The sequence below is a fragment of the Brevundimonas sp. GW821-FHT09G01 genome (assembly GCF_059416065.1).
In genome coordinates this window covers 57,672-115,342 of record NZ_JBWKOL010000009.1, presented here as the reverse complement: position 1 = coordinate 115,342, position 57,671 = coordinate 57,672, and the positions used below count along the sequence as shown (strand labels likewise).

The window sequence follows — 57,671 nt, the reverse complement described above, 5'->3', positions numbered from 1 at the left end:
GTTGGCCGCGTCGTAACCGATGCCTTCGGGCGCGTTGTAGAACGGGGGATCGCGGTCGAACGCGTTCTGGACCGTCAGGGCGATGGTCGATCCGTGGAGCGGCCCGGACTGGGGCGCATAGCGCACCTGGACATCCGCTGTGACCCACGCGCCGATGCGCGCGCCCGTGAGATCGCGGTACCCATCGACATAGTTGATCGACGAGGAGAGGCCCCAGTCGCCGCGCGTCCATCCCATGTTGCTGCGGCCGCGCAGGCCGACCGGGTAGTTGGGGCGGTCGCGCAGGGAGACCGTTGGGGCGTTGGGCGTGGCCTGGCTGTCGAAGCGGCCGAGATAGGAGAAGGTTAGGTTGAGGTCGAAGGCGTTCGGCCCTACGTCGAAGGCGTAGCCGGCGCTGACATCGACGCCTTCGACTTGGACGCGGGCGGTGTTGACGTAGCGCGCATCCACGATCGCCTCATAGGACGTCGCGGGATAGGCGCTCGCGAGATTGGTGGTGGGCAGGTCGAGGATGGCCTGCACCGCGGCCCGGTCGTCGGCGTTGGTCAGGGGCGCGACGATGCGGATGAACGGCGACAAGGCCGGATCGGTCAGCGCCGTCAGGATGTTCTCGAACGTCGGCTGGCCGATGCGGTTGTCGAAGTCGGTCCGAAACCAGTTGACCCCGAGACGCAGGCCCTCGATCGATGAAGGCCGATACTCCGCGCCCAGGGTCCAGGTGTCGGCCTGTTCGGACTCCAGATCCGGATTGCCGCCGTACTGGATGATCGACAGGATCTGCTGCGCCCCGCGCGGCAGGAAGGTCGGGCTGGCCCGCGGCGCGTCGTTGAGCTCGCGCAGGGCGGGCGCGCGATAGGAGGCGCCGTAGTTCGCCCGCAGGGTCAGGTCCGAAGTCGGATCCCAGACCACGCCGATCTTGGGGCTGGTGGTCTGGCCGATGTCCTCATAGTCCTCGAACCGGGCGGCGACCGACAGCTCCAGGCGTTCGAACCCCGGCCGCCGGTTGCTGGCGCCGAACAGCGGGATGCGCAGTTCGCCGAACGCGGCCGAGACCTGACGGTGCGATTGGGTGGGAACGCCCGTCGTCGGCGTCAGGCTCGAAGTGAAGTTGTCGTTGCGGCGCCAAAAGGTCTCCTCGCGAAAGGACAGACCCGCGGCGAGCTTGATCTGTCCGCCGGGCAGCGAGAGCAGGGTCCCATCGACCTGAAGATTGGCCGAGGTCACCGTCGTCTCGCTGAGGGTCGCGTTATGACCCGAGTTGATGAAGGCCAGCACCGCATCCGGGCTGCCGCCGCCGCCGCCGAACGGATTGAAATAGCCGTCTCGAGCGGCGCTGAAAGGGGTGGTCGGGTTGTCGGCGACGGCGCCCAGGGCCTCCCGCAGGAAGGTCGAGTTGAGGGTCCCGGTGGTGCGGTTGTCGCCGGTCTCCGAGGCGTAGGCGACATAGGTGTCGAGCCGCCAGTCGGCGAGGAGGTCGATCTTGGCGCCGATCGAGGTCGCCCAGCTCTCCGCCTCGCCGCTGATCACCGGATTGGGCAGGTCGTTCTCGAAGGAATAGGCGATGGTGTGCGAGGCCGCGCCCGTCGGAGAGACGAAATACGGGTTGCCCCGGTTGACCGTCAGCAGGATGGCGAACGGCGCCGATGTCGTCTCATAGTCGCGACGGCCGTAGCGGGCGTCGGCGCTGAGAGTGATCCGGTCGCCCAGATCCTGCCGGAGCGCGGCGAAGACGCTGTGCCGGGTCTGGTGCGGCAGGACGTTCAGGCCCAGGCGCTGATTGCTCAGATTGGTCCGGCCGGCGAGGAAGTCGCCGGGCTCGAGGTCGGTCCCGTCCTGCCCGGGGGGAATGGCGTAGGCGGAGACATAGCCGCCGCTGACGGGATCGAAGACGACGATGTTGCCCGGGCTGCTGTAGTTGAGCCGTCGATCAGACCCACCGCGCCATCGAAGGTCGGGATCCCCGGCGAGGCGGCGGTCCGACACCGGCAAGGCGCCGCGATCGTAGAACTCGTAGACGCCCAGCACGCTGCCCGACGACCACCGCCGCCCAAAAGTCTGGCCGATCTGGAACTCGTCGCTGGCGCCGTCGGCGGTCCCGCCCAGGCGCACACGGGTCTCGGCGCCCTCGTAGTCGTCGCGCAGGATGATGTTGACCACGCCGCCGACGGCGTCGGCGCCGTAGAGGGCCGATGCGCCGTCGAGCAGAACGTCGATGCGCTCGATCGCACTGGTCGGGAGGGTCGAGACGTCGGCGAAATCGCCCATCGCCCCGGCGCCGCCCATCCGCCGTCCATTGACGAGGACGAGGGTGGCGTCGCTGCCCAGACCGCGCAGATTGACCCCGGAGGCGAAGTTGCCGTTGGTGGCGCTGCGATCCGCGCCGTTCTGCAGGGCGCCTTCGTTGGCGGTCCCTCCGAAATTCTGCGGCAGCGCGGCCAGGGCCTGGGCGACCGTGGCATGGCCGTCGCGGTCGATCTGGTCGCGGCTCACCGTGACCACCGGGGACGGGCCGTCGGCGACGCCCCGGATGAGACTTCCGGTCACGACCACCTCATCAAGCGTGATGGTCTCCAAGGTCAGGTCGGCGCCGGCCCGTGTGGTCGGATCGTAGAGAACAAAGACGTTGGGACGGGTCCGGCGATAGGAGAGGCCCGAGCCTCTCAGCGTGGCGGACAGGGCGGCCTCGGCGGTGTAGGCGCCGCTCAGTCCCGGCGACGACCGCCCGACCACCAACGCATCCGGATAGAGGATCTGTTGGCCGCTCTGTTGGGCGAAGGCGGTCAGGGCCCGGTCGAGCGGGCCGGCCGCCACGTCGTAGCGCCTCACCGCCTCCGCGGTTTGCGCGATCACCGGCGTCGCCGACGCCAGCAGCAGCGCCGACAACGCTGTTGAACCGAGACCCATACGCATAGTCTTTCCCCTTCTGGTTACCCGCGCGTTGGCGGGGCGGGGAAGAGACGACGGGCAGGGCGGACCACCCTAAGTCCGCCTGTGAATTATTTTCAGGCCGGCGGGCCCGATAGAACCACCGTGCCGTCCGGACGGCGTTGGGCGCTGATGGAATACAAATCCTGCAGCGCGGCGATGAAGCCCTCGGTGTCGCCGGTGTCGAAAACGCCGCTCACGGGAATGTCCGCGATATGGGAGGCTTGCAGATCGATCCGGGTGTCGCTGTACCGGTTGATCTCGGCGACAGCGGCGTGGATCGGCGTGCGCTCGAAGATCAGCCGGCCGGTGGTCCAACTCGTTTCCTTGACCACATCGACGACCGCGACCGTCGGCTGACGGGCTGCGGTGACCACCTGTTGCCCCGGGCCGAGCGACCATCCGGGTCCGACCTGGGTCGCCTCTCGAACGGCGACCCGGCCTTCGACAAGGGTGACGCGAGCCCCGTCGCCTTCGCGACGTACGTCGAAACGGGTTCCGATCGCGGTGACGTTCGTGTCTCCGGCGGTGACCACGAATGGGCGAGTCGTGTCTCCCACCACGTCAAAGAAGGCCTGCCCCGAGAGCAGCGTCACGGAGCGCCGCTCATCGCGCAGTTTGACCTGAATGCGGGTCCCGGTATCGAGCGTGACCCGCGATCCGTCGGCAAGCCGAACGGTGTGCTGCTCGCCCACGGCGGTGGCGTATTCCAGGGGGCGGCTGATGACCCAGACTGCCGCCACGGCGATCACAAGGCCACCGAGTGCGGCGCCGCCGAGCGGCTTCCAGAGCTGGGACACCATGGCGCGCGCCCGGATGGGCGGCGGCGCCTTTCCGAGAGCCTCGGCCGTCAGGGCGCTGATGTCAGGATCGCCCGCCAGGGTGTTGGCGGCGTTCCAGACGGATTCGACTCGCGCGTAGGCGAGGGCGTTCTCCGGGTCCCGGCGCCAGGCGCTGAACGCCTTGACGTCGTCCGTCGAGACACGCCGCTGGTTCAGGCGGGCGAACCAGGTAGCGGCTTCCTGCCGTCGGATGTCGAGGTCGCCGTCGACCGTCATCATGTCCGCCTAATCGTCCAGCCGTGCGACGCAGTGCTCGAGCGCCTTCGACATCCGCCATTCGACGGTCTTGACGCTGAGCCCGCGTGCAGCGGCTATTTCGGCATAGGTCATACCGCCAAAGCGGCTCAAGACGAAGATGTCGCGATAGAGCGGAGGCATGGTCAGGATGATCTGCTTCAGCGTCAGTTGTTCCGCCTGAGATGCGGACTCGCTCTGATCTTGCGTCAAGTCGCCGGATGTTTGGCGCTGGCGCTTCAGGCGTCGGCTTTCGTCCCGGACCAGATTGAGGGCGATCCGGAGCAAGAAGGCCTTGGGGTGCCGGATGTCGGTACTCCGATAGGGCGCCGCGCGAAGGTAGGTCTCCTGAACCACGTCCGCCGCCTGATCGGCGCCGATGTGCGCCCTGAGCCGCCCGTCGAGCCAACCGGCATAGCGGCGGTAGAGGCCGTTCAGCCCCTCCGCCGCTTCCGGTTTCAGCTCCTTGGCATCGGTCAACGCGGTTCTCCGGCCTCCGGGGAAGGGCAGGGAATCCGCAGACGAGATCGCGCAGGCTCCGGCCCCCGCACGAGCGCGCGGGTTCGGGCCGCTGACAAGCGACAGGCGCGCAAGACGCGCGTCGTTGAGTTTGACTTCGCACAGGGGATTCCAAGCCCCTATCGGCGCGGGCGCCGACGCCCAAGCATGAATCAAACGGAATCGTGACGCAAGGCGGAGGGGTCGGGCGTTGGAATCCTCTGCGATGAGGCCCGCGACTTCGGTGCGCAGCGCCGCCTCCGCCATGGGCGAACCCCGGCTCCAACTGCACGCCTATCTGACGGCGCCCGACGTGGTGGCTGTAGTCGTCCTGAAGCCGGCGTTCAACCCGCCGGGCGCGCCCATCGTCCCGCAAAAAGCCTGCGGTTCACCCGCAAATCTTTGTCGTTGCCCGCGCCAAAAAGCGCCGTGTACGCATGGCTCAAGACAACCAGTGGTGTACAATGCAAACCCTTGCCGAAGATCCTGATCGACCACCGCCCGCCGCCTCCTTGAGTCCTCGCGAACAGGAATGCCTTCAGTGGGTCTGTCTCGGGAAGAGTTCCGCGGACATCGGCGTCATCCTGGCGCTCTCGCCCCGAACGGTGGACAGCTACCTGGAAAAGGTTTGTTCGAAGCTGAAGGTCAGGACCCGGATTGAGGCTGTCGCCGCAGGCGTGCGCCTGGGACTGATCGAGCCCGGGTGAGGGAGGGGGCGGGCCAGGAACTTCTGTGAGGAAGCCCGGCGTTTCGCCACCGATCGCCGCCGACGCTCGCACGTCCCCTGGCTCTTGATCGGCGCCTATCGTTCCCGGAACCCGCCGACGATCATTCTAGGGCGGTCCCTCGCGTTTGGGCGAGGGGGAATGCGAAGACGTAATTTCGACCGCATGCTTGCTCGAGAAGACTGGATGATTGCCAGGGGCGCGCCGGTGGCGACCTGTGTTCGGCGTCGGGGGCGACGCATCCCGGCCGAGGCGGGGTCAGGGGGTTCGAGGGCGCCGTCCTTCGTCCCCGACGCCGACGCTGTCGAGATAGGCGATCAGATCTGCGACCTCAGCAGCTTCAGAACCGGGCGTGATCTTCGCTTTTTGGTTTGGCGGCGTGGACCTGACTCTTGGGCTCTCCGGTCGAGGTCTGCAGGCCGAGATCGGCCCACGCTTCCAGATCGTGCACGGCGTAAATTACCCGCCCTCCAATCTTTCTGTAGGTTGGTCCTGTTCCGTACGTTCGGTGCTTTTCCAAGGTCCGCCCCGAGAGACCTAGAAAATGGCCGGCTTCCGGCGTTCGCAGAAAACGGGACTGCACGGGGAAGTCAGTTGAGTTTGCCATACGCGCAGCCGCCTGATGCCTGTGATTCGGTAGCGAGGGGCAGAAAGTTGAGCGCTGCCGCGGCTAGTGGCCATCCGCCAGCTCACGGTCGCAAATCTACGGCCAACGCAGCGAGGAGCAATCAACCACGAGGACCGAATATACCGTCCTAATCGCCGTCCTAATCACCGTCCTAGTCGGATAAGCAGAATCCGTACGCGGGGATGACTTTGGTTAAGTTTTTGATTTTACTGGGAAACGATGGTGGGTGATGTAGGGTTCGAACCTACGACCCGCTGATTAAGAGTCAGCTGCTCTACCAACTGAGCTAATCACCCGAACTCATCGTCTGCGCACTGACGGGCGGCCGGGACCGGCGTCAGCGAGGGGCGGGACATAGCGGCGGCGTCCCCGGATGGCAAGCGGCTTTTGGGTGTCCGTTTCGGTTTGTCGCAGGCGGGGCCGGACCATTCTGCTTCCAGCCGGAACAGTCTGAATGCGGAAAATGGCCCCGGATCACGCCGGAGCCATGCCGGGGCCGGGTTGGATGGTGTCCAAGGCGACCGATTTTGCTCTAGGGTCGTCGCGGAATCAGCCGCCGGGGAGCGGTGAGGGGAGACGCGACCATGGCCTTCTGGAATCGCCGCCGTTCGATCGACACGATGCTGGCGCCGCACGACGGCCCGGCGCTGAAGAAGACGCTGGGCTGGCCGCACCTGATGGCGCTGGGCGTCGGGGCCATCGTCGGCACCGGCATCCTGACCCTGATCGGCGTGGGCGCCGGCCTGGCCGGTCCGGCGGTGATGGTCAGCTTCGCCCTGGCGGGGCTGGTCTGCGCCTGCGCGGCGCTGGCCTATGCCGAGCTGTCGACCATGATGCCCGCGGCGGGCAGCGCCTACACCTATTCCTACGCCGTCCTGGGCGAGGCCGTCGCCTGGATCGTGGGCTGGAGCCTGATCCTGGAATATTCGCTGGTGGTGTCGGCCGTGGCGGTCGGCTGGGCCGGCTACGCCACGCCCTTCCTGCACGGCCTGGGCATCGACCTGCCGACGGCGCTGACGGCCGGGCCGCACGCGGGCGGGATCATCAACCTGCCGGCGGTGTTCATCATCGCCGTGGTCACCGGCCTGCTGCTGCTGGGCACGCGCGAGAGCGCCACGGTCAACGTCATCCTGGTGCTGGTGAAGATCGCCGCCCTGGCGGTGTTCGTGGCCATCGCCCTGCCGAAGTTCGACGCGGCCCACTTCACTCCCTTCATGCCCAACGGCTTCGGCGCGCCGCAGATTCCGTTCTGGGAGCAGATCACCGGCCAGCCCGCGGTCGCCCAGACCGGGGTGATGGCGGCGGCGGCGATCATCTTCTTCGCCTTCTACGGCTTCGACGCCATCTCGACGGCGGCCGAGGAGACCAAACGGCCCGAGCGCGACCTGTCGATCGGCATCGTCGGCTCGATGCTGGTGTGCACGGCCCTGTACCTGCTGGTCGCGGCGGCCGCGATCGGGGCGCGACCGGTGTCGGAGTTCGCCTCCAGCACCGAGCCGCTGTCGCTGATCCTGCGTGAACTGGGTTCGAACTGGGCGGCGCAGCTGGTGGCCGGGGCCGCGGTGATCGCCCTGCCGACGGTGCTGCTGGCCTTCCTGTTCGGCCAGAGCCGGATCTTCCTGGGCATGGCCCGCGACGGCCTGCTGCCGCGCAGCCTGGCCAAGGTGTCGAGCCGGGGCGTGCCGGCGGTGGTCACCGTCTTCACCGCCATCGTGGTGGCCATCCTGGCCGGTCTGCTGCCGCTGGACGAGCTGGCCTCGCTGGCCAACGCCGGGACCCTGTGCGCCTTCGCCGCCGTGGGCGTGAGCCTGATCGTGCTGCGCCTGCGCGAGCCGGGCCGCAAGCGGGTGTTCAAGGCCCCGCTCTGGTGGCTGGTCGGCGCGATCACGGTGATCGGCTGCCTGCTGTTCTTCTTCAGCCTGAAGCCCTTCACCCAGACGGCCTTCTTCATCTGGAACGGCGTGGGCCTGGTCATCTACCTGGTGTGGTCGTCGCGGAACTCGCGGCTGGCCAAGGGCGAGGAGACGGCGGCCTGATGGCGCGCCGGGACCTGTCCGGGGCGGTCGACTTCGACGTGCTGGAGCGGATGACCGGCGGCGAGGATTCCATCACCGACGAGGTGCTGGGCCTGTTCGGCCAGCAGGCGACGATGTGGTCGCCGATGCTGGATGTACGGGAAGAGGGCTGGCGCGACGCCGTGCACACGATCCGCGGCGCGGCGGCGGGCATAGGCGCGGACACCCTGGCGCAGGCCTGTCAGGCGGCGGAGGCGGCGGACAGGGCGTCCGCGCCGCCGCTGCTGGACCGGGTGCGGGATCAGCTGGAGATCGCCCTGGGCGACGTGGCGGCCTATCGGCACGAGCTGATGCTGAGAAGTTTGAGGGGCTGAAAGACCCCCTCCACCGCTTCGCTGTTCCCCTCCCACAAGAGGGGGAAGGAACACTAGCCCCGCGTCTTGTCCCAGACGCTGAATTCGTGGGCGATGCAGCGGTCGACGAGGGTGCGCCAGACGGGCTCGGCGATGTCCGGCGACAGTCCGGCGGCGCCCGCCGCGGCGAGGACCTTTGCGACCACGTCCTCGATACGGGCGTCGTCATGGACGACGTCGCGGCTCGGCTTGATGCGGGCGGCGGCGTTCATGTAGCGCTGGCGCTCGGCCAGGAGGGTGACGAGGGCGCGGTCCAGGGCGTCGACGCCGTGGCGGACCTCGGCCATCGACAGGCAGGCCTCGGGGGCGACGCGGGCGTCGATGCCCAGAACCTCGGGCGCGACCACGGTCCGGGTGTCTTTCAGGTCAACCGACAAAGGCGCGCTCCAGAACATAGTCGCCGGGCTCGGCGTTCGAGCCCTCCTTGAGGCCGTAGGTTTCCAGCAGTTCGCCGGTCTCCTTGATCATGGCCATCGAGCCGCACAGCATGACGCGGTCCGTATTGGGAGAGAAGCCGATGGGCAGGCCCAGGTCGGCGAAGACGTCGCCGGACTTGATCCGGTCGGTGATCCGTCCCGGGGTCTCGAACCGCTCGCGGGTGACGGTGGGGTAGTAGGTCAGCTGGGCCTTGGCCTCGTCGCCGACCAGCGGATCCTCGTGGATGCCGTGGGTGAAGAAGTCGCGGTAGGCGAGGTCGGCGACGTTGCGCACCGTGTGGCAGACGATGACCTGGCCGAAGCGGCTGTAGGTGTCCGGATCGCGGGCGACCGAGAGCCAGGGGGCCAGGCCCGTGCCGGTGCCGATCAGCCAGAGGCGCTCGCCGCCGGTCAGGGCGTCCAGCACCAGGGTGCCGGTCGGCTTCTTGCCCATTAGGACGGTGTCGCCGACCTGGATCTTCTGCAGACGCGAGGTCAGGGGGCCGTCGGGGACCTTGATGGAGAAGAACTCCAGCTCCTCGTCCCAGTGCGGGCTGGCGATGGAATAGGCGCGCAGCACCGGCTTGCCGCCGTCTTCGCCGGGCAGGCCGATCATCACGAACTCGCCCGAGCGGAAACGGAAGTCCTCGGGACGGGCGATGCGGAAGCTGAACAGCTGGTCGGTCCAATGATGGACGGACAGGACCTCGAGTTCGTGGAAGGGCGAGGCCTTGGCGGGGGGAGGGGCGACGGCGTCGGTCATTGCGGCGCTTCTTAGGGGGTGCGGGCGGCAGGGGGAAGGGATCGGGTGTCGCGGCGACGGCATTTGGCAGGACGGCCGTTGGAAGGCGTGGGGGGTGACGGCGGAGGATTCCGCCTCTAGCGTCCCGGCAACTCAAAAAACCTTCGTGCGGCGTTCATGCGAAACATCCTGCTGGCCTCCACCCTGTTCGTGGCGACGTTGTCGCCGTTTACCGCCGCGATGGCGCAACAAACTGCGGCCCCGCGACCGCCGACAGCGCGATCCTGACGCCGGAGCGGGTGTTCGCGAACCCGTCGCTGTCCGGCCCCGTGGCCAAGGGCGTCAGCCTGTCGCCGGACGGGGAACTGGTGGCCTTCCTGCGCTCGCGCCCCGACGACGTGGAGGTGCAGGACCTGTGGGCCGCGCCGACGGGCCCGGGCGAGCCGTTCAAGCTGATCGACGCGCGGGCGCTGGTTCCCGACGCGGGCGAACTGTCCGAGGCCGAGAAGGCGCGCCGCGAGCGGATGCGGATCAGCGCGCGCGGCGTGGTCGAGTATTCCTGGGACGAGCAGGGCCGCTACATCCTGGCGCCGCTGGAGGGCGACATCTTCTTGGCCGCGCGGGAAGGGGGGCAGGTACGCCGCCTGACCGAGACCGAGGCCGACGAGATCGACGCCAAGGTCTCGCCCAAGGGCAATTTCGTCTCGTTCGTGCGGGACCAGGACCTGGTGGTCTACGACCTGGCCACGAACACCGAGACGGCGGTCACCAGCGACGGCGACGGGCTGAAGACCTGGGCCACGGCGGAGTTCATCGCCCAGGAGGAGCTGGACCGCGACACCGGCTACTGGTGGAGCCCGGACGAGCGGTTCATCGCCCTGCAGCACACCGACGAGTCGACCGTCGACATCATCCCGCGCCTGGACATCACCGGCGGCGGCGCTTCGACGGTGGAGCAGCGCTATCCGCGCGCGGGCCGTCCGAACGCGGTGGTCGAGCTGTACGTCCACGACCGCCAGAGCGGTCAGCGGATCAAGGTCGATCTGGGCGCGGACAATGACATCTACCTGGCGCGGGTGAACTGGTCGGCGGACGGCCGGACCCTTTATGTGCAGCGACTGTCGCGGAACCAGAAGACCCTGGACCTGCTGAGCGTCGATCCGGCCACGGGCGCCTCGCGTGTGATCGTCAGCCAGCGGTCGGACGCCTGGGTCCCGCTGAACCACGACTTTAAGGCGCTGGATAACGGCGACTTCCTGTGGTCGTCGGAAGAGACCGGTTGGAAGCACCTGTATCTGTACAACCGCGACGGCCGCCGCCTGCGCGCGATCACCCAGGGCCAGTATCCGATCAAGAGCCTGGCAGGGGTCGACCAGCGCACCGGCGATGTCTTCTTCACCGCCTCGATGCGCGACGGGCGTGAGCAGCCGATCGAGCAGCAACTGTTCCGGGCTTCGCTGCGCCGGACCATGACGCCGGTGGCGGTGACCTCCGCCGGCGGCTGGTGGAGCGCGTCGATGAACAAGACGGGCACCGCCTTCGTCGGCAACTACACCGACCTGAACACGCCGATGCAGTCGGCCCTGTACCGGGCCGACGGCACGCGCATCCGCTGGATCGAGGAGAACCGTCTGCAGCCGGGTCACCCGGCCTATCCGTTCGCCTCGCGCCGGGGTGAAGTGACCTTCGGCACGCTGGAAAGCCATGGCGAGACCCTGGTCTGGCAGATGACCACGCCGCCCGGCTTCGACCGGACGAAGACCTATCCGGTGGTCATGCAGGTGTACGGCGGACCGTCGGGCGGCGGGGTCAAGCGCGGCTGGCAGTCGGCCACCAATCAACTGTTGACTGAGGCTGGATACATCGTCTTCCGCCTCGACAACCGCGGAGAGGGCGACCGCTCGGCGGCGTTCAAACAGGCGCTGTATCTGCGCATGGGTCAGCCTGAGATCGAGGATCAGGTTCTGGCGGCTGACTATCTGAGATCGTTGCCTTTTGTGGATGACGACCGCATCGCCATGATGGGCTGGTCCTACGGCGGCTTCATGACCCTGATGGCGGCGACCGAGCCGAAGATGGGACTGGCCGGCGCGCTGGCCGGGGCTCCGCCGACCGAGTGGGGCCTCTACGACACCGCCTATACCGAGCGCTACATGTCGACGCCGCAGGCCAACGTCGAAGGCTACGCCGCTTCGGACGTCATTCCGCGCCTGCCGAACCTGACTGGTCGGCTGCTGCTGATGCACGGCATGGCCGACGACAACGTCATCCTGGAAAACTCGACGCGGGTGATCAACGCCCTGCAGCAGAACAGCCAGCCGTTCGAGCTGATGCTGTATCCGGGGCAGCGTCACGGGGTGCGCGGCAACGAGCGTCAGCTGCAGCAGTGGCGGACCTATCTGGACTTCCTGGACCGGACGATCGGGTCGCGGTCGCATACGCAATAGCCAGAACTCCGCTCATCCCGGCGAAAGCCGGAACCCAGTTCTTTTGTTGAGACGCCGTTGGGGGAATGGATCGATGACGACGCGAAGCGACGGGCGGCCATCGCCCAAAGCACTGGGTTCCGGCTTTCGCCGGGATGAGCGGATGTTGACGGGGGCGGGGGCCGCCGCGGCGCTGCTGATGCTGACGGCGGGCGGGGCGGAGGCGCAGACAGCCCCCGAAGTCCATGTGACGCGCGAGCCGGTGATCAGCATCCCCCTGCGGCCGCCGCTGACGGCGGAGAACGTCATGGCCCAGTACCAGGCCTACGACCGGCGCGCGGGAAGCATGATCCGCTGGAGCGCGCCCGAGGTTCTGGCGCCGATGCTGCCAGGCGCCGTCATGGTGGCCACGCCCGACGCGCCGCTGACCGAAATCAGCGGTCGCAGACTGGTCCTGAAGGACAATATCGAGACGGCGGACATGCCGACGACGGCGGGCTCGCTGGCTCTGGCGGACAATGCGCCGGGGCGGGACGCGCCGATCGTCACCCGGCTGCGGGCCGCGCGGGTTATTCTGCTGGGCAAGGCCAACCTGTCCGAGTGGGCCAACATCCGCTCGAACAATTCGATCAGCGGCTGGAGCGCGATCGGCGGTCAGACCCGCAATCCCTATGACCTGGAGCGGACCCCGTGCGGGTCGTCTTCCGGAAGCGCGGTGGCCGTCGCCACCGGTCTGGCCGAATTGGCGATCGGGACCGAGACGGACGGGTCGATCACCTGTCCGGCCTCGGTGAACGGGGTGGTGGGATTCAAGCCGACGGTGGGGCTGGTGAGCCGGACCCACATCGTGCCGATCAGCCATTCGCAGGACACCGCCGGGCCGATCACGACGACGGTCGAGGACGCGGCGCGGGTGCTGACGGTGATCGCGGGCAGCGACCCGCTGGACGCCGCGACGGCCGAGGCGGATGCGCGCAAGACCGACTACGCCCGGGCGCTGGATGCGCGGTCGCTGAGCGGCGCGCGGATCGGGGTGATGCGCTTCCTGCTGCCCTCCTATTCGGAGCAGACGCGGGCCGAATTCGAGCGGTCCCTGCAGGTGATGCGCGACGCTGGGGCGGTGATCGTCGACATCACCGAGCCGCCCGCCGACTGGCGCAATATCGGGACCTGGGAGCTGCAGGTGCTGATGAGCGAGCTGAAGGTCGACCTGAACGCCTATCTGGCCTCGACCGACCCGGCGCAGGTGAAGACGCGGACCCTGGCGGACCTGATCGCCTTCAACACGGCGGAGCCGCGCGAGACGGTGCTGTTCGGGCAGGAGCTGTTCCTGCGCGCCGAGGCGACGACCGGGCTGGAGGATCCGGTCTATGTCAACGCGCGGGCCAGCTCGCTGCGGGCGGCGGGACCCGAGGGGATCGACAAGATGATGGCGGACAACGCCGTGGTCGCCCTGATCGCGCCGACGACCTCCCGCGCCTGGACCAACGACCGCGAGGACGAGGACAACATGCAGGGCTCGGCCAGCCGGCTGGCGGCGGTGGCGGGCTATCCGCACCTGACCGTGCCGATGGGCTTCGACCGGGGCATGCCGGTCGGGATCAGCTTCATGGCCGGGAAGTGGGAGGACGCGAAGGTCCTGTCGCTGGGCTATGCGTTCGAGCAACTGACCCACGCGCGGCGGGCGCCACAGGCGCCGAGGGACTGAGGTCCGGCGGCGGCGCGTGGGAAGTGATTAGTGGTTAGTGATTAGTGGGTGGCCGCCGCGCCACCCGTGCGAGGAAGGCCGCCAGACGTGAAGCTGCGATCCACTAATCACTAACCACTAGTCACTTCCCTGCACCCTGTCGGATCGGCTCGCCACCCACGCAACCTTCACCATTTCCCGGGGTTGAGCAGCCATGGAAAAGCTGTTCGTCAAATTCGCCACCCTGACGGCGAAGGTCGCCGGCAAGCCGTGGACCTTCATCGCCTGCTGCGGGATCGTGCTGGTGTGGGCGGCGACGGGGCCGATCTTCAAGTTCAACGAGACCTGGCAGCTGGTGATCAACACCGGCACGACCATCATCACCTTCCTGATGGTGTTCCTGATCCAGAACACCCAGAACCGTGACGGGGCGGCCATGCAGGCCAAGCTGGACGAGCTGGTGTTCGCGGTGAAGCAGGCGGACTCGCGCTTCATCGGCATCGAGCATCTGACCGAGCGGGAGCTGGACGCCATCCTGATGGAGGTCGAGGCGCGGGGCATCGCGGTGCATCAGGGCAAGCCCGCCGCGCCGATCAAGGGGCGGCGCGGGCGGCGGATCGACGATGTCGAAGCCGCCCAGCCGGACAAGGCTACGCCGCCGAAAGAGCGCAAGACGCCGACGCGGCGCAAGGCGTCGTGAGCGACCTGATCGCCAATGCTGTCGGCACGGCGGCGGCGCTGTGCTCGATCACCAGTTTCGCGCCCCAGATGCTCAAGATCTGGAAGGAGCGTGACGCCTCGGCGGTGTCGCTGAAGACCTATTCCCTGACAGTGACGTGTTTCGTGCTTTGGACCATCTACGGCGTCATGACCTCGGCCTGGCCGGTGGCGGTGGCGAACGCCTGCGCGCTGGTGATGGCGGCGGGCGTGCTGGCGATGAAGTGGCGCTTCAGCCGGGGCGCTGGGTCCTGAGGACCAGCTCCATGACCAGATCAGCGGCCTGATCGGGCGAGCAGGCGGTGGTGTCGATCCGCAGGTCCGGGGCCGGGGGCGGCTCATACGGACTGTCGACGCCGGTGAAATTGGCCAGCTGGCCCGCCCGCGCCCGGGCGTAGAGGCCCTTCACGTCGCGCGCCTCGGCGACCGTCAGCGGGAGGTCGATGTGGATCTCCAGGAACTCGCCGGGTTCCATGAGGGCGCGGGCCATTTCGCGCTCGGCCCGGAAGGGCGAGATGAAGGCGACCAGGACAATCAGGCCGGCGTCGGTCATCAGCCGGGCCACCTCGGCCACGCGGCGGATGTTCTCGACCCGGTCGGCGTCGGTGAAACCGAGGTCGCGGTTCAGGCCGCCGCGCACATTGTCGCCGTCCAGAAGGGCGGAGTGGAAGCCCCGTTCCAGCAGGCGCTGCTCGACCCGGTCGGCGATGGTCGACTTGCCCGCGCCGGACAGGCCGGTGAACCAGAGGACGAGCGGCGTCTGGCCCTTGAGCGCGGCGCGGTCGGCGCGGCTGATGGACAGGGGTTGGGGCCGGATGTTGGTCGCCCGGCGCAGGGCGAAGCGGATCATGCCCGCCCCCGCCGTGGCCGCAGTCATGCGATCGATCAGGATGAAGCCGCCCAGCTCCCGGCTGGCGGCGTAAGGCTCGAAAGGCACGGCCGCATCGAGCGACAGGGTGACGAGGCCGATCTCGTTAAGGCCCAGGGTGCGGGCGGCCAGGGCCTCGCCGCTGTCGGGATCGACACGATGCCGGATCTCCATGACCCGGGCCGGAACGGTCGCGGTTCCGATCTTCAGGTCATGGGTGCGGCCGGGCAGCAGCGGCTGATCCGACATCCAGACCAGATGGGCCTCGAACTGGTCGGCGACGGCGGGCGGGGCGTCGGGCGAGATCAGCCAGTCGCCGCGCGACACCTCGATGGGACGATCCAGCGTCAGGCTGACCGACTGTCCCGCGCGGGCGGTCGCGGCGTCGGGGCCGTTGATGGAGGCCACGGCGGCCTCCGCGCCGGACGGCAGGACGCGCAGGGGATCGCCGGGCCGGATCGCGCCGCCCGCGACCCGGCCCGCGAAGGCGCGGGCCTCGCCGTCGCGCAGGACGATCTGGACCGGCAGGCGGAAGGGGCCGTCGGTCGGGCTCGGCGCGGGGGTCTGGGCCAGCCATTGCGATAGGGTCGGGCCGTCATGCCACGCCATGGCGGGGATCCGGCGGGTGACGCCCGCGCCGGTCAGGGCGCTGATGGGGATGGGGGTCACGTCGTCGAGGCCCAAGTCCGCGGCGAAGGCGCGGTAGTCGGCGGCGACCTCCTCGAAGACCTCCTGCGACCAGCCGGCGAGGTCCATCTTGTTGACCGTCAGCAGCAGGCGGCGGACGCCCATGAGGGCGAGGATGCGGGTGTGGCGCCGTGTCTGGGTCAGGACGCCCTTGCGCGCATCGATCAGCACCACGGCCGCGTCGGCGGTGGAGGCGGCGGTGGCCATGTTGCGGGTGTACTGATCATGCCCCGGCGCATCGGCGAGAATGAAGCGGCGCTCTCCCAGATCGAAGGCGCGCCAGGCCACGTCGATGGTGACGCCCTGCTCGCGCTCGGCGGCGAGGCCGTCGACCAGAAGCGACAGGTCCGGATCGGGGCCCAGGGCGGCCAGATGGTCGACGGAGACCGCCCCCGCGTCGTGCAGCAGGCGGCCGATCAGGGTCGACTTGCCGTCATCCACCGAACCGCAGGCGATCACGCGCACGGGGGACATCGGGACGGGGGACATCGGAACGGGGACCATCAGAAATAGCCCTCGCGCTTCTTGCGCTCCATGGAGGCGGCGGGGTCGTGGTCGATCGCGCGGCCATGGCGTTCGGAGGCGGTGGCGGCGGCGATCTCGGCGACCACGTCCTGAAGGGTGTCGGCCCGGCTCTCGACGGCGCTGGTCAGGGGCCAGCAGCCGAGGGTGCGGAAGCGGACGCGGCGCACGACCGGCGTCTCGCCGGGCAGGAGGCGGAGGCGCGCATCCTCGGCCAGAAGCAGGACGCCGTCGCGGTCGATCACCGGGCGGTCGGCGGCGAGGTAGAGGTCGGGCACGGCGACGCCTTCGCGCAGGACGTAGCGCCACACGTCGAGCTCGGTCCAATTGGAGAGGGGGAAGACGCGCAGCGTCTGCCCCTGGCTCAGGCGCGTGTTGTAGAGGCTCCAGAGCTCGGGCCGCTGGTCGCGCGGGTCCCAGCCGTGGGCGGCGGTGCGGACGGAGACGATGCGCTCCTTGGCGCGGCTCTTCTCCTCGTCGCGGCGGGCGCCGCCGAAGGCCGCGTCGAACCGGCCCGCGTCGAGCGCCTGTTTCAACCCCTGGGTCTTCCAGAGGTCGGTGTGGACCGCGGCTCCGTGGCTGAAGGGATTGATCCCGGCGGCCTGCGCCTCCGGATTGCGGTGAACGATCAGGGGCAGGCCGGCGGCCGCCGCGGCGGCGTCGCGGAAGGCGTACAGGGCCTCGAACTTCCACATCGTATCGACGTGGAGCAGGGGAAAGGGCGGCGGCGCGGGATGAAAGGCCTTGCGGGCCAGATGCAGCATGACCGCGGAGTCCTTGCCGCCCGAGAACAGCATGACCGGACGCTCGGTCCCCGCGACGGTCTCGCGCAGGATGTGGATGGCCTCGGCCTCCAGCCAGTCCAGAATGTCGTCCCGCCCCATGGCCTACCAGTGACGGTTGAATCACGCGGCGCCAAGCCCGCACCGGCCTGTCGGGGCATGGCGGAATGAGGCGCGACGCGGCAGGGTGCCGCCATGGACACGGGATTCGGATCGCCGCTGATCGCGGGCATCGAACTGGGCGGCACCAAATGCGTCTGCGTGCTGGCGTCGGGACCAGACGACATCCGCGACGAAGTCCGCCTGCCGACGACCACGCCGGAGGAGACGCTGGGCGCCATTCGCGCGGTGCTGGAGCGCTGGGCGGCCGGGCCGGGCTTCGCCGCCATCGGCATCGCCAGCTTCGGGCCAGTGGAGCTGGACCCGCGCGCGCCGAAATACGGGCACATCACCGAGACGACCAAGCTGGCCTGGCGCTGGGCCGACCTGAACATGCTGCACCGGGACTTCAGCGTGCCGGTCGGACTGGATACGGACGTGAACGGCGCGGCGCTGGCCGAGGGGCGGTGGGGCGCGGCGCGGGGGCTGGACAGCCACGCCTATGCGACCGTGGGCACCGGGATCGGCGTGGGGCTGGTGATCAACGGGCGGACCGTGCGCGGGCTGGGCCATCCGGAGGTCGGGCATCTGAAGGTCGGGCGGCTGCCGGGGGACGCCTGGCCGGGGGTCTGCGCCTACCACGGCGACTGCGTCGAGGGGCTGGCGTCCGGACCGGCGGTGGAGGCGCGCGCGGGGCGGCCGGGCGGAGAGCTGACGCCGGACGATCCGGCCTGGGACATGGTCGTGCACGCGCTGGGCGGGATGCTGCACAACGTGGTGCTGACGGCCTGTCCGCAGCGCATCCTGATCGGCGGCGGGGTGGCCGACGGTCAGCCGTGGCTGTTTGAACGCCTGCGCGCCTCGCTGGTCGAGAGCCTGGCGGGCTATGGCGTGGCGGGCGCCATCGCCGCCGACATCGACGCCTTCGTTCAGCCGCCGGGCCTGGGCGCGATGGCCGGGCCGATGGGGGCGGTCGCGGTGGGGCTGGATACGCTCCGCTAGCGCCGCCGGTGCTCTGACGGCTGGATGCCGTGACGGGCCATCTTGTCGTACAGGGTCTTGCGCGGGATCTTCAGGCTGTCAGTGACCCGGCGCATATCGCCGCTGTGGGCGGTCAGGGCCTCGCGGATCAGTTCGGCCTCGTAGTCCTGCACCTGTCTGGACAGGCTACGGTCGGTCTCCAGCCGTTCGGTCGGGGCGGCGATGCCGACGGCGACCTCGCTGGCGTAGTTGGACAGTTCGCGCAGATTGCCCGGCCAGTCGTGCTCCAGCAGGCGACGGCGGATGGCGTGGTCGATGGGCGGGATGTCCCGGCCCAAACGTCGCGCCGCGCGGTCCAGGAAACGGGCGAACAGCAGGGGCACGTCCTCGCGCCGCTCGCGCAGGGGCGGGATGCGCACGCGCACCACGTTGAGCCGATAGAACAGGTCTTCGCGCAGGTCGCCGCGCGCCACGGCCTCCGCCGGATCGGCCTTGGTGGCGGCGACGATGCGCAGGTCCAGCGCATGGGCCTCGCCCGCGCCCAGGGGCATGACCTCGCGCTCCTCCAGCACCCGCAGCAGCAGAAGCTGGGCGGCGCGGGGGGCCAGGTCGATCTCGTCCAGGAAGAGGCTGCCCTGGTGCGACTGCTCGATCTGGCCCTCGCGGCGGCGCAGTGCGCCGGGGAAGGCGCCCGCGGCGTGGCCGACCAGCTGGCTCTCCAGCCCGTCCTCGCGCAGGGTGGCGCAGGAGACGGCGACAAAGGGCTTCACCCGGCGACGGCCGGCGTTGTGGATGGCGCGGGCGACGGCCTCCTTGCCCGCCCCGGTCTCGCCCTCGATCAGGACATCGACCTCGGCGTCGGCGAGGCGCTGGATGGCGGCGCGCAGGGCGGTGACGGCCCGGCTCTCGCCGCTGAGCGGAATGGACCATTCGTCGTCCATGGCCAGGGTGGCGAGGCGGCGGTTGTCCAGCACCAGGGCCCGCTTCTCCAGCGCCCGGTTCAGGGTCTCCAGCAGGCGTTCGGGGGCGAAGGGCTTGGCCAGGAAGTCGTAGGCGCCGCGCTTCATCACATCGACGGCTTCGGCGATGTCGCCGTGGCCGGTCATGACGACGACGGGAAGATCGGGATCAAGCACCGCGAGGCGGTCGACCAGCTGACGCCCGTCGAGGCCCGGCATGCGCAGGTCGGTGACCACCACGCCGTCGAAACGGGCGTCCAGCGCCTTCAGCGCGGCGTCGCCGGACGCGAACTCGGAGATCGCCAGGCCGGACAGGCCCAGCCGCTCGGCCAAGGCGGCGCGGAAGGCGTCGTCATCCTCGACCAGGGCGACGCGGTTGCAGGGCTGGAAACTCATGCGGCCTTCGCCAGTACGATCTTGAAGACAGCGCCTTCGGGGGTGGGTTCGTGGATCAGTTCGCCACCGAAGCCGGCGACGATGTCGCGGCTGATGACGAGACCCAGGCCCATCCCGTCGCGCTTGTCGGTGGTGAAGGGGGTGAACAGTCGGTCCAGCACCTCGGGCGAGACGCCGGGGCCGTTGTCGGAGATGCGCACGGTGACCTTGCCCGCCCGGACGGTGACCGAGATGTCGATGACCGGGGAGGGGACGCCCTCCAGAGCTTCGATGGCGTTCTGCAGCAGGTTGAGGACGACTTGTTCGAGGCGGTTGCGCTCGGCCCGCACCTCAAGGCCGGCGGGGACGCGGCCGCGCTGGAGCGTCACCCCGCGTTCGCGCAGCCGGGCGCCGACCAGAAGCAGGGCGCCGTCGATGGCCGCCTCGACGCTGACCGGCACGGCGCCGGAGCGGGTCTTGCGCGAGAAGGCGCGCAGTTCGTCGGTGATGGCGCCGACACGCTGGGTCAGTTCGCCGATGCGGGTCAGGGCGCGGTTGGCGCCGTCCGTGTCCTGCCGCTCCAGATAGACGGACGCCGTGTCGGCATGGGTGCGGATGGCGGCGATGGGCTGGTTGATCTCATGCGCCACACCCGCCGCGATCTGGCCCAGGGTGCCCAGCTTGTTGGCCTGGATCAGTTCGTCCTGCAGGTCCTGCCGGCCCTTTTCGAGACGGCGGCGTTCCTCGATCTCGAGGTTCAACTGGTCATTGGCGGCGCGCAGCTCGGCGGTGCGGGTATCGACCTGACGCTCCAGGTCGATGCGGGCGGCGACGTCCTCGGCGGCCTTGGCGATGGCGCGCTGGCGGCGGCGCAGCAGGATGCCGGTCAGACCCGCCAGAAGGGCGACGCTGAGCAGGGCGACGACCCGCGCGACCATGATCGACCGGCTGATGGCGGCGCCGGCCGGCGACAGCAGATGCAGCCGCCAGCCGAGGTCCGGGATCGGGGCGGAGGCGCGGGCGTAGAGATCGGGCGGCACGTTGCGGGACAGGCGGATCAGGCCGGGGGCGAGCGCTTCGAAGGGCAGGGCCGACAGGTCGGCGCGCCCCGCGGTCTGGTCGACGGCCAGACGCCGGCGGCGGTCGGGCCGCAGGGCGCCGGTGGTGTGGAACCGCCAGTCGGAGACAGTGGTGATCAGCACCACGCCGTCGCCGTCGGTGACATAGGTCGGCTCGCCCGAGGCGCGCCACTCGGTCTCCAAGGCGTCGAACTCGACCTTGGCGACGATGACGCCGAGGGGGCGTCCGTCGGCGCCCGCGATGCGGCGCGAGAGGTAGAGGCCGGGACGGCCGCTGACCGTGCCCAGGGCGAAGAAGCTGGCCTGACCGTCGCGCATGGCCTCGTAGAAATAGGGCCGGAAGCGGTAGTCGGAGCCGACGAAGCTGATCGGCTGGTTCCAGTTGCTGGCGGCCAGGGCCAGGCCGCGGGCGTCCAGCACATAGATGACGGCGGCGCGGGTCTCGCGCGTCAGCCCCTCGAACTTGCGGTTCAGCCGATCGACGGCCTCGGCGTCCGGGCGGGCCAGCAGGGCCTGCAGGTCGGGATCCTGGGCCAGGACCATCGGCAGGGAGCGATGCCGCTCCAGTTCGCTGCGCAGGACGGCGGCGTGCAGGGCCGTGGCGGTGGCCGCCTGACGCAGGGCCTCGGCCCGGGCCTCTCGCCGCGCGACCTCGCCCGCGACCATGGCGACGACGACCGCGATGACCAGCCAGAAGACGGCGAAGACCCGCCACTGGCCCTGTGCGGAATCGAGAAAACGGGGCATGGAAGGACTAATGCGGGATTTCGCACATATGTCGAGACGGCGTGTGCGGAAACCCGCTCAAATCGCGTTTTTTGCAACCGCGAAATGGTCAGTAAGCTTAGGGAAGTCAATGCGGTAGACGATTCTGGCCTTTCGCTTGCGAGGCCGGACCGGGGCTCACGATAATGACCCCACGTCACCGCATCAGACGGTGAATCGAACCGGGACCGGCAAGCGGTCTCTTCGGGAGGGTCTTTTGATCCAGATTGCATCCACGCCGGAGGCAGGCGCCGCGCGCAAGCCCTGGTACCGTAGCCTGTACGTGCTCGTCCTCGCGGCCATCGTCGCCGGGGGGCTGATCGGCCATTTCTGGCCGGAACTGGGCAAAGACCTGAAGCCGCTGGGCGACGCCTTCATCAAGCTGGTGAAGATGATCATCGCCCCGGTGATCTTCCTGACGATCTCGACCGGCATCGCCGGGATGAGCGACCTGAAACGCGTCGGCCGGGTGGCCGGCAAGGCGTTCGCCTACTTCTTCGTCTTCTCGACCCTGGCCCTGATCGTGGGCCTGATCATCGCCAATGTGGTCCAGCCGGGCCGGGGACTGAATATCGATCCCGCGACGCTGAACGCCGGAGCTGTGGCCCAGTACGCCGACGCCGCGCATGAGACGACCATCGTCGGCTTCCTGACCGGGATCATCCCGACGACGCTGATCAGCGCCTTCGTCGAGGGCAACATCCTGCAGACCCTGTTCGTGTCGATCCTGTTCGGCATCTCGCTGGCTATCGTCGGCGCGCCGGCCCAGCCGGTGGTGCGGGCGCTGGAGTCGCTGAGCCAGGTGATCTTCCGCCTGGTCGCCATCCTGATGAAGGCCGCGCCGATCGGGGCCTTCGGGGCCTTCGCCTTCACCATCGGGGCCTATGGGCTGGCGTCGATCGCCAATCTGATCGCCCTGATCGCCACCTTCTACCTGACCTCGCTGGTCTTCGTGCTGGGCGTGCTCGGCCTCGTCTGCCGCGCCAACGGCTTCTCGATCTTCAAGCTGATCGGCTATCTGAAGGAAGAGCTGCTGCTGGTGCTCGGCACCTCGTCGTCCGAAGCCGCCCTGCCCAGCCTGATGCAGAAGCTGGAAGCCGCCGGCGCGCCGAAGTCGGTGGTCGGGCTGGTCGTGCCGACGGGCTATTCGTTCAATCTGGACGGCACCAACATCTACATGACGCTGGCGGCGCTGTTCATCGCCCAGGCCATGAACATCCAGCTGAGCCTGGAGCAGCAGGTGCTGCTGCTGCTGGTGGCCATGCTGAGCTCCAAGGGCGCGGCGGGCATCACCGGCGCCGGCTTCATCACCCTGGCCGCGACGCTGGCCGTGGTGCCGAGCGTGCCGGTGGCCGGAATGGCGCTGATCCTCGGCATCGACCGCTTCATGAGCGAGTGCCGGGCGCTGACCAACTTCGTGGGCAATGCGGTGGCGACCCTGGTCGTCGCCCGCTGGGAGGGCGAGCTGGACCGCGACGCGCTCCACGCCGCGCTGAAATCACAACCGAAGGCGCTCGCCGCGCCGCCGGATCCGGCCGCAGGGCCGGGGGACAAGGAAGCTCTTACAGCCGACTGAGAAACGGCTGGGGGTTAACTGGGAGGAACGGGAATGAAGTCGATGCATAGAGGCGCGCTGCTGGGCGGCGCGGCGGTTGTGGCCCTGCTCAGCGCAGGCGTCGCGGCCGCTCAGGAGGCTCCGGTCCAGACCGCACCCCAGGGGGCGCAGTCGCCGCAGGAGAGCGCCGCCGATCTGGGCGAAGTGGTCGTGGTCGGCTCGCAGATCCGCGGCGCCTCGACGACCAACGCCTTGCCGGTAGTGGTGGTCGACCGCGAGCAGATGGACGCCGTCGGGGCGGTGTCAGGCGACGATCTGATGCGTTCGATCCCGCAGATGGGCGACGTGCTGTTCGACAGCGCCAACAACCCGCAGACCTCCAACTCGGCGCGCGGCGACGTGAACTCGGTCAACCTGCGCTCGCTGGGCGTGGGCAACACCCTGGTGCTGGTGAACGGCCGCCGGATGGTGCAGCACCCGACCAGCCAGGGCACCTCGGACACCGGCACGGTGCCGGTGCTGAGCTACAACTCCAACGCCATTCCGGTGGCGGGCCTGGAGCGTGTCGAGGTGCTGCTGGACGGCGCCGCGGCCATCTACGGCGCGGACGCGGTGGCGGGCGTGGTCAACACCGTGCTGCAGGACGACTTCGACGGCCTGACGCTGCAGACCCGTTACGGGGGCGCCGAGGGCACGGGCCTGCGCGAGTTCGAGTTCAACGTCTTCGCGGGCAAGAATTTCGACCGCGGCAACCTTTCGCTGTTCCTCAACTACGCGGACCGCACCCAGCTGATGGCGGACGAGCAGGACTTCACGTCCAGCGACGACATGCGGGGCTTCTTCTCGGGCTTCGACGGCTACCAGACCTCGACCGTGCCGGACGGCCGCTCGTCGCACACGACCTGGGCCGCGCTGAGCATCGCCCCCGTGACGACGGCGACGCGTCCGCGCTCGAACGGCGTTGTCCTGACGACCGCCGCCGGGGCCTTCCACTATCAGCCGGAGAGCTTCGGCTGCGTCGGCGTGGATCTGGGCGCGACCTGCCTGGTCAGCGGGGCGGCGGCCTATAACGGCGTGAACCGCGAGATGCGCTTCGACACCCGCAAGGGCACCACGGTCCGTCCGTCGGTCGAGCGCGCCAACATCTACCTGACCGGCCACTATGACCTGACGGACAACATCACGGCCTTCGGCGAGCTGTCGTTCTATGCCGCCGAGAGCAAGGCGATCCAGCCGCCGGTGGTGAACCTGAACGGCCTGTGGATTCCGGCCACCAACTACTGGAACCCGTTCGGCCCGACGACGATCAACGGTCAGCCGAACCCGAACCGCCTGCCCAACCTGACCAACGTCCCCGCCGGCGGCCTGGCCGTGCGCCTGGGCAACTACCGCTTCGCCGACGCCGGCTTCCAGGAGGTGACGGTCAAGAACTACCAGACGCGCATCCTGGGCGGTCTGCGCGGCGAATGGCGCGGCTTCGACTGGGAAGGCGCGGTGCTGTACTCCGAGGCCGAGGCCGAGGACATCTCGCCCAACATCAACATGACCAAGCTGCAGCAGCAGCTCGCCCTGTCCACGCCGGACGCCTACAATCCGTTCAACGGCGGCTGCGTGGATACGCCCAGCTACAACGACTGTACGCCCTCGTCGCAGGCGGCGATCGACGCCATCGTCTTCGACATGCGCCGCCTGTCGCGCACGACCCTGGCGCTGGCCGACTTCAAGATGTCGCGCAACGACCTGTTCCAGCTGCCCGGCGGTCCGGTCGGCGTGGCGGCGGGCGTCGAGCTTCGTCGCGAGACCCAGAGCGACGACCGCGACGAGAACCTGGACGGCACCAACACCTTCGTCGACATGGTGACCGGCGAGACCAATCTGTCGAACGTGTCGGCGGTCAGCCCCAACCCGGACACCAAGGGCGACCGCACCGTGTCGGGCGCCTTCGTCGAGTTCGCCATTCCGGTGGTCTCGCCCGAGATGAACATCCCGCTGGTGCAGAGCGTCGACGTGCAGCTGGCGGGTCGGGTCGAGCACTATTCGGACTTCGGTTCGGTCGCCAAACCGAAGATCGCCGTCGCCTGGGACGTGGTCGACGGCCTGCGCCTCCGCGGTTCGTACTCGGAAGGCTTCCGCGCCCCGAACCTGGAGCAGGTGAACGCCACCCAGTACGCCCGTCTGGCCAGCGCCCCGGACTTCATCCGCTGCGAGGCGGACATCCGCAAGGGTACGATCGCCAACATGACCCAGTGCACCCGCACCGCCAGCGTTTCGCTGCAGATCGCGGGCAATCCGGACCTGCAGCCGGAAGAGAGCACCAACTGGTCCTACGGCCTGGTGTTCCAGCCGACCTTCCTTCCGGAAGTGCTGGGCGACTTCACCTTCACGGTCGACCGCTGGAAGATCGAGCAGGAGCAGATCGTCGGCCTGCTGGGCGCCCAGACGGCCCTGGCGCTGGAGTATCTGAACCGAGTGCAGGGCCAGACCAATCCGAACGTGGTGCGCTCGGCGCCGAACCAGGACGACATCGACCTGTTCGCCGGCACCGGCCTGACCGCGGTCGGCACGGCCCAGACCATCAGCGACCGGTTCATCAACCTGCTGCCGCAGACGGTGGAAGGCATGGACTTCGGCTTCTCGTGGGCCAAGCGCCGCACCGAGTGGGGCACTTTCATCTTCCGCGCCAATGCCCAGCAGCTGCTGACCTTCTCGCGGGCGCCGGGTCCGATCGTGGACTCGCTGTACGCGGCCCGCGCGGCCGGGACCATCAACGCCCTGACCCCGCTGCCGGATTCCAGCCAGCTGATCGCCCAGAACGGCCGTCCGGAATGGAAGATCAACGCCAGCTTCACCTGGCGGCACGGCCCGTGGCGGGTCGGGGCCTCGACCCAGTATGTGAGCGAGGTCTTCCAGACGAGCCTGCTGAGCGCGACGGGCACGCCGTGGAAGGTGTCGGACCAGACGGTCTTCAACCTGTACGGCCAGTACACGTTCGAGGACCAGTTCGGCGCCGCCGCCGGGACGGAGTTCCGCGTCGGCGTGCGGGACCTGACCGACGAGGGACCGTCGCTGGCCGACGGCGGCTATCTGGGCTCGGTCCAGCGCCCCTACGGCCGTTACCTGTACGTCGACATTTCCAAGACGTTCTGAGACTGAACTGAACCGGCGCGGATCCAACGGTCCGCGCCGGACCTGCATGCGCGGAGCCCTCATGAAGCGACTGGCCAGACTGATCGGAGCCCTGATGCTGGCGGTCCCGTCGGCGGCGTGCGCCCAGACTGTCGCCCTGCAAGCCCGGTCACCCCTGACGGCCGGTGAGCAGACGCCGATCGCCTGCCCGGCGTCGGTGGGGCGCGAGGTCCGGTGCCTGTCTGGCCGGGACGTCAACGGCGCCTGGTACATCATCGCCATGCCGACGGCGTGGAACCACGAGCTGATCGTCCACGCCCACGGCGGTCCGCGCACCGGCGATCCTGAAGCCCCGGACTCCCTGGAGGACCTGGACCGGTTTTCGGTGATGGTGAAGCAGGGCTATGCCTGGATCGGATCGACCTACCGCCGGGGCGGCTACGGCGTGCGCATGGCCGCCGAGGACGCGGACAACAGCCGCAAGATATTCTGGGACCAGTTCGGACGCCCTGCGCGCACCATCCTGCATGGCCAGTCATGGGGCGGCAACGTCGCGGCCAAGGCGGCGGAGCTGTACGGCAAGGACGAGACCGGCCGGCTGAACTACGACGGCGTGCTGCTGACCAACGGCGTGCTGATGGGCGGCACGCGGGCCTATCAGTTCCGGGCCGACCTGCGGGCGGTCTACCAGTTCTATTGCGGCAACCACCCCTCGCGGCAGGACGGCGCCTATCCGGTGTGGCAGGGGCTGCCGGCCAACGCCACGATGACCCGGGCCGAGCTGCGCCGCCGGATCGTGGAGTGCACCGGGGTGGGCCTGTCCCAGCGCGACCGCCGTGCGGACCAGACGCGCCGCCTGCGCGATATTCTGGCGGTCACCGGCGTCGAGGAAGACGAACTCGTCGCCCACATGAACTGGGCCACCTTCCTGTTCCAGGAACTGGTGCAGAAGCGGCTGGGCGGGCTGAATCCGTTCGACAACAGCCGCACGGTCTACAGCGGCTCTTCCGACGACGCCGCCCTGAACGCGGGCGTCGAGCGGTTCACGGCGGATCCGCGAGCGGTGGCGCAATTGGCCTATGACGCCGACCTGTCCGGCCTGATCGTCGCCCCGACCGTGAGCATCCACGCCCGCCACGACCCGACCGTCACCTGGCAGGCCGAAGCGATGTACGCCGAGACGGTCGCGCGGGCGGGCCGGTCGGACCTGCTGGCGCAGGCGCTGACCGACGAAGACCAGCACAGCAAGCTGGAGGACGGCGGCTATCTGACCGCCCTGACCGCGCTCGAAGGCTGGATCGACACCGGCGTGAAGCCCGATCCCGCGGGCTTCCAGCAACGTTGTCTGACGCTGGCGGCCGCCTCGTCCTGCCGATTTGTCGCAATCCCCTGAGTAAGGTTAACTGTTCTACCTAGAAGCGAAACGCCTTGTGCACATTTGCGTGCTAGGTGTTTCTACGGGGTGGATAACCAGGGGTTAAGGTTATGGGGCGTTCCGTGAGGGCGAACCGGTTGGCGCGTGTCGCGCTGCTGGTGGATCAGCTGGCCGGCAATCTTGACCCGGAACGCATTCCGGTTCGGTCCCGACAGGCTTCGATCGCCGAGCTGGACAGCCTGTGCGAACTGCTGGCCGGACATCCTGACGATATCGACGGCCTGCTGCGCGCCTCGCTGCAGCGCCTCTGCGCGCGCATGGCGCTGGCGAGCGAGACCCGGCGTCCCCGCGTCGGCGACACGATCCGCAACCGCCGCCTGGCCCGCAACCTGCGCCGCATCGCCGCCCTCGTCGCCGCCGGCGCCGCCTTCTGGCCCATGGCCGCGGCCGCCGCGACGGACGTGCCGCCGGTCAGCGCCCCGGTCATCGTCAGCCCGCTGTCGATCGCGGTCGGCGACACCATCGTGCATCCGGTCACCGGCCTGAACGTCACCGTCACCGCCGTGGTCCCCAACGGGGTGATCGTGACCGGCGACCAGTTCATCCTGACCACCATCACCGTCGGCGCGCACCTTCCGAGTCCCGCCAACCCCGCGGTGACCTCGGCCATTGCGTCCCAGACCACGGTCTCGGGCCGGGTCGTCTCGGTGACGCTGGCCAACGGCGAGGTCGTCAACACGGTCACGACGCTGAGCACCAATCCCGGCGGCGGGCCCGCCGGCCCGCTGCCGGTCCCCACCGGCGCGGGCGACAACAACGCCTACACCGACGTGCGTCAGGCTGCGGGCGGGAGCGGCGGACGGGACGGCGCCCTGTTCGTTTCGGCCAACTCGGGCGGCGCCGGCTCGCGCGGCGCCGACATCACGGTCGATGTGACGGCCGCGCATGGCAATATCAGCACCGCGTCCAACGGTCGTCCCGGCATCATCGTGGCCAGCGTGGGCGGCAACGGCGGCTCGGGCGGCGACGGCTACCTGGGCGCCAGCGGCGCCTCGGGCGGGCGGGGCGGCGAGGGCGGCAACGTCAACCTGACCTCGCACGTCGGAACCATCTCGACCTCGGGCAACGGCTCGCACGGCGTCATGGCCCAGAGCCGGGCGGGCGTCGGCGGCGCCGGCGGTTCAGGCTACGGCTTCTCCACCGGCGGGTCGGGCGGCAGCGGCAGCGCGGGCGGCAGCGCGACCGTCACCAATTACAGCAACATCACCACCAGCGGCGTCGCCTCGCACGGCGTCTACGCCCAGTCGCTGGGCGGCGGCGCGGGCAGCGGCGGCGGCAGCTACGGCCTGTTCGGCAGCGGCGGCTCGGGCAACACCGGCGGCCACGGCGGCGCGGCGGAAGCGATCAACTACGGCCGTATCACCACCACGGGCGACGGCTCTTCCGGCGTGACGGCCCGGAGCATCGGCGGCATCGGCGGCGACGCCGGGAACGCCGGGGGTCTGGTGACCTTCAGCTCGGACGGGGCGGCGGGCGGCAACGGCGGCACGGCGATCGTGCGCGCCCAGACGGGGTCCGAGGTCTATACGTCGGGCCGGGCCTCCTACGGTCTGTTCGCCCAGTCGATCGGCGGCGGCGGCGGCGAAGGCGGCTTCAGCGTCGGCCTGGGCACGATCGGATCAGGCGGCGGCACGGGCGGCAACGGACAGATCGCCCAGGTCTTCGCCCAGAACGGCACCTTCATCACCACCACCGGCGAGGCTTCGCACGGCATCTTCGCCCAGTCGATCGGCGGCGGCGGCGGCAACGGCGGCGTCAGCGGCGCCCTGGTCGTGGCCGTCGGCTCGCGCGGCGCCAGCGGCGGCACGGGCGGCAACGTCACCGTGGACAGCGGCGCGGTCATCTCCGTCGGCAGCAGCACCGATACGACGGGGCTGGTCGGGCGCGACGCGCGCGGCATCTTCGCCCAGTCGATCGGCGGCGGCGGCGGCAATGCGCTGGGAACCGGGGCCGTGGTCGCCCTGGGCGGCTCGGGCGGCGGCGCCGGCGGCGCCGGAACGGTCACCGTGACCACCACGAGCGCGAGTGAAATCACCACCTGGGGCCGCGGCGGCGACGGCATCTTCGCCCAATCGGTGGGCGGCGGCGGCGGCACCGGATCCACCAGCGGCGGCGTGGCCGCGCTGGGCGGCTCGGGGGGCGTCGGCGGCAACGGCAACGTCGTGACCGTCAACAACGACGGCCGGATCACCACTCACGGCGGCTTCGCGCGTGGCGTCTTCGCCCAGTCGGTGGGCGGCGGCGGCGGCGCGGGCGGCGACGGCGGCGGTCTGGTCACCCTGGGCGGCAGCGGCACCTCGGCCAGCACCGGCGCGGCGGTGACCGTCACCAACAACGGCGCTGTCGAAACCTTCGGCGCCCGGTCGCACGCCCTGCAGGTCCAGTCGGTGGGCGGCGGCGGCGGCGACGGCGGATCGGCGGGCGGGGTGTTCCTGACCATCGGCGGCAGCGCCGGGGCCGGGGCCCTGTCCGGTCTGGTGACCGTCAACAATTCCAATAACCTGACCACCCACGGCGACGACGCGCACGGCGTCTTCGCCCAGTCGGTGGGCGGCGGCGGCGGCAACGGCGGCATCTCCAACTCGGTCAGCGCCTTCGCCGGCGTGGCCATCGGCGGCACGGGCGGCACGGGCGCCCTCGGCGGCGATGTCGACGTCAACTTCTTCAACCGCACCGTCACCGTCGGCGGCGTCACCCAGTCGGTGTCGCCGGTCATCTACACTACGGGCGACCGGTCCCGCGGCGTCTTCGCCCAGTCGGTGGGCGGCGGCGGCGGTTCGGGCGGCTTCGCGACCCAGACCTCGTTCGGCTACGCGATCGGCGCCAGCGCGGCGGTCGGCGGCAACGGCGGCACGGGCGGTCACGGCGGCCATGTGATGGTCGACGGCGACGTCACCATCATCACCGACGGCGACTACGCCGAAGGTCTGTTCGCCCAGTCGGTGGGCGGCGGCGGCGGTTCGGGCGGCTTCGCTCTGTCGATGGCCTTCTCGGGCGGCGAGACGATTTCGGGAGCCTTCGCCCTGGCCCTGGGCGGCTCAGGCGCCGCGGGCGGTCTGGGCGGCGAGGTCGACGTCAACTCGGGCGGCGCGATCCAGACGGACGGTCAGTTCTCGACCGGGCTTGTGGCCCAGTCGGTCGGCGGCGGCGGCGGCACGGGCGGCTGGACCGTGGCCGTGAGCGGCTCCGGCGCGGGCGGGGTCTCGGGCTCGGTCTCGGTCGGCGTCGGCGGTTCGGGCGGCGTCGGCGGGAACGGCGGCGTCGTCGACGCGACCTTCGACGGGACGATTCTGACTCGCGGCGACGACGCGGGCGGCGCGCTGATCCAGTCGGTCGGCGGCGGCGGCGGCGGCGGCGGCTTCAACGTTTCGGCGGCGGTCACGGCCGCGGGCACGGCGTCCTTCGGCGCTTCCGCGGGCGTCGGCGGTTCGGGCGGTTCGGGCGGCATCGGCGGCGCGGTGACCGGCCATATCCGCGATGGGGTCGAAACCTTCGGCGACCGGTCGGTCGGGGTGACCGTCCAGTCGGTCGGCGGCGGCGGCGGTTCGGGCGGCTTCAATGTCGCGGGCTCCATCGGCGCGGCGGGCACCTTCGGCGGCGGCCTGTCCATCGGTCTGGGCGGCTCGGGCGGCGGCGGCGGCAACGCCGGGACCGTGACCGGCAGCGCGGACACCATCTGGACCCATGGCGACCAGTCCGGCGGCCTGCTGGTCCAGTCGGTCGGCGGCGGCGGCGGCTCGGGCGGCTTCAACGTCAGCGGCTCCATCGGCGGCGGCGGCACCTTCGGGGGCGCGGGCGCCTTCGGCCTGGGCGGCGCGGGCGGTTCGGGCGGCGACGGCATGGCCGTGATCGGCGACGCCTTCGGCCAGGTCTATACGCAGGGCGACCAGTCGGCCGGCGTGGTCATCCAGTCGCTGGGCGGCGGCGGCGGTTCGGGCGGCTTCAATGTCGCCGGCACGATCGGCGGCGGCGGCAGCTATGCGGGCGCGGTCTCGGTCGGCCTGGGCGGCGCGGGCGGCGGCGGCGGTCACGCCGGCACGGTGGACGCCACGGCGGTGGGCATTCGCACCGAGGGCGACCAGTCGGCCGGCTTCCTGGCGCAGTCGGTCGGCGGCGGCGGCGGCGCGGGCGGCTTCAACGTCTCGGGCAATATCGTCGGTTCGGGCGGCGGCGGGATCGGCCTGTCGGTCGGCCTGGGCGGCGCGGGCGGCACGGGCGGCAACGCGGTCCGCGTGACCGCGACGGTCAATGGCGACGTCACCACCCTGGGCGCGCAATCCGACGCCATCGTGGCCCAGAGCCTGGGCGGCGGCGGCGGCGCGGGCGCCTTCAACATCTCGGGCGGCATCTCGGCCAACGCCCAGATTTCGGGCGCGATCAACGTCGGCGTCGGCGGTTCGGGCGGCGGCGGCGGCAACGCCGGCCACACGACCCTGAACGTGACGGGGACGACCCAGACCGCCGGACGCGACAGCGACGGTATCCTGGCGCAGTCGGTCGGCGGTGGCGGCGGCTCGGGCGGCTTCAACGTCTCGGCGGGCATCGCGGTGGCGGCGAACGGCGCCGGCACCGTCGGCGTGGGCGTCGGCGGGCAGGGCGGCATCGGCGGCGACGGCGGGGCCGTGACCCTGAACGTCAACGTCGGCGTGGCCGATCCGAACGACGATCTGAGGGCGGTCCTGACCCTCGGCGACTTCTCGCGCGGCGTCACCGCCCAGAGCCTGGGCGGCGGCGGCGGCAACGGCGGCTTCAACATCACCGGCGGCATCGGCGTGGCCAAGGACGGGGCCGGCAACATCGGCGTCGGCGTGGGCGGCGGCGGCGGCCTGGGCGGCGACGGCGAGGTGGTCACGGCCACCATCAACGGCGACATCGAGACGCACGGTCACGACGCCTCGGCCCTGCTGGTCCAGTCGGTCGGCGGCGGCGGCGGGTCTGGCGGCTTCAACATCACCGGCGGCATCGCGGGCTCCAAGACGATAGCCGGCAACATTCTGGTCGGCGTGGGCGGCTTCGGCGGCGGCGGCGGCTTCGCGCGTGACGTCACCACCACCTTCACAGGCGATATCCTGACGCTGGGCGACCGCTCGTTCGGCGCGAGCATCCAGAGCATCGGCGGCGGCGGCGGAGCCGGCGGCTTCAACGTCACCGGCGGCGTCAGCCTGTCGATCGACAGCGGCGGCGGCGCGGGCGTGCTGGGCGTGGGCGTCGGCGGCTTCGGCGGGTCCGGCGGTCATGCAGGCAATGTGAACGCGACGCTGACCGGCGACATCATCACCGGCGGGGACGAGGCCCACGGGGCCCTGATCCAGTCGGTCGGCGGCGGCGGCGGCGCGGGCGGCTTCAACGTCACGGGCGGTTTCAGCGCCAGCCAGGGCGTCAACGGCGTGATCGGCGTCGGCCTGGGCGGCTTCGGCGGCGGCGGCGGCTACGCCGGAATCGTGACCGCGGCCCTGACGGGCGACGTCAACACCCTGGGACGCGGCTCCTACGGCGCCCTGATCCAGTCGGTCGGCGGCGGCGGCGGCTCGGGCGGCATGAACATCACCGGCCAGGTGGCCATCAGCGCCGGCAACAGCGCGGCGGTCGCCGCGGGCTTCGGCCTGGGCGGCTTCGGCGGCCTGGGCGGCTACAGCGACGTGGTCACCGCTTCTGTCATCGGCGACTACCAGACCGAGGGCGATGAGGCTGACGGCGTGACCGTCCAGTCACTGGGCGGCGGCGGCGGCGCGGGCGGACTGAACGTCAACGGTTCGATCGCCCTGGGCCTCGGCACGGCGGGCACCGTGGGCATCGGCATCGGCGGCTTCGGCGGCGGCGGCGGCAATTCCGAATCCGTCACCCTGGTCCGGACCGGCGACACCTTCACCAGCGGCGCCAACTCGGACGGCGTGATCGTCCAGAGCGTCGGCGGCGGCGGCGGTTCGGGCGGCCTGAACGTCACCGGCGGCATCGCCGGGACGACGCGGGGCACGGCGGGCGGCTTCGGCTTCGGCCTGGGCGGCTTCGGCGGCGGCGGCGGCACGGCGCAGGGCGCCTCCGCCACCATCACCGGCAATGTCATCGCCAACGGCGTGGGCACGGACATCGTCCATGCCCCGATCGACCTGTCGGGCATCTTCCCGGGTCTGAACTTCACGATTCCGGGCTATCGCGAACGGTCGAACGGCTCGCACGGCGTGCTGGTCCAGTCGGTCGGCGGCGGCGGCGGCCAGGGCGGCCTGAACGTCACCGGCCAGATCAGCCTGACGGTCCCCGGCGCCGGCGGCGGCACCAGCCGCACGGCGGCGCTCGGCATCGGCGGCTTCGGCGGCGGGGGCGGCGACGCGGGCGAGGTCGAGCTGACCATCCGGGCGCCGGGCGCGAACCGGGTGCAGGTCGTCTCGGTCGGCGACGACCGGATCGCTGTGGGCGCCCAGTCCATCGGCGGCGGCGGCGGCGCGGGCGGCATCAACGTCTCCGGCGGCATCTCGATGGACGGCCAGCTGGTCGCCGGTATCGGCGGCTTCGGCGGCGGCGGCGGCTTCGGCATGGGCGTGACGGCGGACATCGACGCCGACGTCTTCGCCAGCGGCGTGAACTCGCGCGGCCTGCTGATCCAGTCGGTCGGCGGCGGCGGCGGCGCGGGCGGGATCAACATCTCGGGCGGCTTCACCTCTGACCCCTCGACGACCGAGCCTTCGCTGGTCTTCGGCCTGGGCGGTTTCGGCGGCGCGGGCAACATCAGCGGCGACGTCACCGTGGTCCAGAACGGCCAGGTCATGGTCGAGGGCACGAATTCGACCGGAATCCTGGTGCAGAGCGTCGCCGGCGGCGGCGGCGCGGGCGCCCTGAACGTGGCGGCCAACATCTCGCTGGCGGGCGGCGAAAGCCGGACCAACGGGTTCGCCTTCGCGGCAGGCATGGGCGGCAACGGCGGCGCGGGCGCCGACGCGGGCGACGTGGACCTGACCTCGAACGGCGATGTGCTGGTCAACGCCCGGCTGGAGCTGGACCCGGTGACCGGGCTGAACCGGTTCGTGGCGGTCGATTACGCCGGCGGCTCGATGGGCGTGGTGGCCCAGTCGATCGGCGGCGGCGGCGGTGTCGGCGGCATCAACGCGGTCGGCGCCATCGCGCCGAGCGGCCAGCCGGTGGCTGTCGGCATCGGCGGATCGGGCGGCGCGGGCGGTCACGGCGGCGACGTCACCGTGGTCCGCGGCTACCAGGGCGGCCTGGGCGGCGTGGCGGATCCTCATCTGATCCGCACCTTCGGCGACGGCTCGACCGGCCTGCTGGCCCAGTCGGTCGGCGGCGGCGGCGGCGCGGCCCAGATCAACATGGCCCTGGCCCTGACCAACCGTACGCCCAGCCAGAACGCGGCCATGGCGGCCACGGTCGCCATCGGCGGCAACGGCGGCGACGCGGGCGACGGCGGCATTGTCGAGGTCATCCATGCGGGCAACATCTTCACCACCGGCTCGGGCGCGGACGGCCTGCACGCCCAGTCGCTGGGCGGCGGCGGCGGCAGCTCGTTCCTGAACCTCAGCCTCGGCCTGATGCGCAACGCCAACTCGGTCAGCTTCGCCTTGGGCGGACGCGGCGGCGCGGCGGGCATCGGCCAGGCGGTCACCGTCGACCACACGGGCAATATCGGCACCGAGGGCTACAACTCCTCGGGCATCCGGGCCCAGTCCATCGGCGGCGGCGGCGGCAACGCCTCGTTCGACCTGGCGATGGGTCCGCTGTCGCGCAACAACATGAACCTGGTGATCGGCCGCCTGGGCGGCACCGGCGGCGACGGCGGCCACGTCACCGTCACCGCGGACGGCGCCATCGAGACCAACGGCAGGCTGTCGTCGGGCATCCTGGCCCAGTCGATCGGCGGCGGCGGCGGCTCCAGCGGTTCGTTCACGATCGGCGCGGCGCACACCAGCGGCACGGGCCAGCAAGCCGAAGGCTACAGCGCCGGCCTGTCGGTCGGCCTGGAAGGCGGCTCCGGCGCGACCGGCAATGCGGTGGATGTGTTCAACCACGCCCAGATCGTCACGCGTCAGGACGACTCGCGCGGCATCCTGGCCCAGTCGGTCGGCGGCGGCGGCGGTGTCGGCGGCACGGGGGCGAACGCCATCGTGCGCGCCGCGGGCGCGGCCGCCGTCGGCATCGGCGGCACGGGCGGCACGGGCGGTCAGGCCGGCGTCGTCACGGTCACCAACGACGACCGCATCGCCACCTATGGCGCGAACTCCGACGGCATCCTGGCGCAGTCGATCGGCGGCGGCGGCGGCGTGGGCGGTCACGCCCGCACCCTGGCCTTCCAGGTCGGGGGCTCGCCCGGCGCGGCCACCAGCAACACCGTGTCGGTCAATGTCGGCGGCAGCGGCGGCACGGGCGGCTTCGGCGACCTGGTCGACGTCACCAACACCGGCGTCATCACCACCGAGGGCGTGAACGCCAACGGCATCCGCGCCCAGTCCATCGGCGGCGGCGGCGGCATCGGCGGCGCGGCGATCACCGCCCGCCTGCAGGGCTCGCGCAACAGCAACGACCTGACGGTCTCCGTCGGCGGGTCCGGCGGCGCGGGCGGCTACGGCGGCGTCGTCAAGGTGCTGAACGAGGGCGCGATCTGGACCACCGGCCGCGACGCGGCGGGGATCAGCGCCAACAGCATCGGCGGCGGCGGCGGCGACGGCGGGCTGGTGCTCGACGTGGTGGCCGGCTTCACCACCACAGAGCAGGTCACGCACCGTCTGGCCGTCCTGATCGGCGGCACGGGCGGCTCCGGCGGCACGGGCGGCGACGTCACCGTCATCAACCGTCCGACGGCGGCGGCCGGCACGGGCCTGATCATCACCGAAGGCGACGGCGCCTACGGCATCTTCGCCCAGTCGCTGGGCGGCGGCGGCGGCAACGGCTCGTCCATCCTGTCGCTGACCGGCATGCGTTCGGGCGCCGACAGCGGGACCTTCACCTTCAGCTATGGCGGCACGGGCGGGTCGGGCAACTCCGCCGGCACGGTCATCGTGGACAACGCCGGGGTCATCGACACGGCCGGCGACGGCGCCCACGGCATCTTCGCCCAGTCGCTGGGCGGCGGGGGCGGCAACGGCGGCATGGCCATCGCCGGCAACCTGATCATCGGCGCCTCGGGCAACGCCCCTCTGATCACCATCGGCGGCTTCGGCGGATCCGGCGGCGACGGCGGCGCGGTCACGGTGACCAACAGCGGTTCGATCACCACCCGCGGCGCGGGCGCCCACGGCATCCAGGCCCAGTCGATCGGCGGGGGCGGCGGCAACGCCAACCTCGGCTTCTCGCTGACGGCCGAGCCGGGCAGCCTGGTCATCGGCAACGCCCTGTCGGCCCTGATCGGCGGCGTCTTCGGCGGCGGCGCGGGCGGGGTCGGCGGTTCGGTCACCGTCAACCACAGCGGCGATATCACCGTGCTGGGCGCCGGCTCCATGGCCATCAACGCCGAGAGCATCAACGGCGGCGGCGGCACCCTGGCGCTCGACTTCTCGGGCGTCACCGGCCTGCCGGGCGTGCCCTTCGTCGGATCCGGCACGCCGCCGCCCGCGGCGGCCCCCCTGGTGGCGGCCCGCGCGGGCGCCGACGGGGCCAGCGGCATGAACGCCGGTTCGGTCACCGTGAACACCAGCGGCGCCTTCGGCGTCGGCGGCGATCACGGCGTGGGCGCCTTCATGCAGTCGGTCGGCGGCGGCGGCGGCACGGTCAATCTGTCGGCCACCCTGGCCGCGCTGAACGATCCGACCGTGATCCTGCCGGCGGCGCCCCTGGCGTTCCAGATCGACCTGGGCGGCATCGACGGCGTCGACAACAGGGGCGGCGACATCCTGGGCGGCCACTCGGGCAGCCTGACCACCGTGGGCGAGGCCGCCCCCGGCGCCCTGTTCCAGAGCATCGGCGGCGGCGGCGGGCGCGGCATCATGGATCTGACCGCTCCGGCGGGGACCCTGCTGGGCGACGTTTCCGTCACCCTCGGCGCGGTCAACAGCCAGACCTCGGACGGCGGCGCCGTCAACCGCACCCAGGTCGGCCGGATCGGCACCTCGGGCGACCTGTCGGCGGGAGCGATCCTGCAGTCGATCGGCGGCGGCGGCGGCTTCGCCACCGTGGTCGTCAGCGGCGCGGGCTCGGCCAACGGGGCCCCGGCGCTTCCGGCCGCTCCGGCGCCGGAAGTGATGCCGGCCCTGTCGACCAAGAACAGCGGCCCGGTCCCGGCGACCCAGCCCGGCGTCTCGTCCAAGGTCAGCCCCGTCGTCGTGGCGGGCGGACCGCAGGTCCAACCGAGCCTGACGGAGAAGGACGACGTCCTGACCCCGATGGTCCAGCCGGTGATCCTCGATCCGCTGGCCGCGCCGGGCGATACGGTCGTCACCGTCAGCCTGGGCGCTTCGGGCGGCCTCGGAAACGACGGCGGCGCGATCAACTCGAACTTCAGCGGCGGGGGCATCAGCCTGGGCGATCATTCGCCCCTGCTGGTCGTGCAGTCGATCGGAGCGGGCGGCGGCGTCACCCTGATGAGCGGCGTCAACGCGCCGATCGTCAATCTGGGCGGAACCTTGGGCGCGACCGGGAACGGCGGCTCCATCGACCTGATCCACAGCGGCGACCTGCAGACCACCGGCGCCGGCTCGCACGGCATGCTGCTGCAGTCCATCGGCGGCGGCGGCGGCGCGGTGTTCGGCTCCTTCGACAACGCCACGGTGAACCTGAACGTCGCCAACAGCGGCAACGGCGGCGTCATCGGCCTGAACCACACCGGCAATATCGTGGTCATGGGCGACGGAGCCCATGGCGTCATCGCCCAGAGCCTGGGCGGCGGCGGCGGCTGGATCGACGGGGTCTTCGCCGGCACGGCCGGCGGCGCGGGCGCGGGCGGCGCGATCAACCTCGACGTCTCGGGCGTGGTCTTCGCTCCGGGCGAGGATTCGATCGGCGTCTTCGCCCAGAGCCTGGGCGGCACGGGGGCGGGGAACATCACCGTCCTGTCGGACAACATGGTCCGGGGCGGCACGGGCGCCGGCGTCGGCGTCCGCCTGTCGGGCGGCGCGTCCAACCTGATCCGTACCTCGGGCTCGGTCTCGGCTGTCTCGGGCCTGGCGATCGACACGGGCGCGGGCGATGATCGGGTTGAGAACACCGGCGCGATCTTCGGCAACATCGACCTGGGGTCGGGGACCAACGCGGTGCTGAACGGCGCGGGCGGCACCTTCCTGGCCTTCAACACCATCGACCTGCAGGACGGTCCGGGCAGCAGCGGCGTGTTCACCAACGCCGGCGACTTCGTGATGGGGCTCAGCGCCTCGCGGACCCCGATCAACCTGGCCGGCGGGGCGACGTTCGGCGATCTGGACGCCGAGGGCGATCCATCGACCAACCTCTATTACGGAGCGCGGGTGATCAACACGGTCGCGCTGGACGGCGACTACGTCCAGACGGGAACCGGCCATCTGGTCTTCGATGTCGCCTACGGCCCCTATGCCTCGGACCGGGTCAACGCGACCGGCGACGCCACCGTCGACGGCACGGGCGAGGTGGTCCTGACCTGGCTGGAGAACTCCAACCGCGTCACCCTGTTCGCCACCGGCGGCGTGGGCGTCGATAACGGCCTGGAGATCGAGGACACGCTGGCGATGGACTACCGGATCGAGGCGGACGCCGACGGCGTGCACCTCGCGTTCAACACCCATTTCGGCCAGGACTTCCTGAACCGGAACGGGCGGGCCCTCGGCTACCACATGGACTCGGCCATCGCCGCCGGCGGGTCGTCGGGCATCGGCCAGCTGATGGCCCTGATCGGCAATCTCCAGGTCGGCGACGAGGATGCTTACCGCTACATCTTCAACGAGTTGAACCCGGAACCTCTGCTGGCTCCGACGGTGACGCAGTTCAGCGCTTCGCGTGATTTCGCCGACCAGATCTTCAACTGCGGTTCGGACATCGCCCCGGCGAGCGACCGGTGCGTCTGGGCGCAGATCGAAACGAGCGAGTTCGAACGCGAGGGCGACAGCGAGTTCTTCGGCATCACCGCCGACGCGGCCGCCCGCTTCCGCACCGGCTTCGAACAGCCGATCGGGCAGGGCTGGGTGGTGGGCGGAGCCCTGGGCTACGACGACCTGGGCCACAACTTCGTGGACAACGGCCGGGCCGTGTTCGAGGGCGACGGCTTCCACGGCGGCCTCGGCCTGCGCCAGACCGCGCCGGACGGCGGCCAGATGGGCGTGTCGATCAGCGCCGGCTGGCAGGCCGTCGAGACGACGCGCCTGAGCAACGTCTTCCAGCCGCTGAAGGGCGAGTCGAACAACGACACCGGCTATCTGCGGATGGACGCCGAGGTGGCTCACATCTTCGGCGCCGGCGCCTTCTATGCCCGCCCGGCCCTGCGGGGATCGGTGACGGCCCTGTACCGCGACGGCTTCGTCGAAGAGGGCATGGCCGGCCTGGGCGTCGAGGGCTTCGCGGACACCGAGGTGATCGGCGCCCTGAACCCCGAGGTCGCCTTCGGCTTCCGTTCGGACTACGGGCAGTCGTCCAGCACTTCGGCCGTCCTCACCGTGGGCCGGGTCTTCCATTCGGAAGACGAACTCGTGGCTCCGATGCGTCTGCTGGGCTCCAATCCGGATGCGGCGCCGGCCTTCATCACCACGCCGATCGACGAGCAGGCGTGGCGGGTCGGGGCCGACGTCCGGTTCGGGAACGACGACGGCCTGTCGCTGCGCCTGAACTACGTCGGCGAGTTCGGCGACAAGATCGAAAGCCACACCGCGGGCGTGAATGTGCGCCTGAAGTTCTAAAGCGTCGCCGGCGCGTCTGTCCGTCATTGACGGGCGCGCCGGAGTTGCCGACGAAGGGATCATGTCCCTGTCCTACGTCAGCACCCGCGGCCGCTCGCCCCTGACCGATTTCGCCGGCACGGTGATCAACGGCATCGCGCCCGACGGCGGCCTGTTCGCGCCGTCGCGCTGGCCGAGCCTGGATCTGGCGGAGCTGACGGCGGGCGAGGCGGACTATGCGACGATCGCGACCCGCCTGCTGACCCCCTTTGTCGGAGAGGCCCTGCCCGAGGGGGCGCTGGCCGCCGCCGCGCGACGAGTGCAGGACCGCTTCCTGCATCCGGATGTGGTCCCGCTGGTCGAGCTGGAGCCCGGCCTGCATGTGCTGGAGCTGTTCCACGGGCCGACGGCGGCGTTCAAGGACCTGGCCATGCAGCTGGTGGCCGGAATGGCCGAGAGCCTGCTGGCGGCGTCCGGCGAGCGGCTGCTGCTCCTGACCGCGACCAGCGGCGACACGGGCGCGGCGGCGGTCAACGCCTTCGCCGGCGCGGACCGGGTCGATCTGGTGGTCCTGCATCCGCTGGGCCGGGTGTCGCCGATGCAGCGGCTGCAGATGACGACGACCGGCGCCGCCAATGTGCTGAACCTGGCGGTGCGCGGCGATTTCGACGACTGCCAGCGGCTGGTGAAGGCCCTGCTGGGCGTGCAGGCGCTGAAGGCCGGCCGGCGCGTCAGCTCGGTCAACTCGATCAACTGGGCCAGGCTGTCAGGACAGGCGCCCTACTACGCCGCGGCCGCGTCGCGGCTGGCGCAGCCGGCGACCTATGTCGTGCCGACGGGGAATTTCGGCGACGCCTTCGCCGGCTGGGTGGCGCGTCAGTGCGGCCTGCCGATCGGCGCCCTGGTGGCGGCGACAAACCGGAACGATGCCCTGGTGCGAGCGCTGAACACGGGCGTCTACGAGCGGACCCGGGCCGAGCCGACCGCCAGCGTCAGCATGGACGTGCAGGCGCCGTCCAATTTCGAGCGGCTGCTGTTCGAGGCCACGGGCCGCGACGCCGACCTGACGCGCGGCCTGTTCGAGGACTTCGCAAAGCAGGGACGGGTGACCCTGCCGGACGACGTGCTGGCGGCGCTTCGACGCGAGGTGTCGGCCGTTTCGGTCAGTGAAGACGAAACGGTGGCGGAGATGCGCCGGACCTGGGCGGAGAACGGACGGGTGATCTGCCCGCACACCGCCGTGGCCCTGCACGCGGCGCGGCGCGTCGAACGGACGGGGCCGGTGGTCGCCCTGTCGACGGCGCATCCCGCCAAATTCCCGGACAGCGTCGAGGCGGCGCTGGGCTTCGCGCCGGAACGGCCGCCGCAGCTTCAGGGTCTGGAAGGCCGGACCGAGCGGTTCGAGACAGTGGATGCGACGCTGGACGCGGTGCTGGCCGCGATCGGGTAAGACTTCTCCCTCCCCCGAAGTGGGGAGGGATGTCGGCGCGTCAGCGACGACAGGGTGGGGTTTGTATCCGTGCGGCCGTTCCCCACCCGTCTGTCGCTGCGCGACAGCCGCTCTCCCCAGGAGGGGAGGGAGAAAACAACGTCACGCCGCCAGCGCGGCCTGCTCCGTCCACCAGTCCAGCCGTCGCAGGAAGGGCGTCGGATCCTTGGGCGTCACCAGCCGAGTCGGGTCGTGGAAAAGCCGGTCATGCAGCCGGGTCAGGGTGAACCGCACGGCCGCCACGGCGCCGAGGGCGGGCAAGGCGGCGTCTTCCGCCGGGGTCAGGGGACGCACGGACTCATAGCCGGCGCGGAAGGCCTGAAGCGCCGCGGGAAGGGGCAGACCGTCTGCGTCGAAACCCCAGGCCGAGAGGGCGATGGCCAGGTCGTAGGCATAGGCGCCGGTGCAGCCGAAATAGAAGTCGATCAGGCCGCTGGGCGCGTCGCCTTCGAACAGCAGATTGTCCGGGAAATAGTCGGCATGGATAGGACCGCGCGGCAGGCCCGCGGCCGGGTCGGAACCCGCGACCACCCAGGGGGCCATCCGGTCCAGCAGAGCGCGGTCGGCGGCTCCCACGCGGGTCAGGCTGCGCTCGAACAGGGCCCGGCGCGCGGCCGGACCGACCGGATCGATACGCTCGAGCGGAAAGTCCGCGCCGGCCAGATGCAGGCGGGCCAGAAGCGCGCCAGCCTGACGCTGGTCCGCCGGCGACGGATTGCGCTTCCAAGCCCCGGGCAGCCATTCGAGGAGGGCGGCGGGGCGACCGTTCAGCTCGCCGACCGTTTCTCCGTCACTGTCGATCAGGGCGCGGGCGGCGGGCAGATCCTTGTCGGCGGCGTGGGCGGTCAGGCCCAGGCAGAAGGGCAGGGACGCCGCGTCCGTGCGGTTCTCGAACAGGGTCAGGACGAACCGGCCCTGGTCCGTGTCGAGCCGGTAGTTGGTGTTCTCCACCCCTTCGGCGATGGGCGTGAGCGCGACGAGGCTCAGCCCGTAGCGACTAATGAAGGGCTCGGCGTCGGCCTCCTCGACGGGGGTGAAGACGGCCATGGTCAGGCGGGCTCGACAAGGCGCGCGGCGGCCAGGTCGGACAGGTCGGCCAACAGGCTTTCGGCCGTGGCCCAGCGTCCGGCGCCGCGCCCCCGGCGGCGCACCGCGGATCCGTCGTGCGAGACCACCTTCAAGGCGTTGCCCTCTCCCTTCAGCTCCGCGAACAGCGGATCGAGCGGACCCGAAACCAGCTGCACGCTGGCGACCAGCTTGCCGTCTTTCAGCTCGCAGCGACAGAGCTGACGCGCGCCGGCGGGCGGCAGGGCGGCGGGATCCAGCACGTCGCGGGCGATGTCGGCTTCCTCGGGCATGAGGCCGAAAGCCTCGAAGGCCAGCAGGCGGACCTTGGCCAGGGCGTCGAGGCCTTCCAGGTCGGACGACGGATCCTCCTCAGCGAAGCCGGCGGCGCGGGCTTCGGACAAGGCCTGATCGAAGGACGCGCCCTCGCCGAGACGGGCCAGCATGAAGTTGACGGTGCCGTTCAGCACGGCCTCGAAGGCGGCGACAGGGGCGTCGACGCGGGCCGCGCGCACGGCCTCGACCATGGGCACGCCGCCGCCGACGGAGGCCGACCAGAGCAGCGTCGCGCCATTGGCCTCGGCCAGGGCCAGCAGCCCGGCGGGATCGACGCTGACGGCCTGTTTGTTGGCCGTAGCCACATCGACGCCGCGCGACAGGGCGGCGCGGATCACCGCATGACCGGCGGCGGCTTCGGACAGGGCCTCCAGCACGATGTCCGGATCGCGCGCCAGCAGGGCGTCGGGACTTGAGACCAGCAGGGGGGCGAGGCGGGCGTCCGTGGCGCCGGGCACGTCGCGCGGTTTGGACGGATCGCGGACCAGCACGCCGACCACGTCCAGGCGCGGATCGACCAGCAGGCGGGCCAGGGCGCCGCCGCCGACCACGCCGCAGCCGGCGACGGCCACGCGCAGGCGGCGATGCGGTGGGGCGACGCGAGGCGGGGCGCCGACCGCGCCGACGACCGTGCGATGGCCGTCCAGATAGTTGCGTACCTCGACCTTCAGGCGGCGCGCCTCGGCGAGGTCCAGCGCATCGGGCTGGACCAGGCCGCCGCCCAACGCCTTGGCCTCGGCCCAGCTGGCCTGATCGTAGCGGCGGGCGTCGGCATGGACGTTGGGGTCGCGGTCGTAGAGGCCGTCCACATCCTTCACCAGCTGGACGCTGTCGAGCTCCAGTTCGGCGGCGAGGAACAGCGCGGTCAGGTCCGACCCGCCGCGGCCCAGAAGGACCACGTCGCCGGCGGGCGACAGGGCGCCGAACCCGGGGACGACCACAACTTCATGCTTCAGCAGGGCGCGGTCGAGGGCGGCGCGGTCCAGCGACACCGGGCGGGCATGCTCGCACGGCCCCTCGGCGACCAGGCCGAGCTCGCGGACAGACAGGGTGACGGCGCTGAGGCCGACCCGGTCGCAGGCCAGGGCGACGAGGGCGGCGGACCGCTCCTCGCCCTGCACCACATAGGCGGGGAGGATGCTGTTGTCGTGGGCCAGGCCGAGGGCGCGGGCTTCCGACAGAAGGACGTCCGTCTGTCCGGCAAGGGCCGAGACGACCGCCACCACCCGGCGGCCGCGTCGGACCTCGGCGTAGATGTCGGAGGCGACCTTGGGCGCGTCGGCGGGATCGACCAGCACGGAGCTGCCGAACTTCATGACGACGACCTCGGGGCCGGCCAGGGCGGACGGGGCGACGGGCGGGCGGTCGAGGAGGGCGAGCTGGGCGGACATGGGAGGGGTCTTTCGAGGAGATGGGGGAGAAAAGAAAAACCCCGCCCGGAGCGATCCGGGCGGGGTTGGGTTTTGCGTTCCTGAGCTTCGGTGCGCGCTAACCTGTCCCCGCCGGAGGCGTGGTGGTGGTCATACCGGTCATGCCAATGACGCGCACGGTCGCGCCGCCGCACGAGGCGGTCGAGGCGATGGCGGTGCGGGCGTCGAGGCGGTTCACGGCGGACCTGCTCAGTTCAAGTTCGGGAGAAGGCTGACGGACAAGGGCGGGGTCCGTCAAGTGAAAGGTGAAAAATTGCGCCTCCGCCCCGGATTTGCGGCGGCGGAGGCACGGTTTCTTCCTCAGGCCCAGTGCATCTGGACACGATGGGCGGCGGCCCAATGGATCGCGCGGATGCCGTCGATCACCGCATTGGCGGCGTCGCGGGTGCCCAGGGTCCCGCCCAGGTCGGCGGTGACCGCGCCGGCCGACAGCACGGCGGCGCAGGCGGCCTCGATGGAACCGGCCTCGTCCTCCAGCCCCAGGCTGTGACGCAGCAGCAGGGCGGCCGACAGGATGGTCCCGACCGGATTGGCCTTGTCCTGACCGGCGATATCGGGCGCCGAGCCATGGATGGGCTCAAACAGGCCCGGGCCGCTGGAGCCCAGCGAGGCCGAGGGCAGCAGGCCGATGGAGCCGCCCAGCACCGAGATTTCGTCCGACAGGATGTCGCCGAACATGTTCTCGGTAAGGATGACGTCGTACTCGCGCGGCTTGCGGATCAGGTGCATGGCCATGGAGTCGACCAGGGCGTGCTCCAGCTCGATGCGCGGGAATTCCTCGGCATGGATGCGGGTCACGACCTCGCGCCACAGGCGGCTGGTCTCCATGACGTTGGCCTTGTCGACCGAGGTCACCTTGCCGCGCCGCTGCTGGGCGGTCTGGAAGGCGGCGCGGGCGACGCGCTCGACCTCGCCGACGGTGTATTCGCACAGGTCGGTGGCCCGTTCGGCGGTGCGGGTCTTCTCTCCGAAATAGATGCCGCCGGTCAGCTCGCGGAAGACGATCAGATCGACGCCTTCGACGATCTCCTTCTTCAGCGGCGAGCGATGGGCCAGGACCGGCGAGACCTGCAGCGGGCGCAGGTTGGCGTAAAGGCCCATGGCCTTGCGCAGGCCCAGCAGGCCTTCTTCCGGACGGCGCTTGCCGCCGTCCCACTGCGGTCCGCCCACGGCGCCGAGCAGCACCGCATCGGCGGCCAGGCAGGCGTCGACGGTTTCCTGGGGCAAGGGATCGCCGACAGCGTCGATGCCGGCCCCGCCGATCAGGTGTTCGTGGAAGCGGAACTCATGGCCATAGAAGTCGCCGATGACCGTCAGCACGGCCTTCGCCGCATGGGTCACTTCGGGGCCGACGCCGTCGCCGGGCAGGACGACGATGTCATAGGTCTTGGGGGAGGGCATCAGACGGCTTCTTTCTGGCGTTCAAAGGCTTCGATGGCGGGCATGCGGGCTTGCAGCCAGCCGAGGGTGTCCACCCCGTCGAGCAGGCACTGGCGGGCGAAACTCTCGACGGCGAACGCGACAGGCTGTGCATTGCCGCGCTGGATCGTCGAGGTTTCCAGGTCGATGGTGATCGGCTGGTCGGGATGGGTGGCGAGGTCGTCCCAGGTGGCCTGATCGACGACGATGGGCAGGAAGCCGTTCTTCAGGGCGTTGGACGTGAAGATGTCGGCGATCTCCGTCGAGACCACGGCCCGAAAGCCGTAGTCCATCAGGGCCCATGGGGCGTGTTCGCGTGAGGAGCCGCAGGCGAAATTCCTGCCCGCCAGCAGGATGCGGCGCTCGGTCGGCTCGATGCGGTTCAGCACCGCCTCGGGCTTGGGCGACCCGTCGGCCTCGTAGCGCCAGTCGTAGAAGGCCCAGGCCCCCAGGCCTTCGCGGCTGGTGGTGCTCAGGAAACGACCCGGGATGATCTGGTCGGTGTCGATGTTCGACTGCGACAGGACCACGGCCTTCGACGTCAGGGTCTTGAAGGGCTCAGGCATTCTGGACTCCTACCGCCTCGCGCGCGGCGCTCGGCTGCTTGAGGAGGGCGGTCTCCATCAGAAACACGCGCGGGTCGGTCAGCACGCCCATGATGGCGGTCGCCGCGGCGGTCGCGGGGCTGGCCAGGATGGTGCGCGAGCCGGGCCCCTGACGGCCCTCGAAATTGCGGTTGGAGGTCGAGACCGCCAGCTGACCCGGCGCGACCATGTCGCCGTTCATGGCCAGGCACATGGAGCATCCCGGGATGCGCCATTCGGCCCCGGCGTCGGTGAAGACGGTGTGCAGCCCTTCCGCCTCGGCGTCGCGGCGCACGGCCTCGGAGCCGGGGACCACCAGCATGCGCAGGCCCGGCTTCACCTTGCGGCCGCGCAGCACCTCGGCGGCGGCGCGCAGGTCGGGCAGGCGGCCGTTGGTGCAACTGCCGATGAAGACCACGTCGACCGGATGGGCCGTCGTCGCCTCGCCGGCGGTGAAGCCCATATAGGCCAGCGCCTTCTCGCCGGAGGCGTCGCGCGGGGCGGGGACGGGTTCGCCGATGGCGGAGCCCGCGTCCGGCGTCGTGCCCCAGGTGGCCATGGGCCGGATGGCGGCGCCGTCGATGTGGACCTCGGCGTCGAAAGCCGCGCCCTCGTCGGAGGCCAGCGCCAGCCAGTCGGCGACGGCGTGGTCCCAGGCGGGGCCGGAGGGTGCGTGCTGACGGCCCTTCAGCCAGTCGACGGTGGTCTGGTCGGGGGCGATCATGCCGGCGCGGGCGCCCGCCTCGATCGACATGTTGCAGACGGTCATCCGCCCTTCCATGTCCAGAGACCGGATGGCCTCGCCGGCGTATTCGACCACGAAGCCGGTGCCGCCGCCGAAGCCCAGGCGGGCGATGATCGCCAGCGCCACGTCCTTGCCGGAGACGCCCGGCTGCAGTCGTCCGGAGACGGTGACGCGCATGGTTCGGGCCTTGCGCTGCAGCAGGCACTGGGTAGCCAGCACATGGCCGACCTCGGAGGTGCCGATGCCGAACGCCAGGGCCCCGAAGGCGCCGTGGGTGGCGGTGTGGCTGTCGCCGCAGACGACGGTCATGCCCGGCTGGGTCAGCCCCAGCTCCGGTCCCATGACGTGCACCACGCCCCGGTCCGCCGAGTCCCAGCCCGCCAGCGAGACGCCGTGGCGTTCGCAATTGGCCTCCAGCGTCTCGACCTGGGTCTTCGAAGCCGGGGTGTAGTAGGGCCGTTCGCCGCTCGCGTCGGCGGGCAGGGTCGGGGTGGAGTGGTCCAGGGTGGCGAAGGTGCGGTCCGGGCGACGGACCTTCAGGCCCCGGCTCTCGATCTCGGAGAAGGCCTGGGGGCTGGTGACCTCATGGACCAGATGCAGGTCGATGTAGAGCACCGCCGGGGCGTCAGGCGTTTCCGCCTGGACGACGTGGCGGTTCCACACCTTCTCGAACAGGGTCTCAGGCATATTCGGGCTCCGCGCGGGCGGGGCTGGGAGAGGGGGCCGCGATGGGTTCCAGCCAGCCGTGGCGGTCCGGGGTCGCGCCGGTGAACAGGCCGCGGAAGGCGGCGTTGACGGCCTTGGTCACCGGACCCGGGCCGGCGGCGCGGGTGGGGATGCCGTCGACCGAGCGCACGGGGGTGATCTCGGCGGCGGTGCCGGTCATGAAGATCTCGTCGGCGACGTACAGGGCCTCGCGCGGCAGGATCTGCTCGCGGGTTTCGTAGCCCAGACCGCGCGCCAGCTTCAGCACGCTGTCGCGGGTGATGCCCATCAGGATGGAGGCGGCGGCCGGCGGCGTGATGATCTCACCGTCCTTGACGATGAACAGGTTCTCGCCGGCGCCTTCGGACAGGCGGCCGTCGGTGCCCAGGGCGATGCCTTCACCGAAGCCGCCGACCCGGGCCTCGCGCCCGATCAGATAGGAGGACAGGTAATTGCCGCCCGCCTTGGCGCCCGAAGGCACGGTGTTGGGGGCGATGCGCGACCACGAGGCAACGCAGGCGTCCACGCCCTTCTCCAGCGCCTCCTCGCCCAGATAGGCCCCCCAGGGGAAGGCGGCGACGGCGACGTCGACGTTCATGTTCTCGGGAGAGGGCGTCACCCCCATGCCGCACGCGCCCAGGAAGGCGATAGGTCGGATGTAGGCGGACTTCAGCCCGGTCGAACGCACGGTTGCGCGGCAGGCCTCGACCAGCTCGTCCTCGGTGAACGGCAGCTGGAAATGATACATGCGGGCGCTGTCGAACAGGCGGCGCACGTGGTCGGTCAGACGGAAGCCACAGGGGCCGTTCGGGGTGTCATAGACGCGGATGCCCTCGAACACCGAGGTGCCGTAGTGGAGCGCATGGCTCATCACGTGAACCTTGGCGTCCGCCCAGGGCGTCAGTTCGCCGTTGACCCAGATATGTTCAGCCAGCGGCCGCATAGGCGTACTCCTGTCGGGGGGCGGCGTCAGGGCGCGAGGCCTCGATGATCGCCAGCAATTCGTGGTCGTTGATCTCGCCGATCTCGTCGGCGCGGGCCTTGAAGCCGGCGAAGGCGGCGGCCAGGTGGGCGCCGGCGACGGGCTGGCCCAGGGCCTCCGCGCGCTTGGCCACGGCATGGCGGCCCGAGTGCTTGCCCAGCACGAACCATGTGCCTTCGAAACCGACGTCCTGGGGTCGCATGATCTCGTAGGTCGAGGGATCGGCCATCATGCCGTGCTGGTGGATGCCCGCCTCGTGGGCGAAGGCGTTCAGCCCGACGATGGCCTTGTTGCGGACCACCGGCGTGTGGGTGATCTCGCTCAGCAGCCGGCTGGCGCGGACCAGGTGGGTGGCGTCCACGCCGGTGTGCAGGCCATAGCGGTCCGACCGGGTGCGGATGGCCATGACCATCTCCTCGATCGAGGCGTTGCCCGCCCGCTCGCCGATGCCGTTGATGGCGCCCTCGACCTGACGCGCGCCGGCTTCCACCGCCGCCAGCGAGTTGGCGACGGCCATGCCCAGGTCGTCGTGGCAGTGGGCCGAGAAGACCACATTCGGATGACGGACGCGGACCGTGGCGATCAGGCGGCGATAGATCTCGGCGATCTCGCCGGGGGTGGAATAGCCGACGGTGTCGGGGATGTTCAGGGTGGTGGCTCCCGCCGCGGCGGCGGCCTCGCATACCTCGGCCAGGAACTCCGGCTCGGTGCGGATGGCGTCCTCGGGACTGAACTCCACGTCCTCGAAGCGAGTGCGGGCGTAGGCGACCGAGCGCTCGGCGGCGGCCAGCACCTCGGCCTTCGACATCTTCAGCTTGGCCGAGCGATGGATCGGGCTGGTGCCCAGGAAGATGTGGAGACGGCGCTCCTCCGTCCCGCGCAGGGCGCGGTAGGCCGCGTCGATGTCGGCCTCGCTCGAACGGGCCAGCGAGCAGAAGACGGGGCCTTCCACCTCGCCAACCACCCGGCGCACGCCTTCCTCATCGCCTGGCGAGGCGGCGGCGAAGCCGGCTTCGATCACATCGACCTTCATCGCGGCCAGCACATGGGCCATGCGGACCTTGTCGTCCGGGTTCATCGAGAAGCCGGGCGCCTGTTCCCCGTCGCGCAGGGTGGTGTCGAAGACGACGACCTTGTTCGGATCGGCGGCGACGGCGGTTTGAACCTTGGTCATGCCGCTACCTCGGGATGGAAGGTGGCGGCTTGGCTCGACGGACGGCCATCGACGCGGGTGACGCCGAACAGCTTGTCGATCTGACGGCCCAGGGTCTGGGTGCAGCGGGCGGTGTCGCGACCACGCACGGCCAGTTCGACGTGGCGGCCATGGCCTTCGTCGCTCAAGGTCATGCCGTCGATATGGAAACCGCGGCGCTCGACCAGGCCGATCAGGCGCTGGAGCGAGCCGTCGGCGCGGTCAATGTTCAGGTGCAGGGTTTCGGTGCTCATGGTCAGGCGCCTTCCATCATTTCGGCGTTGTTCTTTCCGGGCGGGACCAGCGGCCACACGTTCTCCCGGGGGTCGATGATCACGTGCGCGAGGCAGGGGCCGTCGGCGGCCAGCAGGCGGGCGATCCCGGCCTGAACCTCCTCGCGTCGACTAATTCGGAAGGCCTCGACGCCGAAGGCTTCGGCGACCTTCACGAAGTCCGGATTGTCGGACAGGTCGATCTCCGAGTAGTTGCCGTCGAAGAACAGCTCCTGCCACTGACGGACCAGGCCCAACGAGCTGTTGTCCAGCAGCAGGACCTTCACCGCGACGCCGTAGCGACGCAGGGTGGCCAGCTCCTGCACGTTCATCATGAAGCCGCCGTCGCCGGCGACGACCACGACCGTGGCGTCCGGATCCGACAGCTTGGCGCCGATGCCCGCGGGCAGGCCGAAGCCCATGGCGCCCAGGCCGCCCGAGGTGATGTGGGCTTCCGGCTTGGCGAACCGGCAGTGCTGGGCGGCCCACATCTGGTGCTGGCCGACATCGCAGGCGGCGACGAAATCATCGCCCGCCGCTTCGGAAATCGCTTTCAGCAAGGCGGGGGCGTAGACGCCTTCGCCGGGCGCGTCGTCGTAGCGGAAGGCGGTGCGGCGGACCCGCGTGTCGCAGCGGATCATCCACGGATCGATGGCCAGCGGCGTGCCCGACAGGTGCGCGGTCAGGGCCTCGATGCCCGGCGCGATCTCGCCCGTGACGGCGACATGGGTCTCGCGCAGCTTGCCGATCTCTGAGGCGTCGATGTCGAAATGGACGACGCGGGCGTGCGGCGCGAACTCGGCCAGCTTGCCGGTGGCGCGGTCGTCGAACCGGGCGCCGAAGACGATCAGCAGATCGGCCTCCTGAACCGCCTCGTTCGCCGCGCGCGTGCCGTGCATGCCCAGCATCCCCTGGAAGCCGGGGGCGTCGGTCGGGATCGTGCCCAGGGCGTTCAGGGTCGAGATCGACGGGATGCCGGTCTGGTCGGCGAAGGTGCGCAGCTGTTCCGTCGCCCGCCCGATCTTCACCCCGCCGCCGACGTAGATCAGCGGACGCTCGGCGGCGCGGATCATCTCGGCGGCGCGGGCGATGGCGTCGTGGTCGATGGGGGTGACCGCGTTGGGAATGTGGAAGCCGAAGTCCTCGCTGGTCTGGCCGACCTGGACGTCCTTGGGCAGGTCGATCAGGACCGGTCCGGGACGGCCCGAGGCGGCGATGTGGAAGGCCTCCTCGACGGCGGCCGGAACATCGGCCGGGTCACGGACCAGGATGGAGTGCTTCACGATCGGCAGGGTGACGCCCAGGATGTCGATCTCCTGGAAGGCGTCGGTGCCCATGACGCCCTGGGCGACGTTGCCGGTGATGCAGACGATGGGGATGGAATCCATCATCGCATTGGCGATGCCGGTGATCAGGTTGGTGGCGCCGGGGCCGGAGGTGGCCATGCAGACGCCGACCTTGCCGCTGCGCCGGGCGTAGGCGTCGGCGGCGAAGGCGGCGGCCTGCTCGTGGCGGACCAGGATGTGGCGCAGTTTCGATCCGGCCAGGGCGTCATAGACGGGCATGATCGCGCCGCCCGGATAGCCGAACACGACCTCCACCCCCAGCCGCTCCAGGGTGGAGACCAGCAGGCGGGCGCCGCTTTTCGGGGCGGCGGCGGGTTCGGGGATGCGGGCGGCGGAGGCGGTCATGTTCTGATCTGGGCTCAGGCGGCTTCAGACTTGGGGGCGTGCAGCCAGGCCATGCGTTCGCGCAGCTTGGCGCCGGTCTGCTCGATCGGCTGCTCGCCGTCGGCCTTGACCCAGGCGTCGTAGCGGGGCTTGCCCGCCTCGTTCTCGGCGATCCATTCGCTGGCGAACTGACCCGACTGGATCTCGTCCAGGATGGTCTTCATGCGGGCGCGGGTCTCGTCGGTGATGACGCGGGGGCCGGACTTGACCGAGCCCCACTTGGCCGTCTCCGAGATGAACGCGTTCATCTTGGTGATGCCGCCCTCGTAGAACAGGTCCACGATCAGTTTCAGCTCGTGCATGCACTCGAAGTAGGCGATCTCGGGCTGGTAGCCGGCCTCGACCAGGGTGTTGAACCCGGACATGACCAGCTCCTTGGCGCCGCCGCACAGGACGGCCTGTTCGCCGAACAGGTCGGTCTCGGTCTCTTCGCGGAAGGTGGTTTCCAGCAGGCCGCCGGTCGCGCCGCCGTTGCCCTTGGCGTAGCCCATGGCGCGGTCGCGGGCCTTGCCCGTGGCGTCCTGTTCGATGGCGAACAGGGAGGGGACGCCGCGGCCCCGCTGGTACTCGCGGCGGACCAGATCGCCGGGGCCCTTGGGCGCGACCAGGATGACGTCCATGTCGGCGCGCGGGGTGATGCGGCCGTAGATGATCGAGAAGCCGTGGGCGAACAGGATGGCCGCGCCCTGTTTGGCGTTGGGCTCGATGATGTCGCGATAGACCTCGGCCTGGATCATGTCCGGGGTCAGGATGGCGATGATGTCCGCGTCCTTGACCGCCTCGGCGGGCTCGGCGGTGGGGACGCCGTCAGCCGTGGCGTTGCGCCAGCCCTTGCCGCCCTCGCGGACCCCGGCGACCACGTCGAAACCGGAGTCCTTCAGGTTCTGGGCGTGGGCCCGGCCCTGCGAGCCGTAGCCGATGATGGCGATGCGCTGGCCGGCGATGGCGCCGGGGCGAATGTCGTCGTTGGTGTAGATCGTGATGGCCATGGTTCAGGCGTCCTCTCGGGCGGATCGGGCTTCGGTTTCAGCGGGGCGCTGGACCGGCGGCGGGTTGGGAATGGTCACGGCGCCCTGGGCGGCGGAGGCCACCGAGGCGCGGTATTTGGCGAAGACCCCGTGCGCCGGGCGGGTCGGATTGGGGGCGAAGCCCGCCCGGCGCTTCACCAGATCGGCGTCCACGTCGATCCGGCGGTTGGTGACGTCGATGGCGATGCGGTCGCCGTCGCGAATGAGAGCAATCGGACCGCCGACGGCGGCTTCGGGCGAGACGTGGCCGGCGACGAAGCCGTAGCTGGCGCCCGAGAAGCGGCCGTCGGTGATCAGGGCGACGTTGTGAACGCCGCGGCCCTTCAGGGCGGCGGTGACCTGCAGCATCTCGCGCATCCCGGGGCCGCCCTTGGGGCCCTCGTAGCGGATGACGATGACATCGCCCTCGCCCACGGAGCCGTCCTGGACGGCGTGAAAGGCGTCTTCCTCGCTGTCGAAGACGCAGGCCGGACCCTCGAAGCGATCGACCTTGTGGCCGGTCAGCTTGATGACCGCGCCGTCGGGAGCGACATCGCCGTAGATGACGGCGTAGCTGCCGCGATCCATGATCGGGGCGGCGAAGTCGGCGACGACCTGCTGGCCGGGCGTTTCCTCGGCCTCGGCGGCTTCGGCGAACAGGCTGCGGCCGCTGACCGTGGGGGCGTTGACGATCTTGCCCGCCGCCGCCATCCGCTGGGTGACCAGACGGGTGCCGCCCGCCGCGAACAGGTGCGAGGCCAGGAAACGGCCGCCGGGCTTCAGGTCGCAGATGACCGGGGCGTCGACGCAGGCCTGGTGGCAGTCCTCGACGCCGAACTCGACCCCCGCCTCGGCGGCGATGGCGGTCAGGTGCATCACCGCATTGGTCGATCCGCCCGAGGCCGAGACGGCCACGGCGGCGTTCCGCAAGGAGGCGCGGGTGATGTATTTGCGGGCGCTGTCGCCGGCGAAGACGCGTTCGACGATCAGGCGGCCGCAGCGCTCGCCCTCGGCGGCCTTGGCCGGATCGACGGCGGGCACGTCGTTGGCGCCCATCGGCGACAGGCCCATGACTGACAGGGCCATGGCCATGGTGTTGGCGGTGAACTGGCCGCCGCAGGCGCCGGCGCCGGGGCAGACCGCCGTCTCGACCGCCTTCAGGCCGGCGTCGTCCAGGGCTCCGGCGGCGTGGGCGCCGATGGCCTCGAAGATCTCCTGAACCGAGACCTCCTTCGTGCCGATGGTCCCCGGCATGATCGTGCCGCCGTAGTAGACCAGGCCCGGGATATCCATGCGGGCCAGGGCCATGGCGGCGGCCGGGATGGTCTTGTCGCAGCCGACGATGCAGACGACGCCGTCCAGCTGGTGGCCCTCGACGGCCAGTTCGATGCTGTCGGCGACGACCTCGCGGCTGATCAGCGAGGCCTTCATCCCGGGCGTGCCCATCGAGATGCCGTCGGTGACCACGATGGTGTTGAAATCGACCGGATAGCCGCCCGCGGCGATGATGCCGGCGCGCACGTCCGCGGCCAGGCGGTCCAGGTGCATGTTGCACGGCGTGACCGACGACCAGGTGTTGACCACCGCGATCATCGGCTTGTCGAAGTCGGCGTCCTGCATGCCTGCGGCGCGCAGATAGCTGCGGGCCGCGGCGCGGTTCGGACCGGCCGTGACGGCGCGGCTTCTCGCGTTGGGCGGCCGGTCGTTCGGGGTGAAATCTTGCGTCATAGGCGAGGTCGTTCCGGAGGGTGTCCGGACCGCGCACAACAAAAAACCCGCTTCCTTTCGGGAGCGGGTGGCTGCGGGCGATCCTGATGTTGCGTTAGGTCAGGTCACGTGCGTCCACACCGCTCCGGAGAGCAGCACAAGAATTACCGTGAGAATAAGGGTGTTCAGGGCGAGTTCGACCGACGGCGCGCGCACGGCCGCGATCGCCATGGCGGCGGTCTTGCGGTCAGCGGTGTAAGCGCGGTTGGCCACGGGGGCTCCTGAAGAAGAGCCTTAGGAAACCATGCTCTGCTGCGCCGCACAAGTCGGCTAAGCAAAATTCTTGCGCGGATGACCGATGGGGGCCGTTCGCGGGCAGTAATTTGCCGTGCGAAATGCGGGGCCTGGCTACAGGGTCCAGCGGAAGGAAAACGACATTGCGGGACCGGCCCGACCCAGCTGCAGCAGGCGATCGGGCGAGCCCTCCCAGGCCTGATCGACGGTGTCCGTCAGGTTCGAGGCGGTCAGCACGATCTGGGCGTGGTCCGTCAGATCGAAGGTGGCCTGGGCGTCCAGGTAGCCGGCCGGAGCGACCACGAAACTGGACACGCCGCCGCCCTGCATGTCGGCCTCCGACCGGAAGGCCGAGCGCCAGGACCAGGAGAGATTGACCGCCAGCCGGTCGCGCTCGAAGAACGGATTGATCGAATATGACAGCTCCGAAACGCCCAGCAGATCCGTTCCCGAATCCTCGATCCGGCTGTCGGTCCAGGTCGCGCTGGCCCAGAAGCCGAAGCCCGTGGCGAAGCGTCGGTGCAGGCCGATTTCGACGCCGTCCACGCGGGCGCGGCCGACATTGCGGGGCCGGGACATCATGACCGTCGCCTGCACCGGCGGTCCGGCGCGGGTCTCGAACGTCAGGAGTTCCGGCGCCGCCAGCGTCTGGACGTAGTCGTCGATCGACTTGTGGAAAAGGGCGACGCTCAACGCGCCGCGGGGCCGGGTCAGTTCGTAAGAAACATCAAGGTTTGTCGCGACATAGGGCGTCAGGTGCGGATTGCCGCCGACCCCCGTGAAGATGATCCCCGGGGACGGCGTGTCGATCTCGGCCTGCCCCCGTTCATAGATGGCCGCCACCAGCACGCTCGCCGGGACGGTCGCTGATCTCAGGTCCGCCAACGATGGGCGGGTGATCGACCGGGACGCCGCGAACCGCAGCAGGCTGTCATCATCCAGATCGAGGGTCAGATTGGCGCTGGGCAGCCAGATCCGGTGCGAGCCGGCATAGGCCACCGACCGCACCTCCATGGCGCCGCCGGCCATGCCCAGGATCGAACCCTCGACCTCGGTGCGCGTCTCCACCACCCGAAGGCCGAAATTGCCCGAGATCGGCCAGCGCAGGCCGACCGTATCCACGTCCAGCCGGACATAGGCGGCCGCGACCCGCTCGCCGACGGTGTAGGAATTCTGCAGGTCGGCGCCGCTCGGCGTCAGGTCGCCGGGCTGGAAGACGACGCCGTCCCGTTCGCCGGGCAGGACGAAGCTCTCCCGGAACCAGCGGAAGTCCGCCGCGGCCCACGGCGCCGAGCGTTCATCGATCAGGCCTTCGAACACATCGCGCGGGGTGATGATCCCATAGGTCTGGAAAGGCAGGTCGACGCCGGGCCGGAGCACGGCCTGCCGGTCGCGTCGCTGGTAGTCGCGGTTGCGGTCGGTGAACTGGCCTCCGACCCGCAGGACCGACAGGTGCAGGACGCCCAGGGTTCGGTCGAGCGGGCGTCGGGCGTCGATCACGGCCGTCAGATCATCGTCCCGGGACTCCACGGCCCGGACCGCCAGGCGGGGCGGCAGCAGCAGACCCGGATCGGTCAGGTCCAGGCCGGTGGTCAGGTGGGCGGCCCTGCGCCTGTCGACGGCGTCGCCCAGATCGAAGGCGTAGGCCACGCCGGTCGGCAACTGGGCCGACATCCGCTCAAGCGGCGTATCCAGCACCGACCGCGCTACCGAGGCGCTGATGCGCGGCTCCAGCCGCCATTCGCCGATCCGTATCCGCGCGCCGGACGAGACGGCGAGGTTCAGGTGCGACTGGTCCGAGACCTCGGTGTTGTTGTCGATACGGCCGTTCTCAACCGTCGCGGCCGTGACGACGCCGTTTCGAACGGTGACGGCCGAGCCCGGCAGGGCCAGCCGCTCGCCGAGCATATAGACAAGCCGGTCCTCCCGGATCGCATTGTCGAAGGTCGAAACCAGGCCGTCGAAATCGAGCAGAAGATCAGGCGTCGCGCGCCAGTCCAGGCCGAGAAAGGCGCTGCGTCGACGCCGGTCCTCCCGTTCGATGGTGGTGCGGACATCGCTGGGCGTCGTGACCGTGGCTCCGCCGATCGACAGGTCGTAGTACCGCTGGATCTGGAACCGGTCGTAGCGCACGGACCGCTGCTCCTCGGCCAGTCCGCCGACGAGGCCGAGGTCGCCGTCGGGCGACACGATCCGGCCGGCGATGGACACCTCCGGACCCGTGCGGTCCGTGTGCGCTTCCATCTCGCCTCCCATGCGCAGGGTCAGGAAGGGCGCGCCGTCCAGCCCGCCGATGGTTTCGATGTCGATGTTCGAGCCGATGCCGCCGTCGATCATGTCCGGCGTGGCCGACTTCGACAGCGTCGCGCCGGCCAGGAGGTCCGGAGACAGGGCCCGGAAGCGGAACTGGCGTCCGCTCTGGGTCGAGTTGCGGATG

35 protein-coding genes and 1 tRNA gene (2 of these 36 cut by a window edge) are annotated in these 57,671 nt (G+C 70.3%); 13 read left to right on the top strand and 23 right to left on the bottom strand.

Annotation, left to right across the window (positions count from 1 at the left end):
* The 3 genes from AC07NB_RS15675 to AC07NB_RS15665 form a co-directional block, all read right to left on the bottom strand.
* A protein-coding gene (locus AC07NB_RS15675; RefSeq protein WP_494572077.1) for a TonB-dependent receptor domain-containing protein crosses the window boundary here: on the bottom strand, window positions 1-2,910 show its 5' portion. Its footprint begins 51 nt before the window's first position; the window shows 2,910 of its 2,961 coding nt (coding positions 1-2,910); the start codon lies at window positions 2,908-2,910; its stop codon lies off the left edge, out of view.
* 92 nt (window positions 2,911-3,002) lie between these two features.
* A complete protein-coding gene (locus AC07NB_RS15670; protein ID WP_494572078.1) occupies window positions 3,003-3,986 on the bottom strand; it encodes a FecR family protein in 984 nt (327 codons plus the stop codon).
* Window positions 3,987-3,992: 6 nt separating this feature from the next.
* Window positions 3,993-4,481, bottom strand: a complete 489-nt coding sequence (locus AC07NB_RS15665; protein ID WP_494572079.1) for an RNA polymerase sigma factor — start codon at window positions 4,479-4,481, stop codon at window positions 3,993-3,995.
* Window positions 4,482-4,936: 455 nt separating this feature from the next.
* Between AC07NB_RS15665 and AC07NB_RS15660 the strand changes: the two genes are divergently transcribed.
* Entirely contained in the window at window positions 4,937-5,206 is a 270-nt protein-coding gene (locus tag AC07NB_RS15660) for a helix-turn-helix domain-containing protein (RefSeq protein WP_494572589.1), read from the top strand.
* An 866-nt stretch (window positions 5,207-6,072) separates the two neighbouring features.
* Here AC07NB_RS15660 and AC07NB_RS15655 read toward each other — a convergent pair.
* Window positions 6,073-6,148, bottom strand: a tRNA-Lys gene (locus tag AC07NB_RS15655).
* Window positions 6,149-6,436: 288 nt separating this feature from the next.
* Between AC07NB_RS15655 and AC07NB_RS15650 the strand changes: the two genes are divergently transcribed.
* Complete coding sequence (locus AC07NB_RS15650) at window positions 6,437-7,888, top strand: amino acid permease (protein WP_492312651.1); 1,452 nt, start codon at window positions 6,437-6,439, stop codon at window positions 7,886-7,888.
* A complete protein-coding gene (locus tag AC07NB_RS15645; protein ID WP_291833976.1) occupies window positions 7,888-8,241 on the top strand; it encodes an Hpt domain-containing protein in 354 nt (117 codons plus the stop codon). The genes AC07NB_RS15650 and AC07NB_RS15645 overlap by 1 nt, the downstream gene beginning before the upstream one ends.
* A gap of 53 nt (window positions 8,242-8,294) precedes the next feature.
* On the opposite strand, the gene AC07NB_RS15640 is transcribed toward AC07NB_RS15645, so the two are convergent.
* On the bottom strand, window positions 8,295-8,567 hold the full coding sequence (locus AC07NB_RS15640) for a chorismate mutase (RefSeq protein ID WP_291833983.1): 273 nt from the start codon (window positions 8,565-8,567) through the stop codon (window positions 8,295-8,297).
* Between the two features lie 79 nt (window positions 8,568-8,646).
* A complete protein-coding gene (locus AC07NB_RS15635) occupies window positions 8,647-9,459 on the bottom strand; it encodes a ferredoxin--NADP reductase (RefSeq protein WP_291833973.1) in 813 nt (270 codons plus the stop codon).
* Window positions 9,460-9,737: 278 nt separating this feature from the next.
* Between AC07NB_RS15635 and AC07NB_RS15630 the strand changes: the two genes are divergently transcribed.
* The 4 genes from AC07NB_RS15630 to AC07NB_RS15615 all read left to right on the top strand — a co-directional run bounded on the left by AC07NB_RS15630 (window position 9,738) and on the right by AC07NB_RS15615 (window position 14,523).
* Window positions 9,738-11,885 carry a S9 family peptidase gene (locus AC07NB_RS15630; protein WP_494572080.1) on the top strand — a complete coding sequence of 716 codons (2,148 nt, stop codon included), beginning with the start codon at window positions 9,738-9,740 and terminating at the stop codon, window positions 11,883-11,885.
* 142 nt (window positions 11,886-12,027) lie between these two features.
* Window positions 12,028-13,572 carry an amidase gene (locus AC07NB_RS15625; protein WP_494572081.1) on the top strand — a complete coding sequence of 515 codons (1,545 nt, stop codon included), beginning with the start codon at window positions 12,028-12,030 and terminating at the stop codon, window positions 13,570-13,572.
* A gap of 193 nt (window positions 13,573-13,765) precedes the next feature.
* Complete coding sequence (locus AC07NB_RS15620; RefSeq protein WP_291833964.1) at window positions 13,766-14,251, top strand: low affinity iron permease family protein; 486 nt, start codon at window positions 13,766-13,768, stop codon at window positions 14,249-14,251.
* Window positions 14,248-14,523 carry a SemiSWEET family sugar transporter gene (locus tag AC07NB_RS15615; RefSeq protein WP_494572082.1) on the top strand — a complete coding sequence of 92 codons (276 nt, stop codon included), beginning with the start codon at window positions 14,248-14,250 and terminating at the stop codon, window positions 14,521-14,523. The genes AC07NB_RS15620 and AC07NB_RS15615 overlap by 4 nt, the downstream gene beginning before the upstream one ends.
* On the opposite strand, the gene cysC is transcribed toward AC07NB_RS15615, so the two are convergent.
* Together cysC and cysD are read right to left on the bottom strand one after the other, a co-directional pair.
* Window positions 14,501-16,297: an adenylyl-sulfate kinase gene (gene cysC / locus AC07NB_RS15610; RefSeq protein WP_494572124.1), complete on the bottom strand. Its 1,797-nt coding sequence runs from the start codon at window positions 16,295-16,297 to the stop codon at window positions 14,501-14,503. The two genes, AC07NB_RS15615 and cysC, sit on opposite strands and share 23 nt — an antisense overlap.
* A 29-nt stretch (window positions 16,298-16,326) precedes the next feature.
* Complete coding sequence (gene cysD, locus AC07NB_RS15605; RefSeq protein WP_494572083.1) at window positions 16,327-17,229, bottom strand: sulfate adenylyltransferase subunit CysD; 903 nt, start codon at window positions 17,227-17,229, stop codon at window positions 16,327-16,329.
* Window positions 17,230-17,322: 93 nt separating this feature from the next.
* Here cysD and AC07NB_RS15600 point away from each other — a divergent pair, with 93 nt between their 5' ends.
* Window positions 17,323-18,228: an ROK family protein gene (locus AC07NB_RS15600; RefSeq protein WP_494572084.1), complete on the top strand. Its 906-nt coding sequence runs from the start codon at window positions 17,323-17,325 to the stop codon at window positions 18,226-18,228.
* Here AC07NB_RS15600 and AC07NB_RS15595 read toward each other — a convergent pair.
* On the bottom strand, window positions 18,225-19,562 hold the full coding sequence (locus tag AC07NB_RS15595; protein ID WP_291833951.1) for a sigma-54-dependent transcriptional regulator: 1,338 nt from the start codon (window positions 19,560-19,562) through the stop codon (window positions 18,225-18,227). The genes AC07NB_RS15600 and AC07NB_RS15595 overlap by 4 nt on opposite strands.
* A complete protein-coding gene (locus tag AC07NB_RS15590) occupies window positions 19,559-21,367 on the bottom strand; it encodes a sensor histidine kinase (RefSeq protein WP_494572085.1) in 1,809 nt (602 codons plus the stop codon). The genes AC07NB_RS15595 and AC07NB_RS15590 overlap by 4 nt, the downstream gene beginning before the upstream one ends.
* Before the next feature lie 244 nt (window positions 21,368-21,611).
* Between AC07NB_RS15590 and AC07NB_RS15585 the strand changes: the two genes are divergently transcribed.
* From AC07NB_RS15585 to thrC, 5 genes are all read left to right on the top strand, one after another.
* Window positions 21,612-22,961: a dicarboxylate/amino acid:cation symporter gene (locus AC07NB_RS15585; protein WP_494572125.1), complete on the top strand. Its 1,350-nt coding sequence runs from the start codon at window positions 21,612-21,614 to the stop codon at window positions 22,959-22,961.
* Between the two features lie 33 nt (window positions 22,962-22,994).
* The gene (locus tag AC07NB_RS15580) at window positions 22,995-26,087 is read left to right on the top strand and encodes a TonB-dependent receptor plug domain-containing protein (RefSeq protein WP_494572086.1); all 3,093 of its coding nucleotides are present in this window, start codon (window positions 22,995-22,997) and stop codon (window positions 26,085-26,087) included.
* Window positions 26,088-26,148: 61 nt separating this feature from the next.
* Window positions 26,149-27,459 carry a hypothetical protein gene (locus AC07NB_RS15575; RefSeq protein ID WP_494572087.1) on the top strand — a complete coding sequence of 437 codons (1,311 nt, stop codon included), beginning with the start codon at window positions 26,149-26,151 and terminating at the stop codon, window positions 27,457-27,459.
* A gap of 119 nt (window positions 27,460-27,578) precedes the next feature.
* Window positions 27,579-40,298, top strand: coding sequence for a hypothetical protein (locus AC07NB_RS15570; protein ID WP_494572088.1), 12,720 nt, complete (start codon window positions 27,579-27,581; stop codon window positions 40,296-40,298).
* A gap of 61 nt (window positions 40,299-40,359) precedes the next feature.
* A complete protein-coding gene (gene thrC, locus AC07NB_RS15565; RefSeq protein WP_494572089.1) occupies window positions 40,360-41,727 on the top strand; it encodes a threonine synthase in 1,368 nt (455 codons plus the stop codon).
* A gap of 141 nt (window positions 41,728-41,868) precedes the next feature.
* Here thrC and AC07NB_RS15560 read toward each other — a convergent pair whose 3' ends face one another.
* The 13 genes from AC07NB_RS15560 to AC07NB_RS15500 form a co-directional block, all read right to left on the bottom strand.
* The gene (locus tag AC07NB_RS15560) at window positions 41,869-42,813 is read right to left on the bottom strand and encodes a homoserine kinase (protein ID WP_494572090.1); all 945 of its coding nucleotides are present in this window, start codon (window positions 42,811-42,813) and stop codon (window positions 41,869-41,871) included.
* A 2-nt stretch (window positions 42,814-42,815) separates the two neighbouring features.
* Window positions 42,816-44,558, bottom strand: coding sequence for an amino acid kinase family protein (locus tag AC07NB_RS15555; protein ID WP_494572091.1), 1,743 nt, complete (start codon window positions 44,556-44,558; stop codon window positions 42,816-42,818).
* 339 nt (window positions 44,559-44,897) lie between these two features.
* Window positions 44,898-45,998: a 3-isopropylmalate dehydrogenase gene (gene leuB, locus AC07NB_RS15550; RefSeq protein ID WP_494572092.1), complete on the bottom strand. Its 1,101-nt coding sequence runs from the start codon at window positions 45,996-45,998 to the stop codon at window positions 44,898-44,900.
* Entirely contained in the window at window positions 45,998-46,582 is a 585-nt protein-coding gene (gene leuD, locus AC07NB_RS15545) for a 3-isopropylmalate dehydratase small subunit (RefSeq protein ID WP_494572093.1), read from the bottom strand. Before leuD ends, leuB begins: the two co-directional genes overlap by 1 nt.
* Window positions 46,575-48,032: a 3-isopropylmalate dehydratase large subunit gene (gene leuC / locus AC07NB_RS15540; RefSeq protein WP_494572094.1), complete on the bottom strand. Its 1,458-nt coding sequence runs from the start codon at window positions 48,030-48,032 to the stop codon at window positions 46,575-46,577. Before leuC ends, leuD begins: the two co-directional genes overlap by 8 nt.
* Window positions 48,025-48,993 carry a branched-chain amino acid transaminase gene (locus AC07NB_RS15535; protein ID WP_492312666.1) on the bottom strand — a complete coding sequence of 323 codons (969 nt, stop codon included), beginning with the start codon at window positions 48,991-48,993 and terminating at the stop codon, window positions 48,025-48,027. The genes leuC and AC07NB_RS15535 overlap by 8 nt, the downstream gene beginning before the upstream one ends.
* Window positions 48,977-50,206, bottom strand: coding sequence for a 2-isopropylmalate synthase (locus AC07NB_RS15530; protein WP_494572095.1), 1,230 nt, complete (start codon window positions 50,204-50,206; stop codon window positions 48,977-48,979). Before AC07NB_RS15530 ends, AC07NB_RS15535 begins: the two co-directional genes overlap by 17 nt.
* Complete coding sequence (locus AC07NB_RS15525; protein ID WP_494572096.1) at window positions 50,203-50,478, bottom strand: ACT domain-containing protein; 276 nt, start codon at window positions 50,476-50,478, stop codon at window positions 50,203-50,205. The genes AC07NB_RS15530 and AC07NB_RS15525 overlap by 4 nt, the downstream gene beginning before the upstream one ends.
* 2 nt (window positions 50,479-50,480) lie before the next feature.
* Window positions 50,481-52,187: an acetolactate synthase 2 catalytic subunit gene (gene ilvG, locus AC07NB_RS15520; protein WP_494572097.1), complete on the bottom strand. Its 1,707-nt coding sequence runs from the start codon at window positions 52,185-52,187 to the stop codon at window positions 50,481-50,483.
* Window positions 52,188-52,201: 14 nt separating this feature from the next.
* Entirely contained in the window at window positions 52,202-53,215 is a 1,014-nt protein-coding gene (ilvC, locus tag AC07NB_RS15515; protein ID WP_494572098.1) for a ketol-acid reductoisomerase, read from the bottom strand.
* A 3-nt stretch (window positions 53,216-53,218) separates the two neighbouring features.
* Window positions 53,219-54,961 carry a dihydroxy-acid dehydratase gene (gene ilvD / locus AC07NB_RS15510; protein WP_494572099.1) on the bottom strand — a complete coding sequence of 581 codons (1,743 nt, stop codon included), beginning with the start codon at window positions 54,959-54,961 and terminating at the stop codon, window positions 53,219-53,221.
* A gap of 99 nt (window positions 54,962-55,060) precedes the next feature.
* Complete coding sequence (locus AC07NB_RS15505) at window positions 55,061-55,213, bottom strand: hypothetical protein (protein ID WP_291833224.1); 153 nt, start codon at window positions 55,211-55,213, stop codon at window positions 55,061-55,063.
* A 135-nt stretch (window positions 55,214-55,348) separates the two neighbouring features.
* Window positions 55,349-57,671: the 3' portion of a TonB-dependent receptor gene (locus tag AC07NB_RS15500; protein WP_494572100.1), read on the bottom strand. 671 nt of this gene lie beyond the right edge of the window; the window shows 2,323 of its 2,994 coding nt (coding positions 672-2,994); the start codon falls outside the window, past its right edge; it ends in the stop codon at window positions 55,349-55,351.

Excerpts from the sequence above, each read along its gene's own strand:
- AC07NB_RS15670 (WP_494572078.1), bottom strand. The coding sequence starts at position 3,986 with ATGATGACGGTCGACGGCGACCTCGACATCCGACGGCAGGAAGCCGCT.
- AC07NB_RS15660 (WP_494572589.1), top strand. The coding sequence starts at position 4,937 with ATGGCTCAAGACAACCAGTGGTGTACAATGCAAACCCTTGCCGAAGAT.
- AC07NB_RS15650 (WP_492312651.1), top strand. The coding sequence starts at position 6,437 with ATGGCCTTCTGGAATCGCCGCCGTTCGATCGACACGATGCTGGCGCCG.
- AC07NB_RS15645 (WP_291833976.1), top strand. The coding sequence starts at position 7,888 with ATGGCGCGCCGGGACCTGTCCGGGGCGGTCGACTTCGACGTGCTGGAG.
- AC07NB_RS15640 (WP_291833983.1), bottom strand. The coding sequence starts at position 8,567 with ATGGCCGAGGTCCGCCACGGCGTCGACGCCCTGGACCGCGCCCTCGTC.
- AC07NB_RS15635 (WP_291833973.1), bottom strand. The coding sequence starts at position 9,459 with ATGACCGACGCCGTCGCCCCTCCCCCCGCCAAGGCCTCGCCCTTCCAC.
- AC07NB_RS15625 (WP_494572081.1), top strand. The coding sequence starts at position 12,028 with ATGTTGACGGGGGCGGGGGCCGCCGCGGCGCTGCTGATGCTGACGGCG.
- AC07NB_RS15620 (WP_291833964.1), top strand. The coding sequence starts at position 13,766 with ATGGAAAAGCTGTTCGTCAAATTCGCCACCCTGACGGCGAAGGTCGCC.
- cysC (WP_494572124.1), bottom strand. The coding sequence starts at position 16,297 with ATGTCCCCCGTGCGCGTGATCGCCTGCGGTTCGGTGGATGACGGCAAG.
- cysD (WP_494572083.1), bottom strand. The coding sequence starts at position 17,229 with ATGGGGCGGGACGACATTCTGGACTGGCTGGAGGCCGAGGCCATCCAC.
- AC07NB_RS15600 (WP_494572084.1), top strand. The coding sequence starts at position 17,323 with ATGGACACGGGATTCGGATCGCCGCTGATCGCGGGCATCGAACTGGGC.
- AC07NB_RS15595 (WP_291833951.1), bottom strand. The coding sequence starts at position 19,562 with ATGAGTTTCCAGCCCTGCAACCGCGTCGCCCTGGTCGAGGATGACGAC.
- AC07NB_RS15590 (WP_494572085.1), bottom strand. The coding sequence starts at position 21,367 with ATGCCCCGTTTTCTCGATTCCGCACAGGGCCAGTGGCGGGTCTTCGCC.
- AC07NB_RS15580 (WP_494572086.1), top strand. The coding sequence starts at position 22,995 with ATGAAGTCGATGCATAGAGGCGCGCTGCTGGGCGGCGCGGCGGTTGTG.
- AC07NB_RS15575 (WP_494572087.1), top strand. The coding sequence starts at position 26,149 with ATGAAGCGACTGGCCAGACTGATCGGAGCCCTGATGCTGGCGGTCCCG.
- thrC (WP_494572089.1), top strand. The coding sequence starts at position 40,360 with ATGTCCCTGTCCTACGTCAGCACCCGCGGCCGCTCGCCCCTGACCGAT.
- AC07NB_RS15560 (WP_494572090.1), bottom strand. The coding sequence starts at position 42,813 with ATGGCCGTCTTCACCCCCGTCGAGGAGGCCGACGCCGAGCCCTTCATT.
- AC07NB_RS15555 (WP_494572091.1), bottom strand. The coding sequence starts at position 44,558 with ATGTCCGCCCAGCTCGCCCTCCTCGACCGCCCGCCCGTCGCCCCGTCC.
- leuB (WP_494572092.1), bottom strand. The coding sequence starts at position 45,998 with ATGCCCTCCCCCAAGACCTATGACATCGTCGTCCTGCCCGGCGACGGC.
- leuD (WP_494572093.1), bottom strand. The coding sequence starts at position 46,582 with ATGCCTGAGCCCTTCAAGACCCTGACGTCGAAGGCCGTGGTCCTGTCG.
- leuC (WP_494572094.1), bottom strand. The coding sequence starts at position 48,032 with ATGCCTGAGACCCTGTTCGAGAAGGTGTGGAACCGCCACGTCGTCCAG.
- AC07NB_RS15535 (WP_492312666.1), bottom strand. The coding sequence starts at position 48,993 with ATGCGGCCGCTGGCTGAACATATCTGGGTCAACGGCGAACTGACGCCC.
- AC07NB_RS15530 (WP_494572095.1), bottom strand. The coding sequence starts at position 50,206 with ATGACCAAGGTTCAAACCGCCGTCGCCGCCGATCCGAACAAGGTCGTC.
- AC07NB_RS15525 (WP_494572096.1), bottom strand. The coding sequence starts at position 50,478 with ATGAGCACCGAAACCCTGCACCTGAACATTGACCGCGCCGACGGCTCG.
- ilvG (WP_494572097.1), bottom strand. The coding sequence starts at position 52,187 with ATGACCGCCTCCGCCGCCCGCATCCCCGAACCCGCCGCCGCCCCGAAA.
- ilvC (WP_494572098.1), bottom strand. The coding sequence starts at position 53,215 with ATGGCCATCACGATCTACACCAACGACGACATTCGCCCCGGCGCCATC.
- ilvD (WP_494572099.1), bottom strand. The coding sequence starts at position 54,961 with ATGACGCAAGATTTCACCCCGAACGACCGGCCGCCCAACGCGAGAAGC.